The organism is Clostridium sp. ATCC 25772 (assembly GCF_001573875.1).
GTDB lineage: Bacteria > Bacillota > Clostridia > Clostridiales > Clostridiaceae > Clostridium_J > Clostridium_J senegalense.
Window position 1 is genome coordinate 1 of the sequence record NZ_LFRG01000003.1, and the last position, 57,671, is coordinate 57,671.

Sequence of the window (57,671 nt, forward strand, 5' to 3'; positions counted from 1 at the left end):
AACCTTCGCACATTAAACTCATATAAAATTTAAAGATAATAGAAGCATAATTGAGTATTTCAATTAAAAAGAGAGAATTATGAATTATGAATTATGAATTTAGGATGAAAGTGGCAACCACTTTCTAAAAATGATTTTAAAAAATCTATCAATATAATTTGCTTTGCAAATTTATAAAAAGGTACGTTGAGAATTACTAGGAACGAAGTGAGTAGCAATAACCACAACTGTTCACTATTCACTCTTAACTTTTAACTAAAATAATTTGTTAGTTATTGATAAAACATTAATTTGAATTTTCTCATTTGATAAATGAATAAGTTTAAGATTTAATTTGGAACCCTATTGTAATATTTTCTAAAGTACCGAACTAAAAATTAGAATTTATATAAATACATATGAAATAGCTTCTTTTCTTAACTATTTTAACAAACTAAATTGTTTGTACTTTTGAATTCTAATTAGATTGGAGGATTTTATGACTTTAAACAATGAATTTTTACCTATAAGTAAAGATGACATGAAAAAACGTAATATAGATCAACTAGATTTTATAATAATTACTGGGGATGCATATATAGATCACCCTTCCTTTGGTACAGCTATAATCGGAAGACTTTTAGAATCAGAAGGTTATACTGTAGGAGTTATAGCTCAACCTAACTGGAATTCCGTAGATGATTTTAAAAAATTAGGTGAACCCCGACTTGGATTTTTGATAAATTCTGGGAATATTGACTCTATGGTTAATCACTATACCGCTGCAAAGAAAAAAAGAAATGATGATTTTTACTCTCCCGGTGGGAAGTCTGGTCATAGACCTAATAGAGCTGTAATTGTTTATTCCAACAGGGCTAGAGAAGCCTATAAACATGTTCCTGTAATAATTGGTGGTATAGAAGCAAGTCTTAGAAGATTTTCTCATTATGATTATTGGGATGATAAGGTTAGAAAAAGTATTTTACTAGATTCCAAAGCGGATTTATTAATATATGGAATGGGTGAAAATCCAATAATAGAAGTTGCCAAATTTTTAAGTTATGGAAGCTCAATTGAAAGATTAACTCATGTTCGAGGAACTTGTTATGTTGCTAAAAGCATTGATAATCTTAATGATTATATAATGTTACCTTCTTTTGAAGATGTTTCAACAAACAAAAAATCTTATGCCAAAAGCTATAGACTTTATTCTAAAGAACAAGATTATGTATGGGGAAAGACTATAGTTGAACCTTGCCAAGACAAATATGTAGTTCAAAACCCACCACAAAAACCATTAAGTGAAGATGAAATGGATAAGGTTTATAATCTTCCTTACACAAGAACATATCATCCTATATACGAACCTATGGGAGGTATTCCAGCTTTAAATGAAGTTAAATTTTCTATAACAAGCCATAGAGGCTGTTTTGGAAGTTGTTCTTTTTGTGCGCTAACATATCATCAAGGAAGAGTAATACAAAACAGAAGTCAAGAATCTATAATTAAAGAAGCTAAAACACTAACTGACGATAGAGATTTTAAAGGGTATATACATGATGTTGGTGGTCCTACAGCTAACTTTAGACATAGAGCTTGTAAAAAACAAATTAAACATGGCGTTTGCAAAGATAGGCAATGTATGTTCCCTACACCTTGTAAAAATTTAATTGTAGATCATACTGAATATCTTAGCTTATTGAAAAAAGTAAGAAATCTACCTAAAGTTAAAAAAGTATTTATACGTTCTGGAATACGTTACGATTATTTAATTGAAGATAAAAACACAAAATTTTTCCATGAACTTTGTGAACATCATATAAGTGGTCAATTAAAAGTTGCTCCTGAGCATATAAGTGATAAAGTATTAGCTCAAATGGGAAAACCTAAACAAGAAGTTTATGATAAATTTAGAAAAAAATATACTGATATAAATACTAAATTAGGCAAAAAACAATTTGTTGTTCCATATTTAATGTCTAGCCATCCAGGTAGTACACTAAATGAAGCTATAGAACTTGCACAATATATCAAAACTATGGGGCACATGCCAGAACAAGTACAGGACTTTTATCCTACTCCAGGTAGTCTTTCAACTACAATATATTACACTGGCATAAATCCTATAACAGAGGAAAATGTATATGTGCCAAAGGCTCAAAAAGAGAAAAATATGCAAAGAGCACTATTGCAATTTGAAAATCCTGATAATCATAGCATTGTTAAATCTGCACTTATTAAAGCTAACAGGGAAGATTTAATTGGATTTACTCAGGATTGTATCATAGGTCCTAGACCTATCAAACGTAAGGGATATCAAGGTAAAAATAAAAATGTGGTAAAAGTTGAAAAGAGTTTTAAAACTGATAAAAACTCTAAAACTGAAAAAAGTAATAGTAAGAGATCTCATTCAAAAAAAACAACTAAAAGAGTATATAAAAAATAAAAACTGGTTCTTACCAGTTTTTGTTTTAATTTATTTTAAATTTTTTCTTAAACTTAGACAAAGAATATACTAAAGTTATTACCCAAAAGAGTTCCCCTATTAATTTCACACCAAAGAAAAAACTTCCTAATAAACTTATTAATATTGTTATTATCATGGTTAATGCTGATATAATACTAAAAGTTATTCCTATTTTATTAGAATGCTTAAAACTATATGCTTTTATTGATACAATTAAATATATTGTATTTATAATAGATAAAACTATATATAATCCATAATCCTTCTTCAATGTTATTATATACCCATAAACATCAGATATATTTGTATTTATTGGTGATTTTATTGTTACCAAAAGATAAACCCCTGTAAAAATAACTAGTAACATATAAAAATAACTTAATTTAATTTTTTCATTTCTTGATAACATATATATTGTTATAAACCCTATTATTGGTATATATATAATTTCTAAAAACATTATAGGTTTTAACATATATAAATATAACGGTCTTTCATTTATAAAAAGTACTATTAATGATATATACCTTAATAAAACTAATATAAGTGCACATAACGTTATATATTTTATCTTTTTAGGTGCATAACATAAAGATGTTGTTATTCCTTCATAAACCAATAAAATCATAACAAATAATAATCCTAAATAAATATAATCCATTTTATCCCCCCCTAACCATAAATCACATTCATCTTTATAGAAAATATATCTAACTTCTTATTATATTTTTCTTAATCAATAACCTGATTAACTTAAAACTTTTTTAACTTTCTTTCCAATTAAAATTCTTTAATAAATTATATTGAAATTGATATTTACTTATGACAATTTATAGGGTTCTAATAGGTTTTTTTATTTTAAAATAAAAACATCTCAAAATTAATTAGTAATTTTGAGATGTTTTTCTATATTTCATAAACATAACCTAGTACTTTAATTGCTTTTTTTTCACAAGTTATTCTTAGTGGAAATTGTGGACCTGGCTCACCATCTATATCTGTAGCTATATCTTCTTCACAATGTACTGTTAATTCATCTGTTTTAAAACACATTACTCCATCCATTTCGTATATACCCCTTTTTTTAAGCATAATAAGCAAATTATTTAATGCATTTTTCATTATATCGCTTTTTATTATAATTACATCTAAAAGGCCATCATCAGCTTCTGAAGATTGTGCTAATCGTAAATTTCCTGCGGTCTTACCATTAAATATAAGCATTAAATACATTGTTCCATCAAAAGTAACATTTGACGACTCAACTTTTACACCTAATTTTCTTATATTAGGTATTTCCTCTAATCCCTTTATATAATAAGCCATCTTTCCCATAGTATTTTTCAAATGTAAATCAGTCTTTTGTGACACATCCGTAAAAATCCCTGTACTTGCTACATTAACAAAATACTTTTCATTTACTTTTCCTAAATCTAAATACTTTTCTTTACTATTTAATATTTGATGTAATGATTTTTCAACATCTTCTGGCATTCCTACAATATTTTTTGCAAAATCATTAGCTGTTCCAACTGGTAACACACCTATTGGTAAATCGATATCTCTTTTTTTTATTTGATTTACTACAGAATCTATAGTTCCATCCCCACCAGCTATTAATATATACTCAAAACTTTCATCTATATTAGCAAAAGCTTGAGAGATAGGTTCTTCCCTTTCTATTCTATATGGCTCAACGACAAATCCATATTGTTGATGTATCCTAATAACTGTATCCAATTCTTCCAATATAGAATTTTCACCAGAATAAGGATTATAAATAAACTTCACTTTTTTCATAATATCCTCCTCTAAGCCATTTTCAGTTTTCTATTTTTATGTACATTACATTTATTTTAATTTATAAGCATTAGTTTTTTCTAAATTCAAATAATTTATCACGGTATAATTTTAACCTTTACTAATACTTTTCTCAAGGGTATTACAAAATTTTAAATTTTTTATTTTTAATTTAAAATCTTATTATATATAAATTTAAATTTATTTATAGTATAATAGTCCTTGCTATAATATTTTTAATAGACTTTTTTCTACATTAAAAATCAATTCAATTTGAGAGGTGATTTTATGCAAAAATCGTTCATACCAAACAGTCTTACATTTGGCAACTTGATTTGTGGTGTCCTATCAATTCAATTTACTATGCAGGGTAATTTTAAAGTTGCAGCAGCACTTATATTGTTAGCTGGTGTATTTGATAGATATGATGGAACAGTGGCGAGATTTCTTGGAGTAGACAGCCCTTTAGGAAAAGAACTTGATTCTTTAGCTGACTTAGTTTCTTTTGGTGTTGCTCCTTCTTTATTAATATTTACACTATGTGGATTATCTTCATTAGGTATGATAGGTTATATTACACTAATAATATTTCCTGTTGCTGGAGCTTATAGGCTTGCTCGTTATAATACAACAGCTGCTTTTAATAATGTATTTACTGGCATACCCATTACAATAGCAGGAAGTTTTATTGCAGTATATGCTTTATTTATTGAAAACAATATACCACCAATGTCTTTTTCAGTAATATTAATGATTATTTTTTCTGGACTTATGGTTAGCAAATTACAAATAAAAAAGAGATAACATTTAAATTTAATATTAAACATATAAATTTGATGTAGATTAAAAAAGTTTACATATTTCAATCTAATAATCAAATATACCTTAAAAAGCATGATTTTAATAAAATCATGCCTTTTTTATAATTTTATGTATTTCTATTCAGTTCTTTTTAGTTGATTTTCAAGTTCTATTCCAACAAAAGTACTATTAGATATTTGTCCTATAGCATCTGATTTTGTATTCATATATCTGTTATAGCACTTAACTGTATAATCTAATGAATCTATAATATTATCTATAACTTTTCCTAATTCATTTGATCTTTTTAATGCATCTTTAACTTCAGCCTTTTTAGCAAGAGCCATATTGTTATAATCATTTGCTGAAGCTACTAATAACCTATACGCATTACTAGTAGAATTTAATAGTGTAGTTAAATTAGTTATATCTTTATAATACTCATCTATTACTCTTCTATGACTCATATCATCACCTTACTTTAGTAGTTATACTCTTAATATATTAGTAATTATAATTATTTATGATATATATTTATATATTTATCTACTTAGGCATTTTTAAATTATATTAAACCACTAGCTAATGAATAGTCACAAGTATAAAGTGAATAGTTGTTAGTGAAAACTACCCACTTTATAAAAGTGTAAATTAAAATTTCATATTAAAACGCTATAATTATCCTATATAATAGTAAGCTATAGTTATAATCACATAAGTTGATGTCAGTATTACCCCTTCTATCCAATAAGTTTTACCATCTTGAAATACAAAATAAGATATAGCTAATGCTATTATAAGCATTATTATTTGGAAATTTGAAAAAACTAAAGTCATATTAAGACCCATAAAAAGTGATATAATTATTAAAAGTGGTATAACAAATAATGCTATTTGTATACTTGAACCTATTGCAGTTTCAAGACTACAGTCTATTTTATTATTTAAAGCACAAACTATACTTGTAGCATTCTCTCCAAAACTTCCAAGCAATGGTATTAAAACTATTCCTATAAATTCCTGTGATATTTTATAATTATTTACAATAATATTTACATTTAATATTAGTTTTTCACTTATAAAATAAAGTAAAACTGATATTATTAGTATTTTAATAAAAATTACAACACATTCTTTAGATATTTTTTTCTCTAATTCTTTGTTTTCTCCATCTGATGCTAAAAATAAATTTTTATGGGTATATAGAGAAAATATTAATCCAAGTATATATATGATTATTAATACCACGGACACAATAGAACTTACAATTGCTATTTGATTATCTTCTAACAAAGCATTTCCTTGAAGTGAACTTATTATTATTATTGAAGCTATAGCCACAAATAATAAATTAAAGTTAGTTCTTGCCATTGTTTTATTGAATGTTTGTTCCTTATATTTCATTCCACCACAAATTATAGAAATTCCTAATCCTAACAATAAATTTGTTATTACAGCTCCCATAAGTCCTGCTTGCGCCATAGCTACCATTCCATATCTTATGGACCACAGCCCCATCATAAGTTCTGGAAGATTTCCTACTGTAGCAGCTAACAATCCACCTTTTTTTTCACCGATATAGTAAGTTATTTTTGATGTCTCATTTCCTAACAATATAGCTAGTGGTACCATAGCACATGAATATAAAAACAAGTTTAAAATAAAAGATGATGTATTTATAAATATTAATATTATCGCTATCACAATTGACAGAATAAATTTTAGTAAACTTAAATTCTTATACATATTTCTATCCTTAGCTTCCATTGTGCCCCCCTTATTAAACTTTTTAAAAGGAACCCTATATTTTCCGTAGCTTGTACTTATTTTTTTACAGATTTCATTTTTTATAATTACTAATTTAAACTAAAAATTTTATTTTATATTTTAAAATAGGATTCTTATTTTACAGTTTAATTTAATATAGTTTTTTATTTGCATGAAAAATTCGTACCTTTTAAAGATATAGGGAAACAAGCTTGTATTTAAATTTATTCAATAACTTTAAAATATTTTTATACAAAATACAGTGTTGAACTTTAAGTGTTTCTTCGCATGTCTCACTATTTTGGGTATCCCAGTTCTTAAATAAACAATTTTTAAAGCCAACTTGGCACTCCGTACAGGAAGTTCAAACTTAAATTTATTCATCAAATTTTTGTTATTAGTTAAGAAAAAATACGCTGTCACCTATTAGTATGATGTTAATCTTAAATTTTCTCATTTGATAAATGCATAAATTTAAAATTCATCTTAGAACCCTATATAAATTAAAAGTTTAACTTAAAATATTATATTATTTTCTTGATACTGTTAATTTTATAACATAGATTTCAATATTATAGATATTATTCTATTAATAAACTATTCAATATTTGACAAAATGACACAAAAAAAACTCTATTAGCAATTGCTAATAGAGTTTTTCACTTTAAATTATGTACTACTAATCTTCTTTTAAAGCTTTCTTTCTTAATTTTAATCCACATGGAGTTACTGCAAGTCCGCCTAATGCGGTTTCTCTTAATGCAGCTGGCATTTCTCTTCCAATTTTGTACATTGCAGCTATACAATCATCAAATGGAATTTTACTTTCTACTCCAGCCATTGCAAGTTCTGCAGTTGTTAAAGCACTTACTGCTCCCGCAATGTTTCTTTTTGCGCATGGAATTTCAACTAACCCTGCTATTGGGTCACAAACTAAACCTTCTACATTTTTAATAACTATTGCAGCAGCATCAAATGCCATTTTTGGAGTTCCACCCATCATTTCAACAACTGCTGCTGCAGCCATTGACGCTGCACTTCCACATTCAGCTTGACATCCACCTTCTGCTCCAGCTAATGTAGCATTTTTAGCTATTAATACACCTACGCCTGATGCAGAGTATAAAGCCATTATTATATCTTCATCTGATTTATTCAATTTTTCTGCAGCTGTTAACACAACTCCAGGAACTATACCACAACTTCCAGCTGTAGGTGCCGCAACTATTTTTCCCATAGCCGCATTTATTTCTGATGTAGATAATGCTCTAGCCATAGCCTTAACCATAACATCTCCACATAAAGTTTCATTGTTTTCTAAATATTTTTTAATTTTAACAGCATCTCCACCGATTAATCCACTAACAGATATAACTTCTCTATCCATAGCTTCTTGTGCTGCTTTTTTCATTACTTCTAAATTGTTAGCCATTTTTTTCATTGCTTCTTCACGACTAACACCAGTAAATTCTATTTCTTGTCTTATAGTGTACTCAGCAATACTAATATTTTCTTTTTCACAAATTTCTATTACTTCTAATGCAGTATTTACAAACATGGTTTATTCTCCTTCCTTAGGTGGTACTATTTGGTCGACACTAGTTATACCTTCAATAGCTTTTATACTATCTATTATCTTGTTATCAATTATATGATCTACTTCAACAACCATAGCAGCTGCTAATCCTTTAATTTTTCTATAAACATTCATTGATGCAATGCTTATTTCTTCTCTGTAAAGTATAGTTGTCACTTTATAAATCATACCTGGTGTATCTGTGTGATTTATTATAAGTGTTGGATATTCCCCAGTAAATCTTAAGCTTTGTCCTTCAACTTCAAATATCTCTATATTTCCACCACCGATAGATGATCCTACAACAGTAACATCATTCCCTTTATCTGTGGTTAATATAAATTTAACAGTGTTTGGATGAACATCTTCACCTAAATCTACTTCCTCGAAAGTATACTCTAAGCCTTTTTCTTTAGCTATCTCCATAGATGTTCTTAATCTCTCATCTTTTGGATCCATACCTAATATTCCAGCTACTAAAGCCTTATCTGTTCCGTGACCCTTGTAAGTTTTTGCAAAAGAACCATGTAGTAAAAATCTAACTTTTTTTATATTTTCTCCACCTATTTTTGCTGCAATCTTTGCAAGTCTAGCCGCACCTGCAGTGTGCGAACTAGATGGTCCTATCATTATAGGTCCTAAAATGTCAAAAGCACTATAATTCTTCATATATTTCCTCCTACATTGCTTTGTGGTAATAAATTTATAATAAATTCCTTGTTTTTAGTTAAAACATAGAAATTTGTATCGTTTTTTTATTTTTTGACTATTCAATAGTTTAAAACTTAACAATTCATCTTTCAAGAATATTGTAATACTTTTTAATTTAATTTACAAAGGAAATGCAAGGAAAAACACCGTGCATCTCCTTAAATCACATTTTAATATTGATAAAAACAACTACCTCCTATAAATTCTCTTATAATGGAATTATTAGGAACTAATTTCTCATCAATATCCTTGAAAAAATTTAAAAAGCTTATTAATCTTTTAGCCTCATAGTATACACTACTATTACTATCTATTTGTAAAAGTTGTTCTAATGCATATTTTTTTAATACGGCTAATTCATACATAAGTGAAGAATTAAACATAATATCTGCATCTTCTTGAAATACAAATATATTTTTTTCTTCTCCTCTTCTTATTGATGGCCACATTTTTAAAGTTCGTTCAGCATCGCAACCTCGTGATAAATAATCTCTAACTATTCGTCTTATTATTCTCATATCCGTTGTTGCTATTCTATTATGGTCATCTAAATTAAGTTGTGTCAATGGGCTAATGTAAATTTTAAATTTTCTTTCTTTTTCAATTGAAGTGGTTAAGAGTTCGTTTAAACCATGTATGCCTTCGACAATTAAAACTCCGTCTTCGGGAAGTTTCATTTTATTACCTATCCATTCTCTTTTTCCTGTTTTAAAATTAAAATTTTGTATCTCAATTTCACATCCATTTAATAACATTTTTATATGATCATTAAACAAACTTAAATCTAATGCATAAATTGATTCAAAGTCGTATTCTCCATATTCATCTAAAGGTGTTTGTTCTCTATTTACAAAATAATCATCTAGTGATATAGGAACAGGTTTCACACCATTCACTTCCAATTGAATTCCTAATCTTTTAGCAAAAGTTGTTTTACCAGAAGAAGATGGCCCTGCAATTAACACAATATTTGTTCTCTTATTCTTGCAAATTTCATCTGCAATTTTTCCAATTTTTTTTTCTTGATACGCTTCGCAAATTCTTATTAAATTTACTATATCCCCTTTTTGGATAACTTCATTTAATGTACCACAATTTCCAACTCCTACTAATTTTGCCCATTTTTCTGTTTCATAAAACATATTAGACAACTGTCTATAGTTTTTAAAATATGGAATTTCAAACGTTTTCTCATCTATTGGAAAGCGTAATATAAACCCAGGGTCATAATACATTAAATCAAATTTTTTTAATGCACCTGTGGAGAAGGCCATAGGTCCATAAAAATAATCATATCGTCCATCTAATTCATATAATTTGACAGTCTCTTGATTTATGCTCTTTAAAAGTTTTATTTTATCATCCATATTATAGGTTTTAAAAATATTTAGTGCTTTTTCCTTGCCTACAGAAATTTTTTTTATAGGAATATCCCTTTCTATTAGCTCCTTCATTCTGTTTTTTATCAAATATATATCATCAATATTAAGTTCTGTTTTTTTATGAATCTCTCCAAAAATACCTTTACTTAATGAATGTTCTATTGTTATTTTACTATCTTTAAAAATATCTAGAGTAGCTTTTATTAACACAAATTGAAGTGTTCTTATATAAGTCATCATCCCCATCTTATCTTCTATTCCTATAATATTAAAGTCTCCACTTGTCATAATTTCACTTGAAAGCTCCAGCTTTTCATTATTTACACTACATAATACTATAGGAGTTTCTAAATCTAAATTATATTGCCTTACTATTTCTTGACCTGTAATCCCCTCATTAAACTCTTCTATATAACTATCTAAAATTTTCAATTTAATTTTTTTCATGTACACCACCCCAAACTTCCTCTATAAAATCTAAAATGTAAACTTAAATTAACTCAAATTTTATAAATAGATATTACTATTATATTGAAGCTAATATTTTTTGCATCTACTTTTTTATTAATTAATATTATTTTAACCTATATTTTTTTCTTCATAACTCTTTTAAATGAATACAATGTTTTTTTAATTTTAAAGTAATATTTTTGTTTTTTAAACACACAATATTATTAGCTATGTCCTTAATATAAATATTATCACTAAATGTATTGTTTTTTAACTATGTAGTTATATAGGAATCTAATGTTATATTTAAGTTTATTCATCAAATCTCTGTTATCGGTTGATAAAAATAAGTACAACTTTAGTTATTTAAAATTTTTCAAACCCAATATTGGAAAATCCAAATAATAATAATTAATATAAGAAGGGAGGCAGTTATTAAAATTGATTATCTCGTTAATAAGAACAATAATACTTTACTTCTTTTTACTTTTCATGATGAGAATTATGGGGAAAAGACAATTAGGTCAACTAGAGCCTTTTGATTTAGTTACAGCTCTTATGATTTCTGAATTAGGGGTTTTGCCTATGGAAGACAATCGAATTCCTTTAACAAATTCTGTAGTTCCTATAATAACAATTGTTATGTTGCAAGTTATAACTTCTTTTTTACAACTTAAAAGTGAAAAAATTAGAAGTATTTTCAATGGTGAACCAAGTATCCTTATCAAAGATGGGAAAGTTGATATTGATGAACTAAAAAATCAAAGATTTAATTTAGATGATCTATTAGAAGAATTAAGATTAAATGGCTACTTTAATATTGCTGATATCCACTATGCGATATTAGAAACTAATGGAACTATTTCTGTTATGCCAAAGGAATGTATTGCTCCAATTACGCCTAAGCATTTAAACGTAGATATAAAAGATAAGCCTCTACCCCTAATAGTTGTAAGTGACGGAGTGATTAATAAATATAATTTATCTGAACTTCATCAAAATGAAACTTGGTTAAAAAAACAACTTAGAAAACATGACATTGATGATTATAAAAATGTTTTTATAGCTATTGTATATGATAATGATAAATTTTTCATTCAAGAAAAAACTCAAAAAGTAGATCACGATGCAACCTCTGTAGGAAAATGTAAAGACAAAAATGATACTGTTAATAATAATACTAGTATTAATGAAAGCAACCAAATTAAAAATGGATTATCACATTTTATGAAAAATAATAATAAAAAAGACAAAAAATAAATGAAAATTTTTAAAAGGGAGTAAAAAAATGAAAAAACTTATTTTACCTTTAACTATTTTTGTTATAATGCTTATAGGGATATATTATTCTACAAACTATACTATTAGTAGCTGCGAATATCTAATTGACTTAGCTACTGAAACTGAAGAATATATTGCTTTTAATCAATGGGATAATGCTTATATTAATTCTTTAAAGCTTCTAGATGATTTTGAAAAATCAATTCAATTTATATCCTTATTTTCTGATCATGAGCATTTAGATAATTTATATATTGAGACACTTAAAGCTACTCAATTTATAAATGAAAAGGATAAATCACATTCATTATCAACAATTCATGCCATTAAGGGTTTAATTGAAGCTATGAAAGATGAAGAAAAAATAACATTAAAAAATATATTTTAGATTCTATTGTTGTACTCTATTTCGTATTTATGATATATTTTTATAAATTTGTGTTATAATTTTATATTTTTTTTAATAATTAGTATAGCAAAATAACAAAATTATGTTATAATTATTTTAAGAAAATTTTGTTATTAAAATTACCATCTTAAAAGACAAAATACATATTCATAAATATAGAGTATAATAATATATTTCAAAACATATGTATATTTAGTCATATTAAAATTATATAGTGAAAGGTGGAGTTATTATGGCTTTAGTTACTACTAAAGAAATGTTTAATAAAGCATTCCAAGGAAAATATGCCATTGGTGCTTTTAATATTAATGATATGGAGATCGTACAAGGAATAGTTGACGGTTGTAAAACTAAAAATTCTGCAGTTATACTTCAAGTTTCTGGAAGTGCTTTGAAATATATGAGACCTGATTATTTAAAATCTCTAGTAGATGCAGCAGTTAAAGAAAGTAATTTAGATATTGCTTTACATTTAGACCACGGCGATTCTTTAGAGCTAGTAAAAAAATGTATAGAAGTTGGATTTACTTCAGTAATGTTTGATGGTTCTCATTATGAATATGAAGAAAACGTTAGACTTACTAGAGAAGTTGTAGACTATGCACATGCAAGAGGTGTTGTTGTTGAAGCAGAGCTTGGAAAATTAGCTGGTGTTGAAGATGAGGTTAAAGTTGCTTCTCATGAAGCTACCTATACAGACCCAGATCAAGCTGTTGATTTTGTAAAAAGAACAGGTGTAGATTCATTAGCTATTGCTATTGGAACAAGCCACGGTGCTTATAAGTTCAAAGGTGAAGCTAAGTTAGATTTTGATAGATTAGAAACTATAACAAAAAAATTAGAAAAAGATGGAATCAAAAATTTCCCTATAGTTTTACACGGTGCATCATCTGTTGATGAAAATTATGTTAAGATGTGTAATGACAATGGTGGAGAAATAAATGGAGCAAAAGGTGTTCCTGTGGAAATGCTTAGAAAGGCTTCATCTATGTCAGTATGCAAAATAAACATGGACACAGATATAAGACTTGCAATGACTGGAACTGTGAGAAAATACCTAGCAGAAAATCCTAGTCAATTCGACCCTAGAAAATATCTTGGGGAAGCAAGAAAAAATATTCAAAGTTTAGTTGAAAATAAAATAGATACTGTTTTAGGTTCTGCAAATTCTATGAATTAATTTTAATATAACTTTAATCAAAGTTATTAATAATGTTTCTTCTTAAAGTATTAGGTTCTAAATTTCCCTTACTATGAAAATACATTTAGAACCTGTACTAACTTTATTATAATTTATACTAACAAAAATATCATGGAGTTCCATGATATTTTTGTTATTTTTAAATCATATTTTAACCTTATGAGTCTGATGTGAAATCATCATTTTCTTTTCCACTACCTAATTTGCTAACATCATCTATTCCTATCATTGATTTAGTGTCTGATATAGCTTTTCTAGCTGTAGATTGTCCAAAATAGAAAGATATTATTACCGCAAATATAGTTACAAATTGCTCCCCACTTATACTGCCTTTTATGGATAAAATACAAAATGTAATTGTTAATAGTATTGATATAAATCTTTTTATTCCAAAAAAATAATTTATAATGTCTTTCATATACATCACCTAAATTTATCATTATATAATTATTGTTATGATTAATAATATGAATAAGTTACATTATCTTACTTAAATTAACTATATAATTTTCAATATAATTTGAACATTAAAACCATTTTTTTATATTCCTTATTTATTTGTTTTCTTTCTATAAAAATTGTTATAATAAATCTTAGACATAAAATATGGTTTTAATATATTTTTTAGGAGTGATTTTTTTGCAATATATAAAAGAAATTAATATAATCGAAGCTGTTATTCATGTTTTAGATAATAATAGTGATGAACCTGTTCTAAATGAATTTGCTTTAGAATTAAATGATGAAATTTATGCTTTTTTAATGAAACATATACAACGTTGCTTAAAGGATGAAGAGTTAAAATATGCTTTTTTTTCTGAAGATAGAAATATAGTAAAAGAACTTTCTCAAGAATTTTTAAATGGTGAAAACAACATTATAAATGTATCTAAAGAATTTGCAAAACAGATGTTTATGCTTATGCGCTCAAAAGGAAACATTCCATCCTGTGACTTAGTTACAGTAAGCTTTACTACAGAATACGGATTATTCATATGTATTTTTAAAATGGATTATATAAAAAATTACATGCATACAATTGAATATGTAGACAACAAAATAGGCATTGATATAATTCCTCAATTTACAGGCTTACCTTCTTCTAGTTCTAGAATACAGAAATGTGCCTTTATCAAAACTATCAATGCTGATAATGAATTTGATCTTATGATTATTGATAAACAAAGTAAAAACAAAAATGCTGAAGACTATGGCTCTAATTACTTTATTGACAATTTTTTAGGTTGTAAAGTAATTGATAATGAGCGTGACATGACTAAAAATTTCGTTAAAATCGCGGAGAAATGGACTAAAAATAATTTTAATGAAAATGCTTCAGATCAAGAAAAAGTACGAAGTCATATAAAACAATCTTTAAAAGAAGAAAATATAGACTTAAATCAATTTTCTGAAGAAGCTTTTAAAGATAATGATGAATTAAAAGAAAGTTTTAAAACTTTTGCTAAAGAACAAGGTGTTAGCGAAAAAATAACTGTAGATAAAGAATGGGTAGAAAAGAAATTAAAAAGAATCAGATTAAAAATTGATAAAGATCTTGATTTATATATTTCAGAAGAAGCTTATAGGGATTTAAATAGATTTGAAATAAAACGTAATGGTGATGGTAGCATTAATATGATCTTGAAGCATATTATGAACTATGAAGAAAAATAATTTTAAAGGTCTCCTTATGTTTTGTTATATTTTATAAAAATTAGTTAAAAATATTATTATAATATTACTCTATAGATTGTATTATAATTTTCTATAAATGAATTCGTTACAATTAAAGGATTTAATACCAAACAAATCTAATTATAGATTAAACCTTTCAAATATTTTTGATCTTAATTACAAAAGGGGGCGCTATTATGTCTAATTATAATAATGACCAAATTAAAAATATTGTATCAGGAGTTTTAAAAAGTGATAGATTTGCTGTTACTCCTGTAAACAATCAAGATTGTGATGCGTATGAAATTAATATTAAAGGTGAAAAATATGCCACATTCAAAGTTTCTAATAGTCCAATTGCTACTAACAATACTATTATTGAACAAGGCACCCTTGAAAATGGTGAAAATTGGATTTTGGAACTTAAATAATTGCCTTATAAAACTATTATTTAAGTTAAAAAGGTGTATTCAAAATTACTATAGACATTTTGAATACACCTTTTTTATTATATATTTAAAATACGGTATTTTTTTCTTTTTTTAAATCAATTGCTATATTTTTTATATCTTCCAGTTTTCCTATTATTTCAAAAGATAAATTTTCAGCTTTCTTAGCGTTATCTACAGCATTACTTTTATTCCCTCTTTCTATATTTTCTTCAACTACATGACCCATACTATGAAGTTGTTTATGTGTTTCATCTATCTTAGTCCAAATACCTAAAACTTTTTCATTTACTGGCTGCACAGAATTATAAAAATGTCCAAAGCCACATTTACTGCCATCCATTTGCAATGGGATGACTTTCATATTTTTTGCCATATCCTTAACATTATTGACCCAATTTTTATGAGCAATTATAGCTAAATCTATATTATTTATAAAATCATCATTAGAAATTTTAAATATTTCCTCACTACCTATTTCTCCACTAACCTTTGCTAATACAGAGACCTCATCTTCTATTTTTCCTAATTCCAATCCTACAGTCATTATATTTGAAGCTTTATCATCTATAATACTTGAAATGTCATTAACCCTATTCCCATCTGTAGTTATTACATCTACAGTTGCATTAATCTCCTCAACTGCTGCACTTACCTCGCTCATATTATATGTAACACTTTCTATACTAGTAACTATACTCTTTATTGCATTTTTACTCTCATCAAAAGAATTAGCTATTTTAGTTGTATAACCTTCTAGTTTCTCTATAGAATCTACAGTATTAGTAACACTTTCACTACTTTTTATTGAAGAATTCTCTATCTTATTAACAAAATCTTGAATTACTTCTAATTGATTAGTTGTGTTTTCTGATAAACTTCTTATTTCTTCTGCTACAACCGCAAATCCTCTTCCATTTTCACCTGCTCTAGCTGCCTCTATACTAGCATTTAAAGCTAACAGCTTAGTGTTATCAGCTATATTGTATATTCCATCTAATATATTTCTCATCTCATTTATTACTACAGATAAATTATCCATATTGTTTTTCATAATAGAGGAATTTTCCGTAACTTCTCCATTTACTTCTAATATCTCTTTTAAAGTACTACTACTTTTTTCTAATGTTTCATCTAAAAAGCCTGTTTTATTCATTATATTTTCTAAAGCTCCAGTATTACTAGAAACAGCAGCAGATACTTCCTCTATACTAGCTCCAGTTTCTTCTATAACAGCTGCTAAATTCTCCGAGGACTCCTTTAATCCATTTGATGTATCTTTAAGCTCTTTTGCATAATGTACCAGTTCTACATTAAAATTGCTTATTTTTGTAGATAATCCAAGTACTCCTTTAGTTAAATTTTCAATTTTTGATGCCACTTTTAATATAACTCTAAAAATTTTGCAAAGAAATTTAATTTCACTATCTTTGCTTGAATCATTCAAATTTTCAATTCCTTTTATATTTTTTTCTTTATAAAATTCTTTTAATAAGTTTAATTGTGTTTTTAATTTTGATATACCTAACATAAAACTCTATCCCCCTAAATACACTCACATAAAATTCAAAATTCGTTTTATTAGTCCATATTATTAATTAATAAATATTATTAATTAATAATTATTATAACACATTTTTACATCATAGTTAACTATTATGAAATTTTATTTTATTACTATTAACATCTTAATTTTACTTTTAAAGTTATTTATTTTAAATATTAGTATAAAATGTTATATTGTTCAAAAATAAGTTTTAATTGTCACTTAAATACCTTAATTTGAATATATAATATAATTATATATTCGTATATAATTATATTTTCATAAACATTGCTTTATACCCATATTTTGTTAAGAATAATTTTATATATAAAACTCTAAGTGTGTTATAATAATTCATATAAAAAATCTTAAAATATTTTAATATCATACTTTACCATAACTTTAATTAATAGGAGTGAACTTTATGCAAGAAATGGAATTAAGAATTATACATATAAATACTGATGATATTAGACGTAAATTAAATAACATTAATGCTATAAAAGTAAAAGAAGAAAACCAAATAAATAATATATATGATTTTAATGACAGAAGAATGTTAAATGCTAAAGGATATGCTAGAATAAGAGAAGTTAAGGATATTTTAAATAGCAGAACTCTAGCTTATATGACTACTAAAAAATTATTAAGTCAAGAAAAATATAAAATTATGGAGGAATGTGAAGTTCTTATAGATAATGGAGAAGAAGGAAAGAGAATTTTCGAATCTCTTGGTCTAGAACTTATTGAATCTATAAAAAAATATAGAGAAAGCTATAAATATAAGAATACTTTAATCGAAATAGATATAAATGATAAATCTTACTGTCCTTTTCCTTACATAGAAATAGAGTCTTCTTATGAAGATGAAATAATAGAAGTTGTTAGCTTACTTGGATATTCAATGAAGGACACTACATCTAAAACAATTTATGAAATTCTTGAAGATGATAAAGGATTAAAAGGTATATAATGTTTGGATATGTAACCCCCTGTAAAATGGAACTTAAAGTAAAAGACTACGAAAAATTTAAGGCATATTACTGTGGCTTATGTTTATCTATAAAAAATAATTTCGGTAATTTACCTCGATTTACTTTAAATTATGATATGACTTTTTTAGGAATTTTGCTTGATAGTTTAAATGATGAAAAAATTCAATTCAATCCTACTGTTTGCATTGCTCATCCTGTGAAAAAAAGATTAAAAGTTATAAATAATGATGCTCTGGATTACGCTGCCTTTTGCAACGTAGCCTTATCTTATTTTAAACTTTTAGATAATTTCCAAGATGATAATTCTAACTCTAGTAAAATATTAGCTTTGGGGTTAAAAGGATATATAAAGACAAAGGATGATAAAAAAGTTTACCTTTTAAACTATATGGAAAATAATCTTAAAAATTTATCTAAAATAGAAAATAGCTCTGATATCTTAAATATAGATGAAGTTTCTCATATTTTTGCAGATTTGACTGCAACTATAATTTGCGAATATTCTACTGATACAAATCTAAAGGATAATTTATATAATCTAGGATACAATTTAGGACGTTTTATATATTTAATAGACGGATACGATGACCTAGAAAAAGATATGTCTGAAAATAAATTCAATCCAATAAATAGAGCCTTTAATAAAGATAATCTACCTTACGATGAGTTTTCTAATTTAATAAAAGATAGAATAGAGTTTAATCTTATAATGAGCGCAGAAAGTTGTGTACGTAATTTATCAGACTTACCTATATTAAAAAATAAAGACCTTTTAGATAACATTTTAAATTTAGGATTGATGGAAAAAATAGAAAATATCAAAACACATAAAAAAAAATAATATAAAAAATTTCAAACTTATATTTTGTATAATCTATCTAATTGTAATGTATAAAAATAATTTATTTATTATTTAATTAAATGTGACTAAATTCAAGGAGTGTAATAAAATGAGAAATCCATATGAAGTTTTAGGCATTAAAGAAAATGCTACAGAAGATGAAATAAAATCTGCTTATAGAAAATTAGCTAAACAGTATCATCCTGATCAATATGGTAATAATCCATTAAGAGAACTTGCAGAAGAAAAAATGCGTGAAATTAATGAAGCCTATGACTCTTTAACTAAAAACAATGGCCATAATAGCTACAGTCAAGGTTCTTATAATAGTTCTAATTCACAAAACTACTCTAATAATGGAAATGATTTTTCACTTTACCAATCTATTAGAACAGACTTAAATTCAGGGAATATTTCTGGTGCTGAAAAAAAATTAAATTCTATAAATAATAGAACTGCAGAATGGCATTTCCTTATGGGAATGGTTAACTTAAGAAAAAATTGGTTTGATAGTGCGTATAATCTAATATCCCAAGCTTGTAGAATGGACCCTAATAATTTCGAATATCAACGTGCATTAAATGAATTATCAATGAGACAAAATTCATATAAGGGTAATTACAGAAAAACTACACATGATAGCGACGGTTGCTGCGATTTATTATGTAAATTATGGGTACTAGATACTTGTTGCGAGTGCTGTGGTGGTGACATAATAAGTTGTTGTTAATAGAGGATTAATTTTAATCTTCTTAGGCATAATCAAAGAAATAAGAAACCAAATATGCTTCAAATCTTTGGCTTCTTATTTCTTTTGATATGCCTTATCTTTATTTTTTAGGGGGTATGAATAATGACAAGTAGTAAAACTGATATCATAACTAAAGGTGGAATTTATGTTGCATTAAGTATTATTATTTTATACTTAACGGCTTTTATACCATTTAATACATTATTTATATTAGGCATAGCCTCTGCTATAATTCCTATATCTATTTTAACTATAGGCTTCAAACCTTCTATTATGGTATATATATCCGTATCTCTTCTTTCCTATTTTTTGATTCCCCAAAAATCTATATGGCTTATATATACTATATTTTTTGGAATTTATGGATTACTAAAATTTTTAATAGAAGGCATAAACAAGCTGTACTTAGAACTTATACTTAAATTTATATGTTTTAACATTTCTTGTTTATTATTTTATTACATTTCAACAACATTGTTTATTTCTAAAAATCAAATAATGGAAATTTTTAATATTAATCCATCAACAATTTTAATTTTTGTTGTTGTGTATGAAATAGGTTTTTATATATATGACTACGCCATGACCTTTTTTATAAGTTATATAAAAGATAAAATACTTAAGCATCTTTAATTTTATATAAAATGTATCATTGATTAAAGACACAATAAAAAAAGGTGGATTATCCACCTTTTTTTAATTTGCAACTATATTTACAAGTCTACCTTTTATTACTATAACTTTTCTTACAGTCTTGCCTTCAATATTTTCTTTTATTATTTCATTATTTAATGATGCTTCTTTTATTCCTTCTTCATCAAGATTTGTTGGAATATTTATCTTAGCTTTTATTTTTCCGTTTATTTGAATAGCTATTTCAACTTCATCTTTAATTAATGCATTTGCATCAAATTCTGGCCACTTTTCATTAAACACAGAGAAACTCATACCTAAAGCTTCCCATTGTTCTTCCGCAAAGTGAGGTGCAAATGGTGCTAAAAGTTTTATATAATCTACTAATGCTTCTTTTAAGAAGTTTACATTCTTAACTTTTACATTTAAGTATTTAGATAATGCATTTGTAAATTCCATCATTCTAGCTATTGCAGTGTTAAACTGCATTTTATCCCCATCTTCAGTTACATTTTTTATAGCAAAATGTCTCCAATAGTTAAGTTCTTTTTCATCTGACTCTATAACATCTTTATTATTATCTTTATTTCTAAGCTCAGCTATTGAGTGTTCTATAATTCTTTCAACTCTTTCAATGAATTTACCAATAGATTTTATCCCATCATCACTCCATGCTCCGCCTTCAGTGTATCCAAAACCAAACATTAGATACATTCTAAATACATCAGCACCAAATTCTTTTATATAATCATCTGGAGATATTGTATTCCCTTTTGACTTACTCATTTTCAATCCATCTGGTCCTAATATAAGTCCTTGGTGAGTTAAAGATTTAAACGGTTCATCAAAGTTTACATATCCCATATCTCTTAAAGCTTTAGTTATAAATCTTGCATATAATAAGTGCATGCACGCATGTTCTGGTCCACCAACATACTTGTCAACTGGCAACATTTTATTCGCTCTTTCACTATCAAAACATATTTCACCATTTTTATTATCAGTATATCTTAAATAATAGAATGAAGAACATACAAATGTATCTAACGTATCTACTTCTCTTTTTGCAGCAGCACCACAACAAGGACAAGTAGTGTTTACAAAACTTTCTGATTTAGCTAATGGTGATTTTCCGTCTGGTGCAAATTCAACATCATATGGAAGTTCAACTGGTAAATCTTTTTCTGGAACTGGAACTACTCCACATTTTTCGCAATGTATCATCGGAATAGGAGCTCCCCAATATCTTTGTCTAGAAACTAACCAATCTCTAAGTCTAAAGTTTACCTTCTTAGCTCCAAGATCTATTTTTTCAAGTTTTTTAACAATAGCTTCTTTAGCTTCATCACTACATAATCCATTAAATTCTTCACTATTAACTAATGTTCCTTTTTCTGTAAATGGAAGTTCTCCACCTTCAATAACCCTTTCTATTGATAAATTATATTTTGTTGCAAATGCAAAATCTCTTTCATCATGAGCAGGGACTGCCATTACCGCACCAGTTCCATAAGTATTTAAAACATAATCGCCAATCCAAATTGGAACTTTACGTCCATTTATTGGATTTACAGCATAAGAACCAGTAAATACTCCTGTTTTTTCTCTAGTTATAGATTGTCTTTCAATATCAGATTGTTTTTTTGCAGTCTCTTTATATTCTTCAACGGAAGCTTTAAATTCTTCTGTAGTTAATTTATCTACTAACTCATTCTCTGGTGCTAACACAACATATGTAACTCCAAATAAAGTATCAACTCTTGTAGTAAATACATCAAATTCAATGTCTTTTCCATCAACTTTAAAGGTAGCTTCCGCTCCTGTTGATTTTCCAATCCAATGTTTTTGCATAGCTTTAGTTTTTTCTGGCCAATCTAGTGTATCTATTTTTTCTAATAGCTCATCAGCATAATCAGTTATTTTTAAAAACCATTGAGTTAAGTTCTTTTTAGTAACTTCACTCTCACATCTTTCACAGAATCCATCAACAACTTGCTCATTAGCTAAAACTGTATTACAGCTAGGGCACCAGTTAACTGGAGCATTTTTTCTATAAGCAAGGCCTTTTTCATAAAGTTTTAAGAACAACCATTGCGTCCATTTATAATAATCTGGTCTACAAGTAATAACTTCATTTTCCCAGTTAAACATAGCTCCCATAGCTCTTAACTGTTTTTCCATTGTGACGATGTTTTTTTCAGTAGAATCCATTGGATGAATTCCAGTTTTTATTGCAAAGTTTTCTGCTGGAAGACCAAATGCATCAAAGCCCATTGGTTGGAACACATTATATCCTTGCATTCTTTTTAATCTAGCCCAAGAATCAACCGGTCCATAGTTAAACCAATGTCCTGCATGTAGCTGACTTCCTGAAGGATAAGAAAACATTTCTAAAACATATAGTTTCTTATCAAGATTATTGTTATCAAACTTGTAAAGTCCTGTTTCTTCCCATTTTTCTTGCCATTTTTTATCAATGTTAGTATTATAATTTCCCATTTTAAAATCCTCCTTGTTAATTAATTTGTGTAGAATAATCTATAAAAAAATAAAAAGCCTTCATCTCTAAATAAAGAGACGAAAGCTATAGTTCCGCGGTACCACTCTAATTAGGCAAAAGCCCCACTTTAATATTATAACGGTATAACCGTACTTGTTTCTCACAAGTAAGCTCATAAGCAAGTTCATATTCTTTAGTTACTACATCTCACCATATTGTAGCTCTCTTAAAACTAAAATTAATATTACTACTCCTAATCAACGCAATAGTATATATTCAATTAATAATGTATTATATCCTTAATCCTAAAAAAAGTCAACATTTTTATGTTAAAATTTATCTTTTATTATATTTATCTAAAACTTTTTTTGTTTCTTCTAATAATGCATTAAGTTCATGTATTTCTCCTACTTCCAAAAGTCTATTTAAAGACTCTGAAAATCTAGAGGCCTCTGGAATTTTCCCCAGAGAAGACAACGTAAGTATATTTTCAACTATACTAGTTACTAAACTTGATTTTACTTCAAATAACTTTTGTGCATCTTTTATCTCATCTTTTATTTCAAGCATTTGTTCATCTAATTTAAAAGCTGCATCTGCAGCGTTTTTTAATTTTCCTCTAATATCTGTTGGTATGTCATGCTTATATTTATAATTAAGTGAATGCTCTACTGTAGCCCAAAAGTTCATAGCTAATGTTCTTATTTGAAATTCTGCTAATATTTCAGTCTGTCCATCTGCCATATTAACTGGATACTTTATTATCATATGATAACTTCTATATCCACTAGTCTTAACATTAGCAACATAATCTTTTTCATATATTATTTGCATATCTCTTCTTTGTCTTATAAGTTCTACAACTTTATCTATATCATCAACAAACTGGCACATTATTCTTATACCTGCTATATCTTCCATTTCATATGCTATTCTATCTAGTGGTATATCAAATTTATTTGCCTTTTCCAATATACTTGAAACTTCTTTAACCCTTGCCGTTACAAACTCTATAGGAGAATATTCATTTTTTTTTCTTAATTCTCTTCTAATGCTTCTTAACTTTACTTTTAATTCCTCTACCGCTTGATCATAAGGTATTAAAAATTTTTTCCACTCTATTACTGCCATAAAATTCACCCTTTACATAAAAAAAACTATCAAATATGGTATTTGTACATTACTTTTTATTATATATATTTATACTAACCTTTGAGTTAACGTACATATATATAATATAATGTTATTATAGGAAAATATCAATTTATTTAAAATTCTTTTTTCTTTTTAGAAAATCATAACATATTTACAAATATTATTTGAACAAATTTTATTATATTTACATAAAAGTAACATCTATATTTTAATAGATAAATTAATTTATTTATAATTATGATTATGATTTTTACCAATGCATATAAAAAATAATAGACCAGAGTTGCAAAGTATATTTTATGAAACATAATAATACTAATTTTTTCTATTAAGTTTTCACAAAATAGACAGAAAATCTGATATATTATTTAATTAAATATGACTAAACCATTCAAGGTGGTGATATTATGAATAGTATATTTTCCGGACTAGAAAATGTTGGATTTAAAGATACAGATAACTTAACGCTCTACAAAAAAGAGGAACTTCAAGAACTTGAAACACAACATAAAAATTTTTCATTATTATACAAAAAAACTGTAACTTGTCCTGTTTGTGAGAATACTTTTAAACAATTAGCACTTAAAAGTAACTCCTATAGAATGATTTCTAAGGACTCTGATTTTTTTATAAGATATGATTTAATAAATCCTTATTTTTATGATGTTTATGTTTGTGAGCACTGTGGATATTCAGCTCTTAAAGTAGACTTTAATAAAATTACAGAGCGACAAAAGGAACTAGTTAAAACTAATGTTTCACAAAAATTCAAATCTAGAACTTATCCTGAATCCTATACAAGAGAAATTGCTATAGAGCGTTATAAGCTTGCATTACTTAATGCAACTTATATAAATAGCAAAGCTGGCACCAAAGCTATGATATGCTTAAAATTAGCTTGGATGTATAGATTAGGTGATTCTGATAAAGATAAAGAGCTTGAGAGAACCTTTCTTACTTCCGCTTTAGAAGGATTTGAATTTGCCTTTTCTAAAGAATCATTGCCTATTTATAAAATGAACACATTTCTTTTAATGTATTTAATAGGTGAGATCAATAGAAGACTTGGAAATTATAATTCAAGTTTAAATTGGTTTTCAAGAGTTTTAACTACCCCTGGAGTGTCTTCTACACTAAAAGATCTTACAAGAACTCAAAGAGACTTAATAAAAGAATCTCAAATGTTAGAAGAAAAACTTAAAAATAAGGATATTATAGAAAGCAATATAAATTTAGATAATGATATGGAATCCAATAAATCTCAAGTTACTATAAACAAAATCAAAAACCCTAATAAAGGAATATTAGCTAAAATTCTAAAAAAGTAAACTTTCTATAAAAATAAAAATGTCACAAAATGATGTAAATCACTTTGTGACATTTTTTATAAATTTATAGAACTTTAATCTCTTTTAGTACTTGCTGCAACCTCATCTAAAGTTTGTAAATAATCACGTTCCATATTTTTCTTTGATATTGATAATAAAAGTTTTATTCTATTTAATTGATTAGCTTCACTTGCTCCTGGATCATAATCTATAGGAACTATATTAGCGTCTTCAAAATGTCTTTTTAACTCTTTTATCATACCTTTTCCTGTAACATGGTTTGGTAAACAAGCAAATGGTTGCATACATACTATATTTTTAGTTCCACTTTTTATAAGCTCTATCATTTCTGCTGTTAAGAACCAACCTTCTCCTGTTTGATTGCAAAGAGAAAGTATATTCCTTGCTTCTTTTGCTAATTCTTCAATTCTACAAGGCGATGTAAATCTTTTACTTTTATCTAAAGCTACTCTAACATATTTTCTGTAATTTTCCACATATTTAATAATTATATCACCAACTATGTCGCTAGTTTTCCCACCTAAATTATTTTCAAAATTCACCTTACCATTATAAGAACAATATAAGAAGAAATTTGTTAAATCTGGAACAACAACTTCTGCCCCTTCTTCTTCTAGAATATCTACAATATTATTGTTAGCTGTAGGATGAAATTTTACTAATATTTCTCCAACAACTCCAACTTTTGGTTTATTTAAATCTTTTATTTCTAAATTATCAAAATCACGAACCACATTTTTTATATTTTCTTTTAACTTTTTATAATCACCATTGAATATTTGTTGCTTTATAATGTTATTCCACTTTTCATATAATTGATTTGTGCTTCCTTTTATCTTTTCATAAGGTCTTACCCTTAGCATACATTGCATAAATAAATCACCATATATTACTGCAATAATTGCCTTTCTAGCCATTTCTATACTATATTTAAACCCTGGGTTTTTTTCTAAGCCACAAGCATTTACTGAAATTACAGGAACATTTTCTAATCCAGCATCTTTTAATGCCTTTCTTAAAAAGCCTATATAATTGGTTGCTCTACATCCACCACCAGTTTGGCTTATTATAACTGATGTATTATCAGCATCATATTTTCCTGATTTTAAAGCACTTATTATTTGACCTATTACTATTATAGATGGATAACATGCATCATTATTAACATATCTTAGCCCTTCATCAACAGCCTTAGTATCTACTGAAGGTAATACTTCTAAATTATATCCACAAGAAGCTATTGCACCTTGTAAAAGTTTAAAATGAATAGGTGACATTTGTGGTGCTAAAATAGTATGATTTTTCCTCATTTCTTTAGTGAAAATAACTCTTTTATTGCTTTTTTCAACTTGTTTATATTCTATGTTTTGTTTTTCTCTATCTTTCATTGCTGCTTTTAAAGATCTAACTCTTATTCTAACAGCCCCTAAATTATTAACTTCATCTATTTTAATAGTTGTATATATCTTTCCATATCCTTTTAATATTTCTTGGACCTGATCAGTGGTTACTGCATCCAATCCACACCCAAAGGAATTAAGCTGAATTAACTCTAAATTAGGTTCTTTACATACAAAACTAGCTGCTGCATACAATCTTGAATGATATGTCCATTGGTCTACAACTCTTAAAGGCCTATCTACTTTTTCCAAATGATCAACAGAGTCTTCTGTAAGTACAGCTATCCCCAATCCTGTTATGAGCTTATCTATTCCATGATTAATTTCTGGATCAATATGATACGGTCTTCCTGCTAAAACTATTCCTTTTTTATTATTATCCCTTAAATACTTAAGTGTTTCCTCACCTTTTTTCCTTATATCTTTTTTAAACTCCAAAACTTCATGCCAAGCTCTATCAACAGCTTCATTAATTTCATTTTTGCCTATGCTAAATTCTTTTAATGCTATATATAATCCTTTCTTTAGTTTAGAAATATTTCCTAAGGTTAAAAATGGATTAATAAATTTAGTATTTGTTTCTTTTAACAAATCTACATTATTTTTAATTACTTCTGGATAAGATATAACCATTGGACAATTAAACTGGTTTGTTGCTTCTTCTTGTTCTTTGTTTTCATACATAATACAAGGATAGAATATAGCATCTACATCTTTATTTATTAAATCTATAATATGTCCATGAGCCAACTTAGCTGGATAGCAAGCTGATTCTGACGGTATTGTTTCTATTCCTAATTCATATATCTTTCTTGAAGATCTTGAAGATAGTTGTACACTAAATCCTAATTTAGTAAAGAATGTATGCCAGAATGGATAATTTTCATATATATTAAGAACTCTAGGAATTCCAATAACACCTCTTTTGGCATTTTCTCTCTCTAAAGGTCTATAGTTAAATACTCTATTATATTTATATTCAAATAGATTAGGTATATTGTTATTTTGAGCTTTACTATTATCGCCTTTTTCACATCTATTTCCAGATACAAATCTTTTTCCATCATTAAATTTATTTATAGTTAATAAGCAATTATTACCGCATCCACCACATCTTCTCATACTGGTTTCTATTGTAAATTCTTTTAAATCTTTTAATTTTATTATTGCACTTTCTTCTTTATTCTCACTACGATCTTTTGCTATTAAAGCAGCTCCAAATGCTCCCATTAATCCTGCTATATCTGGTCTTACTACTTCTCTTTTTGATATTGACTCAAAGGACCTAAGCACTGCATCGTTATAAAATGTACCACCTTGAACTATAATTTTTTCACCTAAATCTTTTTCATCTTTGACTCTTATAACTTTATTTAAAGCATTTTTTATAACTGAATAACATAAACCTGCTGCTATATCACCTACTGAACTTCCTTCCTTTTGAGCTTGTTTTACTCTTGAATTCATGAAAACAGTACATCTTGATCCTAAATCTACAGGATTTCTGCTATACATTGCTCCTTTTATAAAGTCTTCTATAGTTAAAGATAAAGATTTACTAAAAGATTCTATAAATGAACCACATCCAGATGAACAAGCTTCATTTAACTTTATACTTTCTATGACTCCATTTTTTATGCTAAGGCATTTCATATCTTGTCCACCTATATCTAAAATGAAATCTACTCCAGGTAGGAAAAATTCAGCTGCCTTCTGATGAGCTATAGTTTCAACTTCACCATGATCAACTTTAAAAGCTGTCTTTATTAACGCTTCTCCATAACCAGTTACTGTAGAACCTTTTATTAAAATATCGTTATTAATTTTACTATATAAATCTTCTAAAATTTTTCTTATTTGTTTGATAGGATTTCCATTATTACTACCATAATATGAATATAAAACTTCTCCATCCTCTGTTATTAAAACTGCCTTTGTAGTTGTTGAACCTGCATCTAATCCTAAGTATGCATTACCTTTATATTCATTTAATGATTTTCTTATAACTTTTGCTTTACTATGTCTTTTTTTAAATTTTTCTATTTCTTTTTCACTTTCAAAAAGAGGCTCTAATCTATTTATTTCTTTATCTTGATACTTACTAATTAAATCTACTTTTTCTAATAATTGCTCATATTTAAACACTGTCTCAAATTTTGAACAAATTGCTGCACCTATAGCTACAAATATCTGAGAATTATTAGGGAATATTACATCTTCTCTTTTAATACTTAATGTATCTATAAATCTTTCCCTTAACTCTGATAAGTAATATAACGGTCCACCTAAGAACGCTATTTTACCTCTAATTGGCCTTCCACAAGCTAAGCCACTAATTGTTTGGTTAACCACTGATTGAAATATAGACACCGCAATATCTTCTTTTCTTGCCCCTTCATTTAAAAGTGGTTGAATATCTGTTTTTGCAAAAACACCACATCTTGCTGCTATTGGATATATAACTTTATAATTTTTAGCCAGTTCATTTAAACCTGCTCCATCAGTTTCTAAAAGTGCAGCCATCTGATCTATAAATGCTCCAGTTCCCCCTGCACATGTTCCATTCATTCTTTGCTCAATACCGCCTGAAAAATATGTTATCTTAGCATCTTCTCCACCTAATTCTATTGCAACATCTGTTTCACTTATATATTTTTCTATTGCCTCTTTACATGCAACAACTTCTTGAGTAAATCCTATATTCAACCACTTAGAAATAGATAATCCACCGGAACCAGTTATCATTATTGTAAAATTACTCTCTTTAGAAAAATTTGCAATACACTCACTTATAAGGGTAAGTATACTTTCCTTTATATTAGAATAATGCCTATTATATTTGCTATAAAGTATTTTTTCTTCTTTGTCAAGTGCCACAATTTTCACGGTAGTAGAACCTATGTCAACTCCTAAATGTATTAAATTACTCATTTTATTATCACTCCCTAGTTTACTTATACTATCACCACGGATATATATTAAATTATCTATTCATCTATAAAAATTATTAATTGCTAAACCTATAGGGTTACAAATTTTAATTTTTACTTATGCTTTAGTTTAAGCAAAACACATATTATTTGTAAGTGGATAGTTATGGTATTTACTACTCACTTTACTCATATTTCAACTTTTCATTTTTATGACTTTTAGTTTCTCTAATTTGAAATCAAAACTTTGATGCATAAGTTAAACTTTCAACTTTTATCCCTATAAGTTTTCAAAATCATCTTCCAATTTTATATACTGTAAATTGGGAATGTCCTCAAAAGTGAGGATATTGCCAAAAATAGCTTAAATTCTAGAACATCTTTAAAACAAACATCTTTAAATTACATTCTAAAATTATATTTAAATTCAAGATATTATTATAATAAGATAATAAACAATTAATTTTTCACTTCTTTAATTCTATAACCCTTTGTCTAATGTACACAAATAATAATTTTCTCAATAATCCTTCATTATCTTAGTTTATTTTTATATTTATTAAAATTGCTAATGAATATTACATTTGTTTATGAATAAAGTAAAAATTAAAAACCTAAAAAGAATATATCGAACTTTTTTTATTTCGATATATTCTTTATAAAAATTTTTATAATTTTATAAAAAATATTATAGTATCTTTAAAGGTTCAAAGTCTATATGATCACAAGAAGTTAAAATATACTCGATTCCATTTTTTTCACCCTCAAATGCATAATTTAAACCACTTCCATGAATATGACCGTATATAACTTTTTCTACATTATATTCATTTAAAATCTCTGTAAATCCATTTTCTTCTTCAATATTATTTGCCGGTGGATAATGTAACATTACAATAATCTTTTCAAATCCATCTTTTTTTGCAGAATCTAATGATAACTTTAATCTTATAATTTCTCTATCATATATTTTTTTATCATGTGTAGTAAATTTAGAATTTATTGGTGTTATCCATCCTCTGCTTCCACAAATAGCATAATCCTTATATTGAAAATAATTATTTTGAATAAAATTCATATTATCATACATAGAATTTAGTTTCTTTATACCACTCCACCAATAATCATGATTTCCTCTAACTAATAACTTTTTTCCTGGTAAGTTGTTTATAAAATCTAAATCTAGTTTTCCTTCTTCAACTTTCATAGACCAAGATATATCTCCTGCTATAAGCACTACATCTTCATTTGATATTGTTTTTAACCAATTTTCTTTTATTTTTTCATCATGATTTAACCATTTTTCACCAAAAATGTCCATAGGTTTTTCACTATTAAAACCCAAATGCAAATCTGATATTGCATACAATGCCAACACCGTCACCTACTTTTTCATCCTATTATCAACATCCATTACATATGCAATTACCTTTGCAACTACATCATATAATTCTGCTGGAATTTCATCACCAACGTTTACATTAGTTAAAAGGTTTGTAAGCTCCTTATTTTCAACTATTGGAACCTCGGCTTCTTTTGCATGTTCTATTATCTTATCTGCTATGTGCCCCATTCCAACTGCTGTAACTTTAGGTGCAGAACTTCCCAAATCATATTTTAATGCAGCAGCCTTTTTTTTATTTTTCACACTTACCACACCCTACTAATTAGTATTATCCTTACAACATATATAGATGTAATTATACTATATTTTTTATATTTTACAAAGCGAATTTATACCATTAAATCTAAAGTGGATATACTTTCATCATTAAAAAAGTCTCTACAGCTACTCAATGTAAATTTTTCCACTTTTTCATTCACCAAAACTTCAAAAGAATATGGTAAATTTTTTAAATCATTTAACAGCTCATCCTTACATCTTTCTATTACAGCCATAAATTTTTTTTGAGCCTGTATATCAATATTTATATAACAATTGTTCACAGATATATATGCATCTATCACTTCCATATTTAAGGTTTTTATGCTTGTTGCAATCTTCATATTCTTCGAGTCAAGCTTTTTACCCTTTCCTCTTTCATCTTTGATTACAAGCTTACAATCATAATCTTCGTTTTTTACATTCATAGGAACATTTAAATAATAATAGTCATTACTTAATGTGTTAAACATTTTAAAATCCTGCATTTTACCTTCTAAAAATTTCATTACTTTAGTAAATTGCTCTGGATTATCTTCTTTTTTCTTAATAATTAATGATATAGAATCCTGCATTTGTGTGATTTTTTCTTTAATTTCTTTTTTAATTGATTCATGCATAGGCAACTTAATTTTTTCAGGAATTTCTTTATTAATAAATTCCTCTTTTTCTAAGGTTAAAATATTAGAATTTCTACTATTTTCTTTTGTTACTTCATTCTTAACATTTTTTTCTATACCATTACCTTCAGATGTATATTCGCTAGTTTTTACATTGCTTTTTTCTTCTACCTTATTTTTAGATATTAAATCCACTTTATTAAAATTTTCTTCCTTAATACCAACCTGTCCTTTTTCTTTGTATAAAGCTTGTTCAAACTCTTTTACATCCTTAATAATAACATTGTTTTCTTCATTCAAAATATTAAAGCTATTTATATTTTCTTTATTTATAGGAATGTTTTCTTCTTTCATCATAAGCATTGATTTTAAATCTAAAGTTTTAAGAGATACAAAAAAATCTTTTAATATAGTTTTAGTTTTAACCCCTAATTCACTATTTACTGATATATTTTTTGCTCCTAAATACTTATCAATGAATCTATCTTCTTCTTGAGGATTTTCAACAATTTTATTCTTGAAATCTAATAAATTTTTGACTTCATCTAAATTCTCTTGTGTCAAAGGTATATTAAATTTAAGCATTTCTTTAATTAAATTTTCATCACCTTTTGAAATGTTTAATCCTAAATTGTTTATTATTTTAAATAATACTTCTTTTTCAGACCTATCTATGTTCTTATCATGTATATTTTCAATGACACTGTTTAAACTTAGTATTAATTTGTTTTCCTTAAAATCATCTACTATAAATTTTAATAAATAATTGTCTATTAAACTATTTTCTATCTTATTATCTATCCTAGCGGGAAACTGTCTTCCATCTAATAATCTTACAATTACTTCTCCACTTTCTTTATTTATATTAAGGATTCTAGCTGTAAAAGTTTCTCCTTTTCTAAAAGTACTCTTATTTCTATTAACTTGAGTTGATGCATTTTGCAATGCTTCTATTCTCCAAACTCCTGTTCCAGACATACTTTCTCCCCCAATCTATTTAAAATTTATTAGATATAATTTTATAAAATACTTAAACTAAAAAACTTCTTTTTTAAATACTTACTTATATAATATTATCGTTTACTATGCAATTAAATTATATTTTTAATAAAAAAAATTCCTTTGTAATACTTTTCCATTGTAAAAATCCAGTCATAACCACCCGTAAAACGGGTGGCTTGCTCAAGCCCTATAAGGGCGTATTACTTCCAACACCTAAATGGTGTTAGCTTTCATTTCATTCAAGCCATTGTGGACTGATTACTTAACTATACCCTTAAAAGGGTTCTCTAATTCTTTTGTTGTAATCTTATCCATCATTTGATCATATTTTTCTTGTTCTCTTATATATTTTGCTATTGTTTTTTCATTTAAACCTACAGTACTCACATAATATCCATCTGCCCAAAAGTGCCTATTCCCAAATTTATATTTTAAACTTGAATGTCTATCAAATATCATCATTGCACTTTTCCCTTTAAGATATCCCATAAAACTTGATACACTTATCTTTGGTGGAATTGATACTAAGATATGTATATGATCTGGCATCATGTGTCCTTCTAATATTTCTATGCCCTTCCATTTACATAAATCTTTTATTATTTCCTTTATATCTTCTCTTAACTTATAATATATTATCTTTCTTCTGTATTTTGGTGTGAATACTATATGATACTTGCACATCCACTTTGTATGTGCTAAACTTTGTGCCATGGAGCATCATTCCTTTCTGTTATCTTAGTGGCTTGAACAATCACTATTATAACAAAAGTATGATGCTCTTTTCTTAAGAACTTAATCTCACCCGCATAGCGGGCGGTTTTTAGTTTCGGGCATTATCACGCCCTCAACATGTTAAAACAATAATAAAAAAAAGCCTATTAGGCTTTTTTACTATAAGTTAAACAAAATTCATTCATAACATCATATAATTCTTCAATTGAAACATTTTTTGCACTTTGCATATTTATATTAATATGTCCTGTACCTAATTTTAAATTAGCTTGTACTGCTTTTTTTCTTAAACCAGAAATAGACTTTAAATATACATCTGAATCTATCAAGTAAATAGAAACAAACTGTTGTCCTGTCACTGAAACAATTTTAATTGACTCTACCGCTTCCCATTTTATAAGTTCATTTTTCTTAGATAACGCTGATGAACGATCGTAAAACCCCTCTTTATTAACCACTACAATTTCTTTACCAACAAATAACTCCTTTAAAATAAAAAATAAACAATAACCAAAAAAAACCACACTTACAATTCCAATAATTAAACATAACCAATTAACTGATTCTTCTGCTGTTATTCCAAAAAACAATAAAAAGGCTCCTATGACCAACATAACAATGGCTAAGAACATTATACTTAATTGTTTGCCCTTACTTTGATATACAATAAAATTATCCACTTTTAACACACTCCTTTAATTATTTTTTATGTTTATAAATAAAAATGACCATTCCTTTTTAACATAGAAGTTTATTAAAAAGAATAGTCATCTTCGTTTCAAATAAAGAAATTGTATTAATGGATAATTAAAGAAAAGAAGAATTTGTCTTTTTCTTAAACCTTCCACTATACACCTTTATAAAATGTTTCCTATATCATCTCAATTAACAACAATATTTTAAAATTAAGCCTTTATATTAAGCTATTTCTAATTTATAGAATTTTTTCTTTCCTCTTTTTATTAATGCATATCCATCTTCTTTAATAAAGTTTTTAGAAAACTTAGCATTTACATCATCTATTTTAGTTTCATTTATTGTTAATCCACCTTGTTGTATAAGTCTTCTTCCTTCAGCTTTTGACGGAACAATTTTTGTATATACTAATATATCCAATATTCCGTTTTCTTCCATATCTGATGTTATTGTAACTGTTGGAACATTGGACATGTCAACACCGCCACTAAATAAAGCTTCTGCAGCTACCTTAGCTTTTTCAGCTTCTTCTTCACCATGTATAAGTTTTGTAACTTCATATGCAAGTATTGTCTTAGCTTTATTTATTTCTGCACCTTCTAATGAACTTAATCTTTTAACCTCATCCATTGGTAAGAATGTTAATAATGATAAACATTTTTCAACATCAGCATCTGCAATATTTCTCCAATATTGGTAAAAGTCAAATGGTGAAACTCTTTCTGGATCTAACCAAAGTGCTCCATTAGCTGTTTTACCCATTTTATTACCTTCGCTATTTGTTAATAATGAACAAGTCATTCCATATGCTGGTTTTCCTTCTTTTCTTCTTATAAGATCCATACCAGCTAATATGTTTGACCATTGGTCATCTCCACCAAGCTCCATTGTACAATTATGCTTTTTATTTAAAACTAAGAAATCATAACCTTGCATTAACATGTAGTTAAATTCAAAGAATGATAATCCTTTTTCCATTCTTTGTTTAAAACATTCAGCAGTTAACATTCTATTTACTGAAAAATGAACTCCTATGTCTCTTATAAATTCTACATAATTAAGGTCTAATAGCCAATCAGCATTATTCTCTAATATAGCCTTTCCATCACTAAAATCTATTAATCTAGATAATTGTTTCTTTATTCCAGCAACATTTCTATCTATATCTTCTCTTGTAAGCATTTTTCTCATATCTGTTCTACCAGATGGATCACCTATCATTGCAGTTCCACCACCAACAAGAGCTATTGGTCTATGTCCAGCTCTTTGCATATGAGCCATAAACATCATTGCTATAAAGTGACCTACATGTAAGCTATCTGCTGTTGGGTCAAATCCTATATAAAAAGTTACTTTTTCTTTTCCTAATATTTCTCTCATTTCATCTTCATGAGTTAATTGCTTTAAAAATCCACGTTCTTTAAGAACATCAAATACATTGTTTGTCATAAAAATTCCTCCATGTTTTATCATATAATTTGTTTAAAATACATTAATTCTTTGCATAACATATATTTTTCTACAAAATATAAAAAGTCCCTAGTTTTTAAAAAACTAGGGACGAAATTTTCCGTGGTACCACCCAAATTAATTTTCTTTTAAAATTTAAAAGAAAATCCTCTCTTTCCTTATAACGTAAGGATAACCGTAACAGCCTACTATTATTTCAGCCTAAAGCTCCAGAATGTATTTCACTATTTCCATCAACTGATTTGCACTAACCATCAGCTCTCTGTATGATTTTCATAATTACTTTTTTCTTTCATTGCCTTTAAAATTTTATTGATTTAAATGTTATGATATCACTTTGTTTTATTAATTGCAAGACTTTTTTTAATTTTATTGTTTTTCAACAACATATTTTTGTATTTCTTTTGGCAATTCTTCGCTATTACCACTTATATTTATATAAAATTTTATATTATGATTGTCAACTAAATATTTTATTTTATCAAATAATTTTGGCATATCTTCTATATCAACCTTTTTCATTATACCATCCACCATAACATATTCAACGTCATAGTCCTGTGAAACTATACCACATAAGAAACCTTCAATTTCTTTTGCAGTTTTCAATTTAAAATCTTCTGCACATACAAATCTTATATTTCTATCCAGTTGAAAAAGCATTTTATTATCATCATCTATATACACAATGTTACCTTTTGCTTTACAAGCTTTCTCATTTGCTAAGTTAACTAGAGCCTTTGTTTTACCTGAACCTTTTTCGTTACAGAATACATTAATCATCATAAACGCCTCCAGACTTATTATTTGATTTTATTGTGCCTATAAATTATGCCTATTTAATATAGTTCATCTACCAAACCTTTGAATTGATTAAATCCTATTTGTTCATCTATATATTTTATAATAATTTAATTTTTGTTACTCTTATTATATATTATTCAGAATTTTTAAACAATAAATTATTTGTAAAATTTCTTACTCCTGGCAATACTACCTTAAACAGATTTTTTTCTTCATCATTTATAAAATGGACTTTTCCTTTTTTTCTAAAAGATTTTTTTATTATAGCAAACCCAGATGTTCTTTTTAAAAATCTACCTCTATCATCTAACGTTATTATTTTTTCATAAAGCCACATATTTCTTTTGCCATATAAAACTTTTCCACTATCAAAAGTTTTAAGTAAACATCCTGGACTTGAAATGACTACACTTTTCCCACTTAATATTACCTCTATAAACTTATTATATATACTATAATCTCTATAAATTATTGCGTTATTAACTGCTTCAATAACCGTTTTTTTAGGATATTCTTTCGGTAGTATTTTCAAAAGGATCTCTTCTGATTTGTTTATCATATTCAATAAATTTCCTTCTATAATAATTACTTCATTTTTTTTATTTCCTAATTTATTTATTATTTTTATCATATTCTGAGGTACATAGATACTTGGTATATTAGAAAAAATTAAAGCGCCCCCTAGTGTTAAAAGTTTTCTTCCACTATCTTTATTTGTATAAATTATACCTGCATCCTCCATAAGTTCTTCTAGGTTTGATGTATTGAATTCAAAACCTTTCAATTTAAAATACCGATATATTCTTGGTGTCATCAATGATTTAGTGGAACTATTAATTAATGGTGTTATTTCAATATTAAAACTTAAAGAACTACTAAACATAGATATTATTTCATCTCTTCTCATTGTGTCTGTAGTAGAGCCCCGTCTTACATAAAAAGCTCCGTTTTCCCTTATTTGATATGGTCGTTGTTCACTAGTATATATAATTATTACACCTAATCTCTTACCTTTATAATTTACAAATTCTAATGATACCGGAATAGGCGGTTCACATCTAGAACTTATAATTTGCTGAATTTTTTCTTCAACCAATCTTTCGTCATAGACCCCTACTATATCTTTACTTTTATCTTCTACTCCTATAATGATATATCCTCTTCCACCTCTTGAATTTGCAATAGCACATACATCTTTTGCTAACTCTTTCTTGCCACTTTCACTATATATGTCTATTTCTCTTTTAAAATCTAGCTTAGTTCCTTCTTCTTTTTTGAGCAAAGTTTTTACCTTTCTTACATCCATATAATCATTCCTTATTTAGATAAGTTATAAAAAAAACTCTATAATTTTATTTAATGAAATGATATAGGGTTCCAATTTGACTTTTAAAATTATCCATTCCAAAACTTGGATACCCCAAATAGTGAGACATGCTCTGAATCGCTTAGAATTCAACACTACATTTTGTATGAAAATATTTTAAAGTTATTGAATAAATTTAAATTCGAGCTTGTTTCCCTATAATTATCTGATAGTTAAAATTTATTAAGAGTTTTCTTTAATTTTATTTTATTCTAAACTAAAATTTTAAATCAATAAAGGTATATTTTAAATGTTTACCTTAACCTCTTTTTAATAAAAGATATAAATAAATTGATTTAATATATACATTTATAACATAAATTTTTACAATTAATCTATGTTAGTTATATTTTATGCAATAGCTTTATTAAATTGACTTAAACAACAAACTTTTTTATTTTTTAACTATTTTTAACATTTTTGCCCTTAAATAATTTATTAAAAATAGTCGCTTTTATGGCTAAAAATTTAATAATTTTTTTCTAATTTCTATTGTATAATCTATTAATTATGTTATAATATTCTTAGAGTTTAAAACTCGATATATAAAAAAAAGATTAATTAACAAGGCTTTTATCCAGTAACTCCTTTAATCAAGGAAATAAGATAATCCCATGTTTAATTAGTCCTTAGATTTAAAGGAGGTAAGTACAATGGCTGATAAGACTATTACTTGCAAAGATTGTGGAAACGAATTTATATTTACTGAAGGAGAGCAAGCTTTCTACAAAGAAAAAGGATTCGAAAATGATCCTGTAAGATGCCCAGAGTGCAGAAAAGCTAGAAAAAACAACAGAAACAACTTCAATAGATAATAAAGTTGAAATTAAAGAGAGCTTATGCTCTCTTTTTATTTTATATAGAAATATAAAATAAAAAAAAGGTAGCTTTAGGTCTACCTTTTTTCGGGATGTGTGATGTTTAAAATTTTAACATATATTTTATGTGTTAAGTTCAGCACTAATTAAACTATAAGGGGGACTTATCTTTTAAATATGCTTGAACAAATTTTAAATTACAGTTATATTTTAATACCTTTATGTGTCAATCTTTTGACATATCCATTACATTTTCATGTCATTTAAATTTTTTCATATAATAAAAAATTTTTAAAGTTTTTAAGATAAAATATGGATTAATAAGATTTATATTTAACTAAAATCTTAAACGTTTTTTTATCATTGTGCTTAAAGGCAACGCTATAACCATTCCTGCTGAAACTTGAAGTACATTATTTGCAATAGATGCTATTGCATTTGGTAAATCATATAGTATCCATCCTGCAAAAAAATATCCAATTATCATTACTATTCCAGCTACAATAAACGCAAATAAATTATTTATGAAATTTTTCCCCTCGTAACCTTTTCTATAAGCCAGTGTAGCCGCTATATAAGCCATTGCTCCTTTTATAACAAAAGTAAACGGTGCCCAAACTACATATGGAGAAAGTAAGTCAAACAAACACATACCTATTCCACCTGCTAATGCTCCTTTTCTTTTTCCTAATAATATTGCAGCTAAATACACAGCACTATCGCCTAAATGCAGTACCCCTTCCCCAAATGCAGAAGGCACGTGTATTAAACTAGTTGCTACATAGACTATGGCAGCCATCATTCCAACTTGTACAATTGAATTAACATTAGTTTTAGATGTAACCTTAGTTTCTAATTTATTCCCCATCTCTTATCACTCCTATTTATTGTATCGTTACAATTTACTTTTTATTTATATTTCCATAAATTATAGTACTACAATATAAAGTGTTTTGCAATACAATTTCTAAACAAAAAACCTAGAAACAGATTATATATCCATTTCTAGGCTTTGTTTATTCATTTTTAGCTATTCCTGATAATACTAAACCTTTATTATGATCTAAAGCCCAACTAATTCCCCAATCATTTTGGAATATTAAAAGATCCCTATCTTTAAAATCTTTTACTACTTTAGTGTCACTTGTTACACTTAAATCTTCAGCTGGAACTTCTGATTTTTCTATCCATCTAATATTTCTATATGGAAGCATTTCCATTTTTATATCTACATTATATTCATTTTTTAACCTAAATTCTAAAACTTCAAATTGTAATACTCCTACAACACCAACTATGATTTGTTCTGTACCAATATGTAATTCTTTAAATACTTGAATAGCTCCCTCTTGTGAAATCTGAGTTATTCCTTTTATAAACTGTTTTCTTTTCATAGTATCTACAGTTCTAACTCTTGCAAAATGTTCCGGTGCAAAAGTCGGGATTCCTTCAAATTTAATTTTGTTTTTAGGGGTACATAATGTATCTCCTATGCTAAATATGCCTGGATCAAATACACCTATTATATCTCCAGCATATGCACTGTCAACAATTTCTCTATCTTGAGCTAAAAATTGTTGAGGTTGTGCAAGTTTCATTTTAGATTTTCCTTGAACGTGGAATATTTCCATGCCTTTTTCAAATTTTCCTGAACAAATCCTCATAAACGCAATTCTATCTCTATGTGCCTTGTTCATATTTGCTTGTATCTTAAATACAAAAGCTGAAAAATCCTCTGATAGTGGGTCAATAACTCCTTTATCAGAATTTCTACCAAGTGGTGTACTTGTTAACTCTAAGAAATGTTCTAAGAATGGTTCAACACCAAAATTAGTCAAAGCACTACCAAAGAATACTGGTGTTAATTCTCCTATTTTAACTTTTTCATAGTCAAAATCTTCTCCAGCTACATCTAAAAGTTCTATATCTTCCAATAGTTTTTCATATAGGTCTTCTCCTATAATTTCTATAACTTTTTCTGTCTCATCTAAAGATATTCTTGTACCTGTAATTTCTTTTTGACCATGATCGCCTTCATTAAATATTTCTATTTCATTCTTTTCTCTATCGTAAACCCCTTTAAAATGCATTCCAACCCCTATTGGCCAGTTAACTGGATAAGACTTTATTCCAAGCTCTGTTTCCAGCTCTTCCATTAGTTCAAAAGGATCTCTTGTTTCTCTATCCATTTTGTTTACAAATGTAAATATAGGAATTTCCCTTATACTACAAACATGAAATAATTTTCTTGTTTGTGCCTCTACACCTTTAGCTCCGTCCAGTACCATAACTGCACTATCCGCTGCCATAAGAGTTCTATATGTATCTTCACTAAAATCTTGGTGACCTGGCGTATCTAATATATTTATACAGAATCCATTATATCCAAATTGCATTACTGATGATGTAACAGAAATTCCTCTTTTCTTTTCTATTTCCATCCAATCTGAAACCGCATGTTTAGAAGCTTTTCTAGCTTTAACAGAACCAGCCATTCTTATAGCTCCACCATATAAAAGTAATTTTTCTGTAAGTGTTGTTTTACCAGCATCAGGGTGAGAGATTATAGCAAAAGTTCTTCTTTTCTTTATTTCATTAATATACTCACTCAAAATTATCCGCTCCTTTATTAATTTATAAATAAGATCTATAAAAAACTATCCACTCAATTTAACATACCTAAACTACTCATTGAAATGAAAAAAATTAATTTTACTTCTTTATAAAGTAACATTTATATACTATATTTATATCTTTAATATAAATCTTAAAACCATATAAGTGTATTTTTCCCTAAATATATAGTTTTTAGGCATATAAAATATATATACCTTTTTAATATTTTTAATATGTAATCAACAACCAAAATACCAAAGGCAAAATAGTTTCTATTTTTATAACAACTTAAATTTAGACTACTTTTTATAATATCATATGAAAATGCATAATACAAATAAAAGCTACCACTTATCCTAAATGTAAATATATGATTTTCCTACAAAAAAAGTGTTGTCAAAACACAACACTTAATCTTAATTCACTATAAAGTTCCAAACTAAACAACAGGTTAAAATTATAATCACCATTTTCTTAACTGATACAAAAAAGTTGACGAAAAGATTTGATTTTCAAATCTTTCCATTAAATATATAAGTACTATTTTATTTTTCTGCTGTTATAAGCCACTGCGAAAAACAATACTATTCCGGATACTGATCCAAAGAAAATTAATGATTGTATAAAAGGTACAAAATTATAAACACCGCCATTCCAAAAATCAATGAATTCATTTCCTATATAAGTAGTTGGAAGAGTATATGCCACTCTTCTAAGAACCGGCGGAAATTCCTTTGCTTGAATTCCAAATAATCCACTTAAAATCATAATTCCAAAATATATTGTCATGGTTATTGCATAAGTTATTCCAAACTTCTTAAATATTAAAGCTATTCCATGTGCAAGTATAAACAATATTATAGATAGCAGATACAATGCTATTATCAATATAATAGCACTCTTAACTGTTGGCACTAAAATATCTAATACTAGAAAATTTACTAATGTATAAAAAATCAAACCACCAGTTATAAAAAATAGATTTGCAAATATTTTTGAAATAATTAATGAGTTTTCACTATATCCAAACAACTTAAATCTTAACGGAATGTTTTTTTCAAGTTCATTTGAAAAAATAGCTGAATATCCTACAAGTACGGTAGCTAATGGAATTATCATACTAGATGTAATAAATATATTAGTAACAACCTGCTGCCTCATATTTCCTGGAACCTTTCCACCAATTAAATTACTCATTAATATAGACATTACTATAGGAAACACTAATCCAAAAATAATTGTAAATATATTTCCAATAAGATTTCTTATCTCATATTTAATTAAATTTATATTAAACAACTTCACATTCATTCTTATTACCTCCATCATAGTTTGCCTTTGCATTAATAGACATTATTTCTATATCATTATTACTTCTTTTGAAGTTTACATTTTTGTTTATTAGTCTATTTGCTATCTCAAGTTCCATTTCCTTTGTGTAACATGGAATTGCAATTAAATGTTCTGGCGATAATATTTTTTTAAATTTTTCTGCTAACTTCTCATTTTGTATATTATTTTCTATAGTTATTATGGCCTTACCACAATATTTTTCAAATAATGTTTCCTTATATCCAAAATCTACAACTTTTCCTTTATCTAGAATTAAAATTTTGTTTGCTAGCTGATCTAATTCTTCATAATAATGTGAGACTATACATATGGTTGATTTTTTATCATCGTACCACTGAATAATTTTATTCATTAAATTTTGACGTGTTTCAAAATCTAACCCTGAAGTAACCTCATCAAAAAATACTAATTGATTATTTTGCATTAAAACAAGTATTATTGTAAGTCTTTGTTTTTGTCCTCCAGACAATTCACTAAACTTTTTATTTAAACAATTTTCAAAGTCAAAAAAAGAAATTAAATCATTAAGTTGATGGTTATTTTTAATCTTTATCCCTAAAATACCTTCAATAACGTATTTAACCGCCATAGTTGATGGATAATTATTTTCTTGTAAATGTGCTGATATTTCTGTTAGTTTTAACTTTGTTCGAATATTTCCTTTATAATTTATTAATCCTAAAATAGCTTTTACCAATGTGCTCTTTCCAGCTCCATTAGAACCTATTATACCTATTCTGTCACCTTCTTCAAAAGTTATTGGTGTTTTAACTTGAAGAGCAACTTGTTCTCCATATTTAACCTCTAAATTATTTATAGTAATCATTTTATTCCCCCCAATTACTTGCTTTCTATATCTTAATTATAAAAGCTTCATATGAAATTCATATGAAGCTTTTATGCATATCCTTTGATAATTAAATGAAGTAACTTTACCAAAGTAATGTTGCTTCAACACCATTCTTAATGTTAATAATAGTAATATTATAACCTAGTATCTTTGAATAATAAGAAACAATATATAGACCTAACCCATGTCCACCAATTCCATTTTCACCAGAAACAAATGGTTCAAATATATTAGGTAAAATTTCTTTATTAATATTAACGCCATAATTTGTAACCACTAATTTATCTTCAGTAATTTCTATTCTTATATTTCCCATAGATTCAGTATAATTTATTCCATTATTAATTAAATTATCTATTATTTTATACAAAAGCTCTGTATTAGTGTTTAACATCTTAGATTTCAACCTTTTTTCCACTTGAATCTTTTTTGCTTTTATTTGTATTTCATAGGCAAATAATATCTCACTTACTATGTCTAAAGCATCTAAATTTTCCTTTTCCATACCTTCATAATTATAATTAAGATATAAAATTTCATCTATTATTTTTCTCATAGATAAAAGTTGGTGTTTTACATTTGGTAAATATGTTTTTGTATCTTTATATTTCCCTATTTCATTTATCATCCCATCTACCAAAAGTAATGATGCTGCTACAGGAGTTTTTAATTGATGTGAAGAAGCCCTTAAAAATACTTCTTGTCTTTTATTTTGTTCATATAAAGATTTATTCTTATTTTCAAGCTCTTTAAATGTTTCATTTAGCTTTTTATATAGTTCATTAAGACTTGAAGCTAAAACTGCAATTTCATCACTACCCTTAACTTCAATTGGTTCTACATAAAGCTTTTCATTTCCTCTCATATAATCTGCATGATATGCTAATTTTTCAATTGGTATAACTATTTTTCTTGAAAAAAACACTGTTGAAATTAAAATTAACAAAATAGCTGTTGAAATAATCATAGGTAAACTTTGATAAATTATTGATTTGATTTCTCCTATTTCTGGTGTCATAACCGGTAATATTGAAAGTATAATTTCTTCGTCATTTAAAGTTGTAGCTATATATGTAGTATAAAAATTCAATCCATCTGTAGAATTAGATTCAAATATAATTGTATTATCACCTACAACAGTTAATTTAGATGATATTTCTTTAAAAACATTTAAATTATCATTCTGCAAAAACTCTAAATTTATAGGAGGATTATTTTTTAAAAATTTAAAATTTGAAATCATTTCTTTTATTTCTTGTTTTTTTTCTTTTATAACTTCGCTATCCTTTTCTAAAAATACATCTCTTATCTTATTAAAAACTAATACTAATTCCTCATCTTTAATATCAATTTTTATTGTACCTAATTTGTTTGCCAAATATATTAAATTTCCTTCCTTAGGAATCTTAAATGTAACTGTTCCTGTAGGATTTTTAGTCTGGATTTCTCTATAATTTCCCGTTTTTACATATTCACTTTGTATTTTCTTTATTGATTGAAAATTTTCTTTTTCCATATAATCTACATATAATGAAGGTATCATAAATATAAAATATATTAACATTAAACCAACTACTGTAGTTGATATAATACTTCCATATACCAATGTTTTTTTATATAAATTCACTAAGCTTCCTCCATATTAAACTGATATCCAACTCCAGTAACAGTTTTTATATAATTTTTAGGCAATTTCTTTCGAAGGTTTTTTACATGTGCATCAATAGTTCTATCATTGGTATAGTAATCCTCATTGAAAATCCTTGAAATTAATATGTCTCGAGTGAAAACTCTATTGGGTTCCTTTATCAAAATTTGAAGTAATAGAAATTCTGTTAACGTTAAATTTAAAGACTTTTGATTATAAAAAGCCTGATATGATTCATCATGTATTGAAATACCTTTTTCTGCTATTTTTAAATTATCATTTTTAATAACTCTTCTTAGGATTGCTTCAATTCTTTTTAATAATAATAATGGTGAAAATGGTTTTACTACAAAATCATCAGCAAGTAAATTAAATGCTTTCAGCTGAGTTTGTTCATCGCCTAAAGCAGTTAACATTATTGTAGCCATTTGTGGTCTATTCAATTTAATATATTCAAGTACTTCAATACCAGTAACTTTAGGCACCATAATATCTAATATAGCTAAATCAAAATTTACTTTTTTTATTAATTCTATAGCTTCTTCTCCATTCTCTACTTGAAATACTTCATAGTTCTGCATTTTCATATATTCTGTAGTAACATCTGAAATAGTCGGCTCATCCTCTAAAAATAATATTTTTATCATAAATTTCTTCTCCTAAATTTATTTTTTACATTTATTTTACATTTAAAATTTGAATATTAAATCTATTGTTACAATTAAATTATATATAATTAATTTTTCCATGTAAATTTATTTTAAATAATGTATAGGGTTCCAAGTTAACTTTTAAAATTATCCATTCGAAAACTTGGATACCTAAAATAGTGAGACATGCTCAGAATCACCTAGAATTCAACACTGTATCTTGTATAAAAATATTTTAAGGTTCTTGAATAAATTTAAATTGGAGCTTGTTTCCCTATACATATAAATGATTAATATTAAAAAATTTTAAAATTGTTTTCTTATACACAAAAAAATAGGACATGAATGCCCTATCAAATTTATTCAAATTAAATTAATTTTCATTTGCTTCTTGTGACTTTATGTCCATTATACTTAATATGGTTTTAGCCCTATCTTTTGTACAACCTGTTAATTCTATATAAGGAACAGATTCTACGTCTAAGAAGGTTTTTATAGCTTCATCAACCTTTTGAGCTGTTTCTTCATCTTGCCATCTTACACCATCTTTTTCATATCCAAATTCTCTTCCAACATAAAATATGTAATCATATTTAGAAATGTCTCTTATAGCTAACCCATAAAGGTCCTTTAATATTTCTATTTCTTTAACAGTACGTTTTCTTTCTCCTAGCATAAATCTAGCATATACATATGGTACAAAAGTAGCATAATCTGTTATTGCATAATCAAATATTTCTAATTCTTCTTCTAATTTAGCTTGTCCAAGATATATTCCATATTGCTCGGAAATAGTCTCTATCATTCCCTTTTCTCTTAGATAATCAGTACTATATTCTGCTGCACATCCTACATTCATACCTAAAATTTTCATTTCAACATATAAATGTTGCATGAGTGTAGTTTTTCCACATCTTGGCCCACCTAAAATTGCTATTCTAGTAGTCATTTTATGACCTCCATTTAATCAAATTGCAACTTCAATTATAGCAATTTAGTTGTCAAAATTCAACATACAGTTGCTAAAATCTACTTTTATAAACATTGATATACCATAAATTTTAATTGGGCTAAATTAAAATTATACTTTTAAAATTTAACCCAATTATTATAAGAATACAAGCTTAATGGAAAATTCACACTAACAGATTTTAAATTATATAGTTTTATTTTTAGTTTCTCTTTTTATACCAATCTTTAATTACTTTTTTTGTTTCCCTAGATGGATAATATACTTTTGTATTATCATCTTTACCTATAGCAAATATAGAAAATCCTAACTGCCATGGTTCATCCTCAAAAACTTCTTTATAAGCTAAAAAACCCACTACCTGTTCTTGAGTATTTAATTTTTTAGAAACTTGTACGTTCCATGGTTCTTTAGATGCTCCTTCTAGTTTAGGGAATCCTAGTTCACCAAAAAATATTGGTTTTTCCCACATTTTATAAAAATTATATATTTCTTTTTTTATATTTTGATTTCTATTATGTGCCTTTGTTTCCTCTATATATTTTACTAGTTCATCCTTTGAATTTATATTTTTATTACTAAGCTCAAAATATGCTGCTATACTTATAAAATCCACATTATTAAATACTCTATTTTCAAGCTTATCTCTATATTTTTCCTCACTAACTTTATCCCAACTTGCTGTATACCACCAACTAGTTCTATATGTCGTAAGCCCTTTATATTTGCTTTTAATATTTTGTATAAGGTAACACCACTTCTCTTCATACTTTTCCATTTGAGAAAAATTTGAAGCAGTATTTAACGCAAAAACTTTATATGGGTTTGCTATTTCTTCAATTAAAGGCAAAAGTACTTTATGTTCCCAATTATAAAAAAACAAATCTATGTTATTGGGATTCCACTCTGTTTCATAATCTTTTCCATCATTAATCCATGGGTAAGCTTCTAATATTACGTTTATATTTTTTTTCTTTAATTTTTTAATAATTTTTTTAGCCTTCTCCATGCTATTTTTGTCTATGCTCATATCACTATCTGTTAATGTTTTTATATTTATAATCACAGGTACATTCACAGTATTTAATTTTAAAATTTCAACATCCTCTAAAACTTTATCTATTTCATAATCAACAGATAAATTTCCACTTTTTATTTTCTCCTTTGTAATATTTAATGGCTCTTTTGGCATTACTGAATTATTAAAAATAAATATTTTAATAATTATGAACATCAAACTTATGATAATTACAACTAAAATGCTACTTATAAAATTCTTTTTAATACATATTTCACCTCTTTTTAATTCTTATATTTCTTATATGTAAATACAGCAGTTCCTAATACCATAAGTAATATAAAAGTAAAAAATATAGCTAATATCTTTGTATTTTTATCAATTTTAAATTTTTCAAAAGAATTATCTTCTATATTTTTATCTACATCTTGATAATACTCATTCTGAATTTTTCCATCTTTATCTATTGTTGCCCCGTCTCCTTTAAGCTTTTTCAATAAATTATTATTAGTCAAATACTTTTCACTATAGCTTAGACTTTCATTATTTGGAGATGTTACAACCATTATTGCTTTATCTTTGTTATATGGTGACTTTATAAGTTGTATAGCACTTATATTCTTCCCATAATTTTCAGTAAATTGAATTTTATCATTAGATTCAAAAGCAGTAAAACTTTCATTAAATTTAATGTTTAATTTCTCATTTATTTCTTTTATAGCTATATTATCATTGGGAGTTCCTAAATATATTAAATTTTTATTTTTATAATCTCCTTTAAAATTAGAGGATTTAATTACATTAATATTACCATTATTGCTTTCTAAATCCTGCCCTATGTATGCAACAATAGATGATAAACTTTTCATATTTTCATCATTTATATTATCTGGTATTACTACTATAACATCATCAAAATTTCCCTCTCTTACAAATGGGTATGGATAATTTTCAAATATTAACTTTTTACTATCTTTATAAGGTAAATGCACACAGGATTCATTAGATATATATGCCCATGGTGTATCCTTTCCAGTAGTATCACAGATTAAATCTTTAACTTCTAAATTAAATTTCACTTTAATATCATATGAATTTGTATTTCTAAGACTTTCTGGTATAGTAACTTTAAGTTCGTCATCATCTGCTTTATCCATATACATTTTATGACTTCCTATAGGTATTTCATTAACATATATAGTTATCAAAGACCTATCAAAATCTAAATTTTTAGCATATTTAAACTTTAAAATTACATTTGAATCCTTTTCTATAGTTCTATTTTTAGGTATTGATAGTGAGAATTTAGTTTCTTTAGCAAATGGTCCTTCTAATAATATATGATCATATCCTAAATCTTTTAATGAAATATCAGTATTTTTTTTCTTATTTAAATCTAAAACTTTAGTACTCTCATTTATAACTACAACTTGTTCTTTAGTATTCTCTACTAACATTCCATTTAAAATAAATTTAGTAGCTTTTTTAAGCATTTCATCATTTTCACTTACAATTAAAAGAAGCTTTTTAGTATGCTCATAAGGTGAATTAACCTCTTTTAAAATTGCCTCTTTAGATAAATTGTTTTTTTCTTTTTCTGTCAAAAGTTCTGATATTTCTTTAGGCGCACTATTTAAAGAACCTATATATATTAAATTATTATTTTTCACCTCATTAATGTTTGATGTTTTTAATAAATTACAGGTAAACTCTTTAAATTGTGACAACCTTCCAATATACCCTGAAATAATCATTGATGAAGTTATTTCACCTTCTGTAAAATCATCTGGAATAATAATATTAACACTTGATTTTATATCACTTTCTTTTATGTATGGATATGGAAAATCTTGCAAGGAATTATAATCTTTTAGTTCTTTAAAATCTAAATGTATAAAAGAATCTTCATGAAATACTATCCAATTTGCTGAGTTAATATCATCCTCACAAGGTTTTTCACTTATTCTTTTATATGTTTTTATTTGTATTTCATTAAAACCTTGTATTATGTTTTCTTTAGGTATTGGTATTCTTATAGTTTCTTTATAATCTTTTGTTTCATTTAGTTTTGTTGAATATATAGGAGTTTTGTTTACCACTATAGTTAATGTTGATTCATCTTCATTTATAAGTTCACTTTTACTTAAAATCAAGTTTAAATATCCATCTTGAATTTCCCATTTTTTATCAACAGTAAAAAAAACACTTTCCGTTGAATTTACTCCTATATTTTTTATTTCCTGAGTAAAATGAAAATTTTTACCTATAATTTCCTCATTGAAATCTTGAGCAAAAGCTATATGGGAAAATATAATAGAAATCGTAATAAACAATGTAACAATTTTTTTCACATTATCCCTCCTTTATAGATTTAATTTTTCAAATCAATTTCATAATTAACATAAATATATTAAAACCTTTCTGTTTTGTACCATTTAACCTCCCTTTTTAAAACTATATCTTTTATGTATTGAATAAAGCTATTAACTGCCACTATTAACCACATCTGACAATATGTAAAATACATTATCGGTATTAAAATTACATTTTTGAATGTCCCTTGACCTTTTTCCATTGTTAGTGTTATAGCAACTTCTAAAATAAAAAGTATATAAGCTAATATCCATAATATATTAAGATTTCCATTTATACTTGTTTTTAAGTTTGTAAATATACTTAGTATAAATATTCCATCAGATATAAGTACTGACGATAAAAATAAAAAATACACTAAAAAGAAATACATTACATCAAATAAAATCTTTGATGGCTTTTCCTTAAATATTTTTATAAGATATTTATTAAGTACATATATATTCCCCTTTGCCCAACGTGTTCTTTGTTTAAACCATACCCTAATTGTTTCAGGTTCTTGTTCCCAAGTTACTGCAAGTGGCATAAATGCTATTTTATAACCTATTTTATAAATTCTAAAACTTATTTCTGTATCTTCAGATATAGCTTTTTCATCCCACCCACCTAACCTTTTTAGTATAGATTTTTTTATAACAAAATTAGTACCAGGTATAGTACATAATTTTAAAAGATTCCATCTTCCAGCCTGAGCCATCCATTGAAAACTCAAAGTTTCAATATTTATAAATTTCGTCAATACATTTCTATCTCTATTTCTTGTTCTAAATTTTCCTATTACTGCCCCTAAAGTTTTATCATTATGTATTCTAGTTATTAAATATTTAAGAGCGTTTTTTTCTGTAGTATTATCTGCATCATATACTGCTATATATTCACCTTTAGTTTTTTTATAACCTAAATTTAATGCATTAGATTTTCCCTTTCCACCAGTTATACTATCTGTAGTTATGATAGTAAAATTGTAATTTGGAAATTCTTTTTTTGCTTTTTTTAATTCTTCAGCAGTATTATCATTAGAATTATCATTTATAACTATAAGTTCCATTTTATCTTTAGGGTAATTCAAAAGTAATAATGCTCTAACTGTTTTATATATTACTTTTTCTTCATTATGGGCTGGAACCAATATAGAAACAAAAGGACACTTTTTATCTTCTATAAGTTGTATTTTAATCTTATTTATTTTCATGTAATACATATATCCATTTGTAGCTAACAATATATTTATTAAAAGTACTAACCATATAGATATAAGTGAATAAAGAAATAAATAATCTATTAATGTTAAATTTTCCATTAGATCACCTTAAAAATTTTTTCTTATTTATGTTTTTAAAATATAAATATATAATGAAAAATATTATACAAAATATACCTACAATTATTGCTAATATTTTATTTATTTTTTCTACATATTTATTGTTGTGTTCTTCATCAAGCCTACCTTCTTTAAGTCTATTTTCTACGGATATATTTCCATCTTTTGATTTAATAGTTATATCATTAAACTCAATCCAATTGTCATACTTTTTTAAATCTAAAAAACTTACATTTTTACTTTTTAGAAATTCAACAGATTCCTTTAAATATTCAATATCTAAATAAGGATGAAAAAACATCCCTCCAGTGTGTCCTCTAACCAAATTTAATATGTCATAATTTTCTTCTAATTTATCTTTCCATAAAATATCTTCATTGTCTATATATCCTAAGTTTTCTGGAATAAGACAATTAAAGTTCTTTGTATTTCTTAAAATATAAGGATAACTTGTTGTTGTAAATTGTTTATCACTACTTTGATATGCACCAACATATGTTGAAAAATGTTTTTTTATAGATGAATATCCTCTTGAATCTATTCCATAATGTGGAGCTTCAAAACCTAATGGATATATACCATTTTTTACACAATCTATAACTGCTTTACTTAAATTCTTAGCAACATATTCTTCTACATCCCATGTTACTGGACTATCCTTTACACCATTCCAAAACTCGTAGTCTTCCCCACCTTCTTTATCTTTAAAATTTCCATGATTATATCCATGAAGTATTATAGTGCCACCTTTATCTTGCAAATACTTTATAGTATTTATAAACTCTGGTTTATCTGTTATATAATTTTCATATCCTGTTTTAGTATCTATATAAGCTGGAATAAGTGCCACTATGAAAGGTACATTTTCATCATATAAATAATCTGCGATTTTTCTTAACTCATAAATATCCCTAAAAGGATGAACATCTTCTATTCTTATAAATATCTTTTGTTCATTAATATTTTCTACATTAAAAATTTCATTTAACATGTCTGAAAATATAAAAAATAAAATATTTTCACTAGGTATTAAAGAAATATACCAAAGATTTTTTTCATTTACTACATACGGATACTGCTGCTTTCCATCACTAAAATAAGAATGTATTATTATTTCTTCATTGATATTATCTATAATATTTATTTCTCCATATTTATCTATTGTAAATTTCTTTAATGTTTTATACTTTTCTCCATTTGCAAAATAATATATTTCTTTTAAGTCTACAGTCTTAGGTGTAAATCTAATACTATAATTTTCATTATTCTCTACCAGTTTCTCTATTCCATTTCCAATCCAGCAAATTGTTTTATCAAATTTCTTTATATCGTATATAAATTCTTCATTATTAACGTCTTTATCTATTATTACTGAAAATACATAATCATAATTTTCTAGATAATTTTTTTTATATTCTTTTATGTCCACTGTTTCAACTTTTGTATTAAAAGCACCCATCAATTCTGAAATGGAATTTAAAATATTTCTATTATAACTAAATTCTACTTTTGTATCATAAACGATTAGTACATTTAAATAATCTTCTTTTGCTTTTGTATCTATTCCTAAAGAACATGTAGTTATAAAAAATGCTAATAAAATTAATATATATTTCTTAAACATCATATTCTAATTCCTTATCAGCCATTTCTTTAAATTCAAAGGCATTTTTTATATCATTTTTATATTCTACTGTTGAAATTTTCATTTCCAAATTTATATTTTTATCTTTATTTTTAGATTTTAAATCTAGATTTTCTATATTTTTTCTTATTTTTTCACTAATTACATTAGATTCTTTAAGATTAGTTTCAATTAATAATACAGCAAAAGTGTTTTCATTTAACATGTACTTCGTATCTTCTATCCTTGCTGATTTAACTATAGATTTACTTATCATATTAAATAATTTTTTAATTTTTTCTTTTCCAAAATAGCTTAAAAGTTCATCATAATAAGTTATTTTAATAATCATTAATACAAAAGGTCTATTATATTTTTTCGACCTAATTATTTCTCTTTCTAAATCATTATAAAAACCTCTGCTATTACCTAATCCTGTTTCTTTATCTATAGTTATCAACTCATCAACTTCTTCTTTTAATTCCTTTTCCAACCCCTGTAACTCATTTATGTTGTAAGATATTTTTCCTATAGTAAACGAAATTATAGGTATAAAAAATAACCACAAATAAACATTTAATTCTATAGTTTTTGATAAAGTTATATTAGTGTATATAAAATATGTAGCATAAATAAATATAACAAAAGCACTACTCAACATTCCCCAAATAGTACCTTTTAAATATGAAATAATAATAACTAAAGACATGGCTCCAAGCATAATAAAATCTATTACACTATTTCTATCCATATAAAAATATAAAAAACTAAAAATAATAAAAATTTCCACTATAAAAATAGTAAAATATATATCTAAATTTACCGATTTATCATTCACTATATAGTCGTTGTCAAAGGCCTATAAATACTTATAATTTTTCTTTTTTACTCCTTTAATTTATCCATTTTTATAAAATATTAATAGTTTTGACTAACTTCCTCCTTTCTTTGTTTTCTTTGTCTATTATTTGCTTGTTAGTAATCATTAATTCATAATATTGAATGTTATTTTTATAATTGCTCATTAAAAAATTTTAAACACTATAATCTAAAGATTTTAAATATGATAATTAAAAATAAAAAAACAGCTTTAAAGCTGTTTTTTTACATTTGAATAAATCCTATTTTTCTTTTCATTTTTGAAAGGGTTTTATTAGCTACATATCTTGCTTTTTCCGCACCTTTTGTATAAATTTCTTCAAGTTCTTTTTTATTTTCTAATAACTCTTTTACTTTAGTTTGAACTGGCTCTAATTCTTCTACTATAGCTTCCCCTACATCCTTTTTAAATTGTGCATATCCTTGACCTTTATATTTTTCTTCTATTTCTTCCATAGTCATATTCTTTATAGCACCTAATATTGTCATTAAATTTTTAACACCTGGTTGCTCATCACTATATCTTACCTCACCGATACTATCTGTAACTGCTCTTGAAATTTTCTTTCTAATTACATCTGGTGGGTCCATTATTAATATATAGCAATTTGGATTTTCTTCTGATTTTGACATTTTCTTTTCTGGATTTTGTAAATCCATTATTTTAGCACCTGCTTTTGGAACATATGCCTCTGGAATTTTAAATGTTGGACTATAGGTTTTATTAAATCTCTCTCCAATATCCCTTGCAAGTTCTAAGTGCTGTACTTGGTCTATTCCAACAGGTACTACATCGCTTTGATATAAAAGTATGTCTGCTGCCATTAACACTGGATAGTTAAATAAACCTGCACTTATACTATCTCCACTTTTCTTTGCTTTATCTTTATACTGAGTCATTCTTGAAAGCTCACCCATATAGCTATTACAAGTTAAAAGCCATGAACATTCACTGTGTGCTGGTACATGTGATTGTATGAACATAGTATTTTTCTCTGGAATAATTCCTGATGCTATATAAATAGCTAAAATTTCTAAAGTTCTTTTTCTAAGATCTGCTGGCTTTTGTTGAACTGTAATAGCATGTAAATCTACTACACAAAAATAGCACTCATATTCTTCTTGAAGTTTAACCCAATTTTTTATAGCTCCTAAATAGTTTCCTAATGTTAAATCACCTGATGGTTTAATTCCACTAAATATAACTTTTCTTTTTTCTTCCATAATCAATACCTCCAATATATATTTTAAAATTAATTCTTATTACATATAATTTTTTATTTTAAATAAAAAAACAAAAGCCCTATAGAATTAATCTATAGGGCGTCAATAACGCGGTACCACCTAATTTTAGCTTTAAAAGCTACTCTACTCTTAGATACATAATAATATCCTACCTCTATAACGTGAGGACACGTCAAAGACTACTATGTATTTCGCCTTTGCTCTCAGAGACCCATTCAACTTAATCATAATTGTGATAATTCCACCGTCTATCACTCTCTTTAAATTTGTTTTTAAGTTTACTTACTTCTCTTCATAGATTTATGATTTTATAACAGTATACTCCTGATATTTGTTTTGGTCAATGTTTTTTATTAATTTAGTATTTTTTTTTTATTTATAGCCAAAATAATTATAAACCACTAATAAATTATTTTATTTTTATATAAATAAGGAGTTGATTATATGACTAAAGATAAAAAAACAAATTATGCACCTAACTTAAGAAACTATTTGGATGCACCACTTAATAAAACTAAATGTTTTTCAAAAAAAGATTATATAGAACTTCCAGACAATGTTACTAACCCTATTGTAGCAAATAATATATCTAATGCAGAATTTGATTATACTTATAATCGTGGAGAAGATATACCTACTACTGAAAATAAAGAAGATTAGTATATACTTTTTTATATCTTAAAATAAGTTCTACACTTATTTTAAGATATTTTTATTTACTTTAAAGATTAATTTCATGTTAATAATGTAAATTTTTATATTTTGTTGAAGATAATTACTCCACAGTTGATATAATGATTATTAAAAGGCTAAGGAGTGGTAACTTGAAAAATTTCAAATTTTTTATAGTTATATTATATATTTTTTCCACTATTTTTCTTTTTGGATCTACTCCTACTCCTACTAAACAGCAGCTAGTCATTGAGGACTTTCTAAACAGTATATATTCTTTTAAAAATGATGAAATTCCCATTGTATTACAACATAATTCCATATATCCTAAAGACTCATTTTTATCAAGAGTCAAACCTTATATGACCAAAAATTCATATGATAAACTCACTTCTAAAAAACTTCAAAATAAATACGTAAAATTAGCTGTTGACATGGGCTTTGATAGTGAATGCGATATAATTAAAATAACTAAAGTAGGAAAAAGTAATAATTATGATTACTTTATAAAAGTGCACGTAATTTTTAGTGATACTGGTACTAAAGAATCCTATACAATCAAAGGCTCTATTTCTTTAAATAACGATAGACAGAAACCTAAAATTAATATTTGCCCTAATATTTCTATACCTAGTATTGGTTCTAGTACTCTAACATCTAAATTAGTATAGTTCTTATTTCTGTTTTTTATTATATATAAACTAATTTTTATTAACACTACAAAAATGAAGGTGTCTTATCAAAATAAAATTCTACTTTGAAATACACCTTCATTTAATTAATTTTTTACATACCTTTTTTATTGATTTTTAATTCTATAAATTAAGCTATGTTCGCCATCCTCATATCTTATAAAATTACTTTTTATTAAATTCCCGTCTAAGTAAATTTCATTTTCTTCACCGTACTCCACATTTATTATATATGTGCTCTTATCTGTTTTATGAGTTATCGTATATTTTTTAAAAGGTATGTTTTTTAAAGGTTCTATAGTAAATCCTTTCCCATCTTTAAGTCTAAATCCTAATATTGCCTCTATGGCTACTTTATACATCCATGAAGCACTTCCTGTATAATAGGTCCATCCTCCTCTTCCATTATGAGGAAATGAAGAGTACACATCTGCACACATCACATATGGTTCGACTTTATATTTATTAGCAGTACTAAAATCTTTGCTGTGATTTATTGGATTTATCATATTGAAAAGTTCTACAGCCTTTTCTCCTTC

The 57,671-nt window shown here is 26.4% G+C and carries 49 protein-coding genes and 3 other annotated features (1 of these 52 running past the window's edge); of the genes, 15 read left to right on the forward strand and 34 right to left on the reverse strand.

The annotated features are described in order from the left end of the window. The first annotated feature begins 478 nt into the window (after nucleotides 1-478). Complete coding sequence (locus tag AZI32_RS01195; RefSeq protein WP_061994100.1) at nucleotides 479-2,425, forward strand: YgiQ family radical SAM protein; 1,947 nt, start codon at nucleotides 479-481, stop codon at nucleotides 2,423-2,425. Nucleotides 2,426-2,450: 25 nt separating this feature from the next. Here the strand turns inward: AZI32_RS01195 and AZI32_RS01200 are convergent, their stop codons facing one another. Continuing rightward, nucleotides 2,451-3,107, reverse strand: a complete 657-nt coding sequence (locus AZI32_RS01200; protein WP_061994101.1) for a hypothetical protein — start codon at nucleotides 3,105-3,107, stop codon at nucleotides 2,451-2,453. Between the two features lie 245 nt (nucleotides 3,108-3,352). Further along, nucleotides 3,353-4,246: a YegS/Rv2252/BmrU family lipid kinase gene (locus tag AZI32_RS01205; RefSeq protein ID WP_061994102.1), complete on the reverse strand. Its 894-nt coding sequence runs from the start codon at nucleotides 4,244-4,246 to the stop codon at nucleotides 3,353-3,355. A gap of 288 nt (nucleotides 4,247-4,534) precedes the next feature. Between AZI32_RS01205 and pssA the strand changes: the two genes are divergently transcribed. Beyond that, nucleotides 4,535-5,050, forward strand: a complete 516-nt coding sequence (pssA, locus tag AZI32_RS01210; RefSeq protein ID WP_061994103.1) for a CDP-diacylglycerol--serine O-phosphatidyltransferase — start codon at nucleotides 4,535-4,537, stop codon at nucleotides 5,048-5,050. A 134-nt stretch (nucleotides 5,051-5,184) separates the two neighbouring features. Here the strand turns inward: pssA and AZI32_RS01215 are convergent, their stop codons facing one another. The 5 genes from AZI32_RS01215 to AZI32_RS01235 all read right to left on the reverse strand — a co-directional run bounded on the left by AZI32_RS01215 (nucleotide 5,185) and on the right by AZI32_RS01235 (nucleotide 10,930). Continuing rightward, nucleotides 5,185-5,514, reverse strand: coding sequence for a hypothetical protein (locus AZI32_RS01215; protein ID WP_061994104.1), 330 nt, complete (start codon nucleotides 5,512-5,514; stop codon nucleotides 5,185-5,187). 211 nt (nucleotides 5,515-5,725) lie between these two features. Beyond that, complete coding sequence (cax, locus tag AZI32_RS01220; protein WP_061994105.1) at nucleotides 5,726-6,814, reverse strand: calcium/proton exchanger; 1,089 nt, start codon at nucleotides 6,812-6,814, stop codon at nucleotides 5,726-5,728. A gap of 679 nt (nucleotides 6,815-7,493) precedes the next feature. Beyond that, nucleotides 7,494-8,372, reverse strand: coding sequence for an L-serine ammonia-lyase, iron-sulfur-dependent, subunit alpha (gene sdaAA / locus AZI32_RS01225; RefSeq protein WP_010294302.1), 879 nt, complete (start codon nucleotides 8,370-8,372; stop codon nucleotides 7,494-7,496). A 3-nt stretch (nucleotides 8,373-8,375) separates the two neighbouring features. Beyond that, on the reverse strand, nucleotides 8,376-9,059 hold the full coding sequence (sdaAB, locus tag AZI32_RS01230) for an L-serine ammonia-lyase, iron-sulfur-dependent subunit beta (RefSeq protein ID WP_061994106.1): 684 nt from the start codon (nucleotides 9,057-9,059) through the stop codon (nucleotides 8,376-8,378). Nucleotides 9,060-9,271: 212 nt separating this feature from the next. Beyond that, on the reverse strand, nucleotides 9,272-10,930 hold the full coding sequence (locus AZI32_RS01235; RefSeq protein WP_061994107.1) for a nucleoside kinase: 1,659 nt from the start codon (nucleotides 10,928-10,930) through the stop codon (nucleotides 9,272-9,274). A gap of 507 nt (nucleotides 10,931-11,437) precedes the next feature. Between AZI32_RS01235 and AZI32_RS01240 the strand changes: the two genes are divergently transcribed. From AZI32_RS01240 to fba, 3 genes are all read left to right on the forward strand, one after another. After that, nucleotides 11,438-12,193, forward strand: a complete 756-nt coding sequence (locus AZI32_RS01240) for a DUF421 domain-containing protein (protein ID WP_242865245.1) — start codon at nucleotides 11,438-11,440, stop codon at nucleotides 12,191-12,193. Nucleotides 12,194-12,221: 28 nt separating this feature from the next. Then, complete coding sequence (locus tag AZI32_RS01245) at nucleotides 12,222-12,602, forward strand: DUF4363 family protein (RefSeq protein ID WP_061994108.1); 381 nt, start codon at nucleotides 12,222-12,224, stop codon at nucleotides 12,600-12,602. 253 nt (nucleotides 12,603-12,855) lie between these two features. Further along, nucleotides 12,856-13,803 carry a class II fructose-1,6-bisphosphate aldolase gene (gene fba / locus AZI32_RS01250; RefSeq protein ID WP_061994109.1) on the forward strand — a complete coding sequence of 316 codons (948 nt, stop codon included), beginning with the start codon at nucleotides 12,856-12,858 and terminating at the stop codon, nucleotides 13,801-13,803. Nucleotides 13,804-13,981: 178 nt separating this feature from the next. Here the strand turns inward: fba and AZI32_RS01255 are convergent, their stop codons facing one another. Beyond that, nucleotides 13,982-14,242, reverse strand: coding sequence for a hypothetical protein (locus AZI32_RS01255; protein WP_061994110.1), 261 nt, complete (start codon nucleotides 14,240-14,242; stop codon nucleotides 13,982-13,984). A gap of 221 nt (nucleotides 14,243-14,463) precedes the next feature. Between AZI32_RS01255 and AZI32_RS01260 the strand changes: the two genes are divergently transcribed. Next, a complete protein-coding gene (locus AZI32_RS01260) occupies nucleotides 14,464-15,498 on the forward strand; it encodes a nucleoid-associated protein (protein ID WP_061994111.1) in 1,035 nt (344 codons plus the stop codon). Between the two features lie 197 nt (nucleotides 15,499-15,695). Then, a complete protein-coding gene (locus tag AZI32_RS01265) occupies nucleotides 15,696-15,929 on the forward strand; it encodes a hypothetical protein (RefSeq protein ID WP_061994112.1) in 234 nt (77 codons plus the stop codon). 85 nt (nucleotides 15,930-16,014) lie between these two features. On the opposite strand, the gene AZI32_RS01270 is transcribed toward AZI32_RS01265, so the two are convergent. Further along, on the reverse strand, nucleotides 16,015-17,478 hold the full coding sequence (locus tag AZI32_RS01270) for a methyl-accepting chemotaxis protein (protein WP_061994113.1): 1,464 nt from the start codon (nucleotides 17,476-17,478) through the stop codon (nucleotides 16,015-16,017). Nucleotides 17,479-17,917: 439 nt separating this feature from the next. Between AZI32_RS01270 and AZI32_RS01275 the strand changes: the two genes are divergently transcribed. From AZI32_RS01275 to AZI32_RS01290, 4 genes are all read left to right on the forward strand, one after another. Further along, nucleotides 17,918-18,466 (forward strand): CYTH domain-containing protein, encoded by a 549-nt coding sequence (locus AZI32_RS01275; protein ID WP_061994114.1) that lies wholly within the window; start codon nucleotides 17,918-17,920, stop codon nucleotides 18,464-18,466. Then, nucleotides 18,466-19,329 carry a DUF5685 family protein gene (locus AZI32_RS01280; protein ID WP_061994115.1) on the forward strand — a complete coding sequence of 288 codons (864 nt, stop codon included), beginning with the start codon at nucleotides 18,466-18,468 and terminating at the stop codon, nucleotides 19,327-19,329. Before AZI32_RS01275 ends, AZI32_RS01280 begins: the two co-directional genes overlap by 1 nt. A gap of 109 nt (nucleotides 19,330-19,438) precedes the next feature. Next, on the forward strand, nucleotides 19,439-20,059 hold the full coding sequence (locus tag AZI32_RS01285; protein ID WP_061994116.1) for a J domain-containing protein: 621 nt from the start codon (nucleotides 19,439-19,441) through the stop codon (nucleotides 20,057-20,059). Nucleotides 20,060-20,182: 123 nt separating this feature from the next. Then, nucleotides 20,183-20,713: a hypothetical protein gene (locus tag AZI32_RS01290; protein WP_061994117.1), complete on the forward strand. Its 531-nt coding sequence runs from the start codon at nucleotides 20,183-20,185 to the stop codon at nucleotides 20,711-20,713. Between the two features lie 63 nt (nucleotides 20,714-20,776). Here the strand turns inward: AZI32_RS01290 and leuS are convergent, their stop codons facing one another. Then, complete coding sequence (leuS, locus tag AZI32_RS01295) at nucleotides 20,777-23,212, reverse strand: leucine--tRNA ligase (protein WP_061994118.1); 2,436 nt, start codon at nucleotides 23,210-23,212, stop codon at nucleotides 20,777-20,779. 71 nt (nucleotides 23,213-23,283) lie between these two features. Continuing rightward, nucleotides 23,284-23,483, reverse strand: a binding site (T-box leader). A gap of 66 nt (nucleotides 23,484-23,549) precedes the next feature. Next, the gene (locus tag AZI32_RS01300) at nucleotides 23,550-24,344 is read right to left on the reverse strand and encodes a GTP pyrophosphokinase family protein (RefSeq protein ID WP_061994119.1); all 795 of its coding nucleotides are present in this window, start codon (nucleotides 24,342-24,344) and stop codon (nucleotides 23,550-23,552) included. Between the two features lie 431 nt (nucleotides 24,345-24,775). On the opposite strand from AZI32_RS01300, the gene AZI32_RS01305 reads away from it, so the two are divergent. Further along, nucleotides 24,776-25,696, forward strand: a complete 921-nt coding sequence (locus AZI32_RS01305; protein WP_061994120.1) for a DUF2225 domain-containing protein — start codon at nucleotides 24,776-24,778, stop codon at nucleotides 25,694-25,696. 74 nt (nucleotides 25,697-25,770) lie between these two features. Here the strand turns inward: AZI32_RS01305 and AZI32_RS01310 are convergent, their stop codons facing one another. The 9 genes from AZI32_RS01310 to AZI32_RS01350 form a co-directional block, all read right to left on the reverse strand. After that, the gene (locus AZI32_RS01310) at nucleotides 25,771-30,048 is read right to left on the reverse strand and encodes a 2-hydroxyacyl-CoA dehydratase (protein WP_061994121.1); all 4,278 of its coding nucleotides are present in this window, start codon (nucleotides 30,046-30,048) and stop codon (nucleotides 25,771-25,773) included. Nucleotides 30,049-30,735: 687 nt separating this feature from the next. Continuing rightward, a complete protein-coding gene (locus AZI32_RS01315; RefSeq protein WP_061994122.1) occupies nucleotides 30,736-31,422 on the reverse strand; it encodes a metallophosphoesterase in 687 nt (228 codons plus the stop codon). Nucleotides 31,423-31,431: 9 nt separating this feature from the next. Beyond that, nucleotides 31,432-31,695, reverse strand: coding sequence for an EscU/YscU/HrcU family type III secretion system export apparatus switch protein (locus tag AZI32_RS01320; protein ID WP_061994123.1), 264 nt, complete (start codon nucleotides 31,693-31,695; stop codon nucleotides 31,432-31,434). Nucleotides 31,696-31,781: 86 nt separating this feature from the next. Then, nucleotides 31,782-33,308, reverse strand: a complete 1,527-nt coding sequence (locus AZI32_RS01325; RefSeq protein ID WP_061994124.1) for a hypothetical protein — start codon at nucleotides 33,306-33,308, stop codon at nucleotides 31,782-31,784. Between the two features lie 282 nt (nucleotides 33,309-33,590). Further along, nucleotides 33,591-34,046 (reverse strand): IS200/IS605 family transposase, encoded by a 456-nt coding sequence (tnpA, locus tag AZI32_RS01330; RefSeq protein WP_061994125.1) that lies wholly within the window; start codon nucleotides 34,044-34,046, stop codon nucleotides 33,591-33,593. A gap of 167 nt (nucleotides 34,047-34,213) precedes the next feature. Further along, nucleotides 34,214-34,747, reverse strand: a complete 534-nt coding sequence (locus AZI32_RS01335; RefSeq protein WP_061994126.1) for an STM3941 family protein — start codon at nucleotides 34,745-34,747, stop codon at nucleotides 34,214-34,216. A gap of 238 nt (nucleotides 34,748-34,985) precedes the next feature. After that, on the reverse strand, nucleotides 34,986-36,212 hold the full coding sequence (gene tyrS, locus AZI32_RS01340) for a tyrosine--tRNA ligase (protein WP_061994127.1): 1,227 nt from the start codon (nucleotides 36,210-36,212) through the stop codon (nucleotides 34,986-34,988). 104 nt (nucleotides 36,213-36,316) lie between these two features. Beyond that, nucleotides 36,317-36,538 (reverse strand) — a binding site (T-box leader). Nucleotides 36,539-36,602: 64 nt separating this feature from the next. After that, nucleotides 36,603-37,019 (reverse strand): hypothetical protein, encoded by a 417-nt coding sequence (locus AZI32_RS01345; protein WP_242865246.1) that lies wholly within the window; start codon nucleotides 37,017-37,019, stop codon nucleotides 36,603-36,605. A gap of 151 nt (nucleotides 37,020-37,170) precedes the next feature. Continuing rightward, nucleotides 37,171-38,343, reverse strand: coding sequence for an RNA-binding domain-containing protein (locus AZI32_RS01350; protein ID WP_061994129.1), 1,173 nt, complete (start codon nucleotides 38,341-38,343; stop codon nucleotides 37,171-37,173). Between the two features lie 713 nt (nucleotides 38,344-39,056). Here AZI32_RS01350 and AZI32_RS01355 point away from each other — a divergent pair. Further along, nucleotides 39,057-39,218, forward strand: a complete 162-nt coding sequence (locus tag AZI32_RS01355; RefSeq protein ID WP_010294339.1) for a zinc-ribbon domain-containing protein — start codon at nucleotides 39,057-39,059, stop codon at nucleotides 39,216-39,218. Between the two features lie 340 nt (nucleotides 39,219-39,558). Here AZI32_RS01355 and AZI32_RS01360 read toward each other — a convergent pair whose 3' ends face one another. From AZI32_RS01360 to trpS, 13 genes are all read right to left on the reverse strand, one after another. Next, complete coding sequence (locus tag AZI32_RS01360) at nucleotides 39,559-40,089, reverse strand: ECF transporter S component (protein ID WP_061994130.1); 531 nt, start codon at nucleotides 40,087-40,089, stop codon at nucleotides 39,559-39,561. 148 nt (nucleotides 40,090-40,237) lie between these two features. Next, complete coding sequence (locus tag AZI32_RS01365) at nucleotides 40,238-41,833, reverse strand: peptide chain release factor 3 (RefSeq protein ID WP_061994131.1); 1,596 nt, start codon at nucleotides 41,831-41,833, stop codon at nucleotides 40,238-40,240. A 544-nt stretch (nucleotides 41,834-42,377) separates the two neighbouring features. Further along, nucleotides 42,378-43,148 carry a hypothetical protein gene (locus AZI32_RS01375; protein WP_061994133.1) on the reverse strand — a complete coding sequence of 257 codons (771 nt, stop codon included), beginning with the start codon at nucleotides 43,146-43,148 and terminating at the stop codon, nucleotides 42,378-42,380. Then, a complete protein-coding gene (locus tag AZI32_RS01380) occupies nucleotides 43,129-44,016 on the reverse strand; it encodes an ABC transporter ATP-binding protein (protein WP_061994134.1) in 888 nt (295 codons plus the stop codon). The genes AZI32_RS01375 and AZI32_RS01380 overlap by 20 nt, the downstream gene beginning before the upstream one ends. Nucleotides 44,017-44,122: 106 nt before the next feature. Then, nucleotides 44,123-45,667: a HAMP domain-containing sensor histidine kinase gene (locus AZI32_RS01385; RefSeq protein WP_061994135.1), complete on the reverse strand. Its 1,545-nt coding sequence runs from the start codon at nucleotides 45,665-45,667 to the stop codon at nucleotides 44,123-44,125. Next, nucleotides 45,667-46,335, reverse strand: a complete 669-nt coding sequence (locus tag AZI32_RS01390; RefSeq protein ID WP_061994136.1) for a response regulator transcription factor — start codon at nucleotides 46,333-46,335, stop codon at nucleotides 45,667-45,669. The genes AZI32_RS01385 and AZI32_RS01390 overlap by 1 nt, the downstream gene beginning before the upstream one ends. Nucleotides 46,336-46,711: 376 nt before the next feature. Then, complete coding sequence (locus AZI32_RS01395; protein WP_061994137.1) at nucleotides 46,712-47,287, reverse strand: ATP-binding protein; 576 nt, start codon at nucleotides 47,285-47,287, stop codon at nucleotides 46,712-46,714. Nucleotides 47,288-47,510: 223 nt separating this feature from the next. After that, nucleotides 47,511-48,500 (reverse strand): hydrolase, encoded by a 990-nt coding sequence (locus AZI32_RS01400; protein ID WP_345968944.1) that lies wholly within the window; start codon nucleotides 48,498-48,500, stop codon nucleotides 47,511-47,513. A 110-nt stretch (nucleotides 48,501-48,610) separates the two neighbouring features. Next, nucleotides 48,611-50,677: a cellulose biosynthesis cyclic di-GMP-binding regulatory protein BcsB gene (locus AZI32_RS01405; RefSeq protein ID WP_061994139.1), complete on the reverse strand. Its 2,067-nt coding sequence runs from the start codon at nucleotides 50,675-50,677 to the stop codon at nucleotides 48,611-48,613. 59 nt (nucleotides 50,678-50,736) lie between these two features. Next, a complete protein-coding gene (locus AZI32_RS01410) occupies nucleotides 50,737-51,999 on the reverse strand; it encodes a glycosyltransferase (protein WP_061994140.1) in 1,263 nt (420 codons plus the stop codon). A gap of 4 nt (nucleotides 52,000-52,003) precedes the next feature. Continuing rightward, complete coding sequence (locus tag AZI32_RS01415) at nucleotides 52,004-53,647, reverse strand: polysaccharide deacetylase family protein (RefSeq protein ID WP_061994141.1); 1,644 nt, start codon at nucleotides 53,645-53,647, stop codon at nucleotides 52,004-52,006. Then, the gene (locus AZI32_RS01420) at nucleotides 53,637-54,482 is read right to left on the reverse strand and encodes a diguanylate cyclase (RefSeq protein ID WP_157450817.1); all 846 of its coding nucleotides are present in this window, start codon (nucleotides 54,480-54,482) and stop codon (nucleotides 53,637-53,639) included. The genes AZI32_RS01415 and AZI32_RS01420 overlap by 11 nt, the downstream gene beginning before the upstream one ends. A 266-nt stretch (nucleotides 54,483-54,748) precedes the next feature. Continuing rightward, a complete protein-coding gene (gene trpS / locus AZI32_RS01425; RefSeq protein WP_061994143.1) occupies nucleotides 54,749-55,747 on the reverse strand; it encodes a tryptophan--tRNA ligase in 999 nt (332 codons plus the stop codon). A gap of 92 nt (nucleotides 55,748-55,839) precedes the next feature. Next, nucleotides 55,840-56,073, reverse strand: a binding site (T-box leader). A gap of 139 nt (nucleotides 56,074-56,212) precedes the next feature. Between trpS and AZI32_RS01430 the strand changes: the two genes are divergently transcribed. Further along, nucleotides 56,213-56,428, forward strand: coding sequence for a hypothetical protein (locus AZI32_RS01430; protein ID WP_010294359.1), 216 nt, complete (start codon nucleotides 56,213-56,215; stop codon nucleotides 56,426-56,428). 374 nt (nucleotides 56,429-56,802) lie between these two features. After that, the gene (locus AZI32_RS18205; RefSeq protein ID WP_157450818.1) at nucleotides 56,803-57,111 is read left to right on the forward strand and encodes a hypothetical protein; all 309 of its coding nucleotides are present in this window, start codon (nucleotides 56,803-56,805) and stop codon (nucleotides 57,109-57,111) included. 128 nt (nucleotides 57,112-57,239) lie between these two features. Here AZI32_RS18205 and AZI32_RS01440 read toward each other — a convergent pair whose 3' ends face one another. Then, nucleotides 57,240-57,671, reverse strand: the 3' end of a protein-coding gene (locus tag AZI32_RS01440) for a glucoamylase family protein (RefSeq protein WP_061994145.1). Its footprint extends 8,139 nt past the window's final position; the window shows 432 of its 8,571 coding nt (coding positions 8,140-8,571); the start codon falls outside the window, past its right edge; the stop codon is at nucleotides 57,240-57,242.

Excerpts from the sequence above, each read along its gene's own strand:
- AZI32_RS01290 (WP_061994117.1), top strand. The coding sequence starts at position 20,183 with ATGACAAGTAGTAAAACTGATATCATAACTAAAGGTGGAATTTATGTT.
- AZI32_RS01275 (WP_061994114.1), top strand. The coding sequence starts at position 17,918 with ATGCAAGAAATGGAATTAAGAATTATACATATAAATACTGATGATATT.
- AZI32_RS01325 (WP_061994124.1), bottom strand. The coding sequence starts at position 33,308 with ATGTCTGGAACAGGAGTTTGGAGAATAGAAGCATTGCAAAATGCATCA.
- trpS (WP_061994143.1), bottom strand. The coding sequence starts at position 55,747 with ATGGAAGAAAAAAGAAAAGTTATATTTAGTGGAATTAAACCATCAGGT.
- AZI32_RS01245 (WP_061994108.1), top strand. The coding sequence starts at position 12,222 with ATGAAAAAACTTATTTTACCTTTAACTATTTTTGTTATAATGCTTATA.
- AZI32_RS01375 (WP_061994133.1), bottom strand. The coding sequence starts at position 43,148 with ATGAATGTGAAGTTGTTTAATATAAATTTAATTAAATATGAGATAAGA.
- AZI32_RS01390 (WP_061994136.1), bottom strand. The coding sequence starts at position 46,335 with ATGATAAAAATATTATTTTTAGAGGATGAGCCGACTATTTCAGATGTT.
- AZI32_RS01205 (WP_061994102.1), bottom strand. The coding sequence starts at position 4,246 with ATGAAAAAAGTGAAGTTTATTTATAATCCTTATTCTGGTGAAAATTCT.
- AZI32_RS01270 (WP_061994113.1), bottom strand. The coding sequence starts at position 17,478 with ATGTTAGGTATATCAAAATTAAAAACACAATTAAACTTATTAAAAGAA.
- AZI32_RS01395 (WP_061994137.1), bottom strand. The coding sequence starts at position 47,287 with ATGACTACTAGAATAGCAATTTTAGGTGGGCCAAGATGTGGAAAAACT.
- leuS (WP_061994118.1), bottom strand. The coding sequence starts at position 23,212 with ATGGGAAATTATAATACTAACATTGATAAAAAATGGCAAGAAAAATGG.
- AZI32_RS01380 (WP_061994134.1), bottom strand. The coding sequence starts at position 44,016 with ATGATTACTATAAATAATTTAGAGGTTAAATATGGAGAACAAGTTGCT.
- AZI32_RS01265 (WP_061994112.1), top strand. The coding sequence starts at position 15,696 with ATGTCTAATTATAATAATGACCAAATTAAAAATATTGTATCAGGAGTT.
- sdaAB (WP_061994106.1), bottom strand. The coding sequence starts at position 9,059 with ATGAAGAATTATAGTGCTTTTGACATTTTAGGACCTATAATGATAGGA.
- AZI32_RS01240 (WP_242865245.1), top strand. The coding sequence starts at position 11,438 with ATGGGGAAAAGACAATTAGGTCAACTAGAGCCTTTTGATTTAGTTACA.
- AZI32_RS01415 (WP_061994141.1), bottom strand. The coding sequence starts at position 53,647 with ATGATGTTTAAGAAATATATATTAATTTTATTAGCATTTTTTATAACT.
- AZI32_RS01355 (WP_010294339.1), top strand. The coding sequence starts at position 39,057 with ATGGCTGATAAGACTATTACTTGCAAAGATTGTGGAAACGAATTTATA.
- AZI32_RS01430 (WP_010294359.1), top strand. The coding sequence starts at position 56,213 with ATGACTAAAGATAAAAAAACAAATTATGCACCTAACTTAAGAAACTAT.
- AZI32_RS01360 (WP_061994130.1), bottom strand. The coding sequence starts at position 40,089 with ATGGGGAATAAATTAGAAACTAAGGTTACATCTAAAACTAATGTTAAT.
- AZI32_RS01410 (WP_061994140.1), bottom strand. The coding sequence starts at position 51,999 with ATGGAAAATTTAACATTAATAGATTATTTATTTCTTTATTCACTTATA.
- AZI32_RS01285 (WP_061994116.1), top strand. The coding sequence starts at position 19,439 with ATGAGAAATCCATATGAAGTTTTAGGCATTAAAGAAAATGCTACAGAA.
- AZI32_RS01195 (WP_061994100.1), top strand. The coding sequence starts at position 479 with ATGACTTTAAACAATGAATTTTTACCTATAAGTAAAGATGACATGAAA.
- AZI32_RS01350 (WP_061994129.1), bottom strand. The coding sequence starts at position 38,343 with ATGGATGTAAGAAAGGTAAAAACTTTGCTCAAAAAAGAAGAAGGAACT.
- tnpA (WP_061994125.1), bottom strand. The coding sequence starts at position 34,046 with ATGGCACAAAGTTTAGCACATACAAAGTGGATGTGCAAGTATCATATA.
- AZI32_RS01215 (WP_061994104.1), bottom strand. The coding sequence starts at position 5,514 with ATGAGTCATAGAAGAGTAATAGATGAGTATTATAAAGATATAACTAAT.
- AZI32_RS01200 (WP_061994101.1), bottom strand. The coding sequence starts at position 3,107 with ATGGATTATATTTATTTAGGATTATTATTTGTTATGATTTTATTGGTT.
- AZI32_RS01400 (WP_345968944.1), bottom strand. The coding sequence starts at position 48,500 with ATGCCAAAAGAGCCATTAAATATTACAAAGGAGAAAATAAAAAGTGGA.
- AZI32_RS01305 (WP_061994120.1), top strand. The coding sequence starts at position 24,776 with ATGAATAGTATATTTTCCGGACTAGAAAATGTTGGATTTAAAGATACA.
- AZI32_RS01255 (WP_061994110.1), bottom strand. The coding sequence starts at position 14,242 with ATGAAAGACATTATAAATTATTTTTTTGGAATAAAAAGATTTATATCA.
- AZI32_RS01310 (WP_061994121.1), bottom strand. The coding sequence starts at position 30,048 with ATGAGTAATTTAATACATTTAGGAGTTGACATAGGTTCTACTACCGTG.
- AZI32_RS01235 (WP_061994107.1), bottom strand. The coding sequence starts at position 10,930 with ATGAAAAAAATTAAATTGAAAATTTTAGATAGTTATATAGAAGAGTTT.
- AZI32_RS18205 (WP_157450818.1), top strand. The coding sequence starts at position 56,803 with ATGACCAAAAATTCATATGATAAACTCACTTCTAAAAAACTTCAAAAT.
- AZI32_RS01345 (WP_242865246.1), bottom strand. The coding sequence starts at position 37,019 with ATGATGATTAATGTATTCTGTAACGAAAAAGGTTCAGGTAAAACAAAG.
- fba (WP_061994109.1), top strand. The coding sequence starts at position 12,856 with ATGGCTTTAGTTACTACTAAAGAAATGTTTAATAAAGCATTCCAAGGA.
- AZI32_RS01300 (WP_061994119.1), bottom strand. The coding sequence starts at position 24,344 with ATGGCAGTAATAGAGTGGAAAAAATTTTTAATACCTTATGATCAAGCG.
- sdaAA (WP_010294302.1), bottom strand. The coding sequence starts at position 8,372 with ATGTTTGTAAATACTGCATTAGAAGTAATAGAAATTTGTGAAAAAGAA.
- tyrS (WP_061994127.1), bottom strand. The coding sequence starts at position 36,212 with ATGACAAACAATGTATTTGATGTTCTTAAAGAACGTGGATTTTTAAAG.
- cax (WP_061994105.1), bottom strand. The coding sequence starts at position 6,814 with ATGGAAGCTAAGGATAGAAATATGTATAAGAATTTAAGTTTACTAAAA.
- pssA (WP_061994103.1), top strand. The coding sequence starts at position 4,535 with ATGCAAAAATCGTTCATACCAAACAGTCTTACATTTGGCAACTTGATT.
- AZI32_RS01280 (WP_061994115.1), top strand. The coding sequence starts at position 18,466 with ATGTTTGGATATGTAACCCCCTGTAAAATGGAACTTAAAGTAAAAGAC.